The sequence below is a fragment of the Chitinophaga ginsengisoli genome, from assembly GCF_003014595.1.
GTDB lineage: Bacteria > Bacteroidota > Bacteroidia > Chitinophagales > Chitinophagaceae > Chitinophaga > Chitinophaga ginsengisoli.
The window spans coordinates 57,672-98,302 of record NZ_PYGK01000019.1 but is presented as its reverse complement, the minus strand read 5'-3'; the positions used below and the strand labels follow the sequence as shown (position 1 = coordinate 98,302).

Here is a 40,631-nt window from a genome sequence, read left to right as displayed (position 1 = left end):
CACCTGGGCAGGATGTCGTATATACTATTACTGTGACCAACAACGGTCCAAGTGATGCGAAGACAGTAAATGTGAGTGATATCGCCCCTGCTGGTACCACTATCAGTGCATGGACTGCTACTGTAACAAATGGAACAGTAACCCTGCCTAATACCAGCGGTACCGGTAATCTGAATGAGACCATTGCCACTTTACCAAATGGCGCTGTAGTGACATATACAGTGACTGTAAGCGTACCAGCGTCCTTCACGGCTAACTTAAGCAACGCCGCTAATGTAACGTCTACCACTCCCGATAACGATCCGACAGATAATAGCAGCACTACACCGGGTATCCCAGCTGCGGCTATCGCTGATATCGTTACTATGAAGCAGCTAAAAGATCCGAGCCAGACAACTTTTGTTCCTGGTCAGGATGTAGTATATGTTATCACTGTAACCAACAATGGTCCAAGTGATGCGAAGACTGTCAACATTAAGGACGATGCGCCTGCTGGTACCACTATCAGCGCATGGACAGCAACCGTAACAACAGGAACTCTTACCCTGCCTAATACCAGCGGTACCGGCAACCTGAATGAAACAATTGCCACCTTCCCTGATGGTGCAGTCGTTACCTATGAAGTAACAGTGAAAACACCTGCTTCCTTCTCTGGTAACCTGAGCAACACAGCAGTGGTGACAAGTGGTACAACCGATCCAACACCGGGTAATAACAATAACACTTCCTCGTCTTCTACACCATCACCTAAAGCTGATGTATCTGTAGTTAAAACAACGACAGCTACCAACTTTACACCTGGACAGAACGTGGTGTATACCATCACTGTTAGCAATAACGGTCCGAGTGATGCGAAGACTGTAATCATTAAAGACACGGCTCCTGCGGGAACTACCATCAGTGCGTGGAATGCAACGGTAACAACAGGTACAGTCACCCTGCCTAACACCAGCGGTACCGGTAACCTGAATGAGACCATTGCCACTTTACCAAATGGCGCTGTAGTAACTTATGCTGTGACTGTAGCTGTACCGGCTTCCTTCACCGCTAACCTGAGCAACACAGCAACGGCAACGTCTACCACTCCGGATGATGACCCGACAGATAATAGCAGCATAACACCGGGTATCAGCCCTGCGGCTATTGCTGATATCGTTACCGTGAAGCAATTGAAAGATCCGAGCCAGACTACCTTTATACCAGGTCAGGATGTGTTGTATGTTATCACCGTAACCAACAATGGTCCAAGTGATGCGAAGACTGTCAACATCAAGGACAATGCGCCTGCAGGCACAAGTATCAGTGCATGGAGCGCAGCTGTGACAACAGGTACAGTCACCCTGCCTCACACCAGCGGTACCGGCAACCTGAACGAAACAATAGCCACCTTCCCTGATGGTGCCATAGTTACCTATGAAGTAACAGTGAAAACACCTGCATCCTTCTCTGGTAACCTGAGCAACACAGCGGTGGTAACGAGCGGTACGACCGATCCTACACCGGGTAATAACAATAATACTTCTTCTACTTCCACACCGGCAGATAAAGCGGATGTATCTGTAGTGAAGACAACCACAGCTACCAGTTTTACACCTGGACAGAGTGTAGTGTATACCATCACTGTGACCAACAACGGTCCAAGTGATGCGAAGACTGTAAACATTAAGGATAATGCGCCAACAGGAACAACCATCACTGCATGGAAAGCTGCAGTAACAGCAGGTGCTGTAACCCTGCCTAATACCAGCGGTGCGGGTAACCTGAACGAGACCATTGCCACTTTACCAAATGGTGCTGTAGTGACTTATGCAGTGACAGTAGCTGTACCAGCTTCCTTCACGGCTAACCTGAGCAATACAGCAACGGCAACGACTACAAGCCAGGATGATGACCAGACTGATAATAGCAGTACTACACCGGGTATCACCCCTGCAGCTATTGCGGATATCGTTACCGTGAAAAAGTTGAAAGATGCAGGTCAGACAACTTTTGTACCTGGTGAAGATGTGGTATATGTTATCACTGTAACCAACAATGGTCCAAGTGATGCGAAGACTGTCAACATTAAAGACGCTGCACCTGCTGGTACGACTATCAGTGCGTGGACAGCGGCTGTAACTACCGGTACAGTTACCCTGCCTGCAACAAGCGGCGCCGGTAATCTGGATGAGACCATCGCTACTTTCCCTGATGGTGCCGTAGTTACCTATGAAGTAACGGTGAAAACACCTGCATCCTTCTCCGGTAACCTGAGCAACACAGCGGTGGTGACAAGCGGTACTGCCGACCCAACACCGGGTAATAACAACAACACTTCTGCTTCCACAACACCAGCGCCTAAAGCTGATGTGGCAGTAGTGAAACAACTGAAGAATGCGGGTCAGACCACTTTCTCACCTGGTACTGCAGTTGTTTATACCATCAAAGTGACCAACAACGGTCCAAGTGATGCGAAAGCAGTCAACATTAAAGACGCTGCACCTGCTGGTACAACTATCAGCGCATGGACCGCTGCAGTAACAACAGGTACGGTGACCCTGCCTAATACCAATGGCACCGGTAACCTGAATGAGACGATAGCCACCCTGCCTGATGGCGCAACAGTGACTTATGAAGTAACTGTTATGACGCCAGCTGATTTCACCGGAACACTCAGCAACAGTGCAGCTGTACAAAGCAGCACACCTGATGCTACTCCTGGCAATAATACCAGCACTACGCCGGGTATTAATCCTGCACCTAGTGCCGATATCGTAACAGTAAAGCGACTGAAGAATGCTGCACAGACCACCTTTGTAGCAGGTAAAGAAGTGGTTTATATGATCACTGTTACCAACAATGGTCCTGGTGATGCTGCCAACGTACATATTAAAGACATCGCGCCTGCAGGTACAACTATCAGCAGCTGGACAGCTACTGTAACCAATGGTACTGTTACCCTGCCTAAAGCCAGCGGTACCGGTGATCTGGATGAAACGATCGCAGTGATGCCGAATGCCGCTGTGGTAACTTATGAAGTGGTGGTACTGACGCCGGAAGGCTTTACCGGTACACTCGTGAATGTGGCGGCTGTAACAAGTGAAACGCCTGATCCTACACCGGCTTGTCCGGCATGTGCTGCGGCTCCTGTTACGCCTGAACCGCTGCCGGTAGCTGCTACCGATAATCATGGTGATACCAGGGCGGATATTCCGGTTACTATTCCTGTATTGAACAACGATACACCAGGAAACGCCAATACACCGTTGGATCCTGCTTCCCTGGAAATTGTACAGCAACCTGCTCATGGATCTGTGATCGTAAATGAAGACGGTACTGTTGTATACACACCTGAAAAAGGATATACCGGCCCTGATGCTTTCACCTATAAAGTGAAAGACCAGAACGGTAACTGGAGTAATGTGGCAACCGTGAACCTGAACATCATTCCGAATGAAGTAGAGGTGCCGAACGTGATCACACCAAACGGTGATGGCAGCAATGATAAACTGGTGATCAAAGGACTGGAGAAATTTGTGCAGAATGAGATCGTGATCTACAACCGCTGGAATAATGTGCTTTTCAGAAAGCAAAACTACCAGGGTGAATGGGATGGACAAGGACTGAACGCAGGCACTTATTATTATACTTTGAAGGGGCTCGACGCAAATGGACAATGGCATACCTACAACGGTTACATCATGCTGCTGCGATAAGCATCAGTAAAACAAGACTGTCGGCAACTGCCGGCAGTCTTGTAATGAATGCCACTCCCTTTTAACAGTAAAAAAAAGAGATCATGACTAGCAAGTTTTACAAGATTATTCTACCTATAGTATTCTTCCTATCATTCCAGTCTGCACATGCGCAGCATGATGCACAATTTAGTCAGTATATGTTTAACGGGTTGTACATCAACCCGGCATATGCTGGCTATAAAGAACAATGGAACGTCAATGTATTCTACCGCACCCAGTGGGCAGGATTACCAGGTGCTCCTAAAACCTTCTCCGCGGCGGCAGATGGCGTCATCAATGACGGTAGGGTAGGCCTGGGTCTCCAGGTTGTCAACGACCAGCTGGGGGCTGAAAAGAATACGGCTCTCTATGGTACCTATGCCTATCGTATTCCGCTGGACGCTGATGGTAACAAACGCCTGGCTATCGGTGTAAGTGCCGGTTTCATCCAGCAGCGGCTGGACCTGAAAGCGCTGAATCCCGCTTCTCAGAACGATGCCCTGCTGATGAATGCCAAAGGTACTTCCATGATGCCCGACGCCCGCGTAGGTATCTTTTACAATAGTGAGCGCTTTTTTGCAGGCGTATCTGCTGATAACATCATCTCCGGTTCTTTCCAGAAATCTGATAAACTCAGGACGTACCTCCCGCTGAAACCAAACCTGTTTGTGACGGTAGGGGGCCTGTTACCAGTGTCTGAGAATGTATCATTCAAACCTTCCCTGCTGGTGAAAGAAGACTTTGCCGGTCCTACGAGTGCTGACCTGAATGCCTTTTTCCTGTTTCATGAGAAACTGTGGATAGGGGCTTCTTATCGTACTGCCGTCTTTAATAAAGGAGACATTGAGAACTCACTGACCAAATCAGGGGCTGTAGCCGGTATGATAGATGTTTTTATTAACAGCAAGCTGCGTATTGGTTATGCATATGACCAGACTACGAACGGTACCGGAGCGAATAGTTTTTCTACGCATGAGGTATCATTGAATTACACCTGGGCAAATCCCAAAGCAAGGATGTTATCTCCGAGATATTTCTAAGGATAAGGGATCATTGCTTTATTAAAACTGAATATTACAGCCATTATGAATAGAAAACACTATACCCTTCCGGCATTGTTGAGTGCTATGCTGGTGATGGGAATGTTTAAGACAGCTAGTGGGCAATATATTATCAAAGAGGCGAACGAACAGGCTATCTTGTATAACTATGCCTCCGCCATTCCATTATATCAGAAAGCTTATAAGAAGAAAGAAACGGTGGAGGCAGTCCGCGGACTGGCAGACAGTTACCGCTTGCTGAAAGACTATCCTGCGGCTGTAAGCTGGTATGAAAAGCTGGTGGCGATGCCGGAACATACGGCGGCAGACGAACTGCATTACGCCGGTATCCTGATGAATAATGAGCAATACGCTGCTGCTAAACAGGTATTGACTGGGTACCTGGGTAAAACGCCCGGTGATAAGATCGCCGCAAGCATGAAGGCTGGCTGTGACAGTGCTGTAAAATGGCTGGCAACTCCGGTAAGGGGAGATATGATGAACCTGAAAGGATTGAACAGCGAATGGTCTGACTGGAGCACTGCTTTCATGAACGGGAAAGTGATCTTCGCCTCTGACCGTCCTTACGACTCCCTCAGACGTGATGCACTTTTTAACAATACAAATATCAAAAGAAAGCGCTACGGTTATACCGGTAACAGTTACTTGCACCTGTATGAAAGTAAGGGACTGGACAGCGGGCATGTAATACCGATGCCCCGTGCCGTGAATGGTGATTACCACAGTGCAGATGCCAGTTATACCGCTGATGGAAAGACCTGTTATTATGCTGTGACCAACCTGGCCAGAAAGCACGGTAGCCTGCTGGGGAAAGAGCAACCTTACACCCTGAATATCGAACTCAGGGCACAGCAGTGGAATGATAGTGCGGGGGCCTGGCAAAAGGGGGCGGCTTTCCCTTATAATGAGATCTTTAACTACTCTGTGGGAGATCCGTTTATCAGCGCAGACGGTAAGACACTCTATTTTGTAGCTGATTATGGTGAGAAAGGCAATGGAGGCACAGACATTTACTATAGTACGCTGGATGCGGGTGGCCAGTGGCAGTTGCCGGTGAATATGGGCCCTGGCATCAACAGTGCCGGTAATGAACGTTCACCCATGTTTGACAGTACCGGTGTGTTTTACTTTTCAACAGATGGCCGTCCTGGTCTGGGTGGTTTAGACATTTTCAGGGCTACCAAAGTGAATGGTGCCTGGGAAGTGCTGAATATGGGCGTACCGGTAAACAGTGCTCAGGATGATTTTGCTCCTGCCTACAATGGTACTAACAGCCTATACTTTTCTTCCAACAGGAAAGGTGGAAAAGGTAGCGATGACCTATACCGCTTTACACCAGCGAAGATCCTTGTTTTCAGTCTGGAAGGCAAGGCACTGAACAAGAAAACAAATGCACCATTAGCGGATGCACAGATCACCCTGCGGAATAAAGAGACGGGCGCAGTAAAGAACATTAACACAGACAGCGAAGGTAATTTTCATTTTGCATTGGATAGTTTGTCTGCTTATGGCCTGGATGGCGAAAAGGCCTTGTTTAGACCAGAAATGGGGGTTGCGGTTATTACTAAAGGATTGACAGAATCTGCAGTACTACACCGCGATCTCTACCTGGAGAAGATAGAGGTGGTGGCAGTCGAAAGCAAGCCAAAGGATCCTGTACCGGCTAAGGGCGTTGGCGTTCCTACGAAAATAGATCTGACAGGCAAATTCAATCCGCAGAACATTTACTTCGATCTGGGTAAGGCTGATGTACGTCCGGATGCGGCAAAAGAGCTGGATAAACTGATCAACCTGATGAAGGAGAACCCATCCTGGAAAGTGGATATGTCTTTTCATACAGATAGCCGTTCTGACGATAACTACAATATGAAATTATCTCAGCGCCGTGCTGCATCTACACTTGCTTATTTCCTGTCTAAGGGTATTGATAAGAAGCGCCTGACGGCAAAAGGTTACGGAGAAACAAGACTGATCAACCGTTGTGCGAATGGTGTACGCTGTTCTGAAGCTGAACATCAGGCCAACCGTAGAACTGAATTTGTCATTTTTGAAAGATAAGCCGCTGATCGTCTTTTTATCAGTGATCAGTTGGTGGTTTTTTAAGTTGAGGATGGCCCCTCTCATCTGCTCAGGTGAGAGGGGCTATCTTTCTTGAGCGTATTCTTATTTACCCTAACTTTATTAAAACCCCCCATATGGCAGAACAAAAAACCAAACCAACGGAACAAACAGTGGCAAGCTTCCTGGATGGCGTACCCGACGAAAACGTGAGGAAGGATTGTTTTGATCTGGCGAAATTGATGGAAAAAGCTACCGGTTTCCCATCTAAGATGTGGGGGACCAGTATAGTGGGCTTCGGGCAATATCATTATAAATATGAGAGCGGGCATGAAGGCTATTCCTGTCTGGCAGGTTTTGCCCCGCGTAAACAGAATATTGCACTGTACGTCATGGCTTTTGATAATCGTCAGGCCCTGCTCGACAAGCTCGGAAAGTACAAAGCTGGTAAAGGCTGCCTTTATATCAAAAAACTATCTGACGTAGACGGAGAGGTGTTGAAACAATTGGTAAAAGAATCCGTCGCCTATCTGCAAAAGAAGTACCCCAATAAATAACACAAGCCGTTTAGTATATTATATTGGTAGGCTGATGTAACGCGGGTTTTGTATAACGTCAAGAGGAAGAGGAAGTTCACAACTTTAATATTTGTTAACAATCTTTATTGTTTTCATTTATTAGTTTAGAGGTCAACCAACCAACAGATCAAAAATCAACCATGAAAAAACAAGTTTTGCTAATTGCGGCACTATTACCCATGCTCGCAAAAGCCCAATCCAACACCTTCACCATTACAGGTAAGATAGGGCATCTCAACGCACCCGCCAGAGTTTATTTCGACTACACTGACTTCCTGAATGCCGGAGGTGGCAGGGAAGATTCTGCAGACGTGGTAGACGGTACCTTTAAGTTTACCGGGGAATTGTCTGGAGTAGCTACCTGCCGTATGGCGCTTGCGCATGACGGAGACGGGAAGATGAAAGCGGTGTACACGGGGGATGTGATCTATTTCCAGTTTGGTAAAGAAAACATCGTCATCAGCTCAAAAGACTCGCTGAGTAATGCTGTATTTACCGGTTCCAAAGTACATGAGGAGGAAGATGCTTATAACAAAGAGATCGGAGGTACCATCATGTCTGTTACCAAAAATGCAAATTATGACTATTCATCAGGTACAGCAGCGCAGAAGGCGGATTCCAATTTTTTAAAGGCGGTTGACCAGCGGTTCCGCCAGCGGGTAGCTGACAGGACAGCAAAACAACTCCAGTTTGCGAAAGATCATCCGAATTCCGTTTTCGCATTGGTGGCATTATCGGAAGCGCTGACCTTTAAAAAGGATATGGCAGAGATTATGCCTATTTACAATGGACTGAATGCGAAATACCGCAATTCTAAAAAAGGGAAGGAAGTAGATCAGCGTATCAAGTCAGTTCAGCTGACCACTAAAGGTGCTGTGGCGCCCATCTTTACTATGAAAGATGTAAATGGACATCCTGTTTCACTGAAAAACCTGAGAGGGAAAACTGTGCTGCTGGAGTTCTGGGCAAGCTGGTGCGGCCCCTGTCGTGCGGAAAATCCTAATCTGAAGGAACAGTACAAGCTGTATAAAGATAAAGGTTTTGAGATCCTGGCAGTGTCCCTGGATAGTGATAAAAAGAAATGGGAAGAAGCGATCGAAAAAGACGGTGTGCCCTGGATCCATGTATCTGACCTGAAAGGATGGTCTAGCGAGGCGGGTATACTATATGGTATAACTGCAGTACCGGCTGGTTTCCTGATCGGTCCTGACGGAAAGATTATCGGAAACAACCTGAGAGGAGAATCGCTGAATAAGAAATTAGCAGAACTGCTGAATTAATAATAAAGGATCTAAAATAAAAAGAGGTGCACTTCAAGCTTGTATAAGTCTGCACCTCTTTTTATTTTATTCATTCACTGCAACGGCCAGCAGATACCAGGCTGCATGTGGCAGCCATTGTTCCGCCCAGCGCCAGTCGTAATCTTTCTTTGTCATAGCATAAGACAGGTTGAAGTCGATATCATCCTCATTTTCCAGTCCGGAGGTGATGCCATTCACAATACCGCCCGGCGCATTGGTATACTCAAACGTACCAAAGAAACCATAGGCGGGATTGTTATGTCCCGTACCCTGCAGCATGCAGGCATCATAGGGGTTCAGACCGAGGATCCAGTTCAACTGGTTCAGGGCAAAATTCTCCAGGCTATCGTGGAATGGCTTGTCTTCCTTAAAGCAGTGTGCTGCCATCCTGGCGGCGGTAGCAACTGAACCCAGTCTTGCGTTCTCGCCCTGCCACCACGGAGAAGCCTCACTGCCATGTGGGAAGAAGAAGGCTGTTTTCCTGATGCCGGCAGTGTCTTCTGTGTATTGCCGGCTGTAACCGAAAGGATTGTTTACTTCGGCTGTCAGGGCCAGTTCATATTGCATGTATTTGCGGATAACCGTTTTCAGTGATGCCTGTACGTCGGCCGTTGCCAGTGGATAAAAATTCAACAGGCTCACGATGGGCAGTCCTGCATCAGAAGGATGGAAGAAAGGCCTGTCTTTTTCATCCGCCCTGAAATAGGTGTATTTACCCTTGCTGATTAACCTGTTTATAAGCCCATTTGCGCGCTTGTTGGCAGCTGCGAGGTACATGGGCTTCTTCGTAGCTTTATAGAGCTCTGTTGCGGCGCTAAGGGCACAATAATCATCTACAATATTCTCTTTACCGTCATTGGTCATTAATGGGTTCTCTTTTTCGAGGAAGGCGAAGGCATCTTCTGCCGCTTTCAGATAGTCCTTATTGGTATACTCACCGGAGGTGTCATAAGTTGCGGCTATTGCCAATGCGGCTATGGAAAGACCGGCGCCGGAACGATAACTGGACTGGTAACTACGCCAGTTATTGGTCTCAGCTGCGATACCACTACCAAAGGATTGATCTTTGGATTGTTTGATCCTGTAGCCTTTGTCTTCCGCCCGGATGGTACGGTCCTTGGCCAGCTTGCCGGGGCCAGGTGCAGATACGGAGCGGTAGAAAGAGCCACCGGGGGCTTTCAGCCGTACCAGGTAGTCGGCGCCATACATGGCTTCATCCAGCACCCGCCGGATGTACTGCCTATAGTCAGTGCCCGGTTTCTTTTTCAGCAGATCATATGTTTTCAGCAGGCTCCATACGGTAAGTGATACCTGCTGTGGATTGAAGTAGCTGGAAAAAGAAAGGTGGGAGAGATGTTTCCCATAATCGCCGGTAGCGTCATACCAGCCGCCATGGGCATCAATGGTATCAGTTGTTTTTCCGGACAGCAGCAGATGATGGTCTGCCTGATCCAGCAGGCCGGAACTTCTTTGTCCTTTGAAATAATAGACCACGTCGGAGATGGTGGCCTGTTCCAGCACATTTTTACCAATGGTGAAAGGGTAAGACTGAACCGGCTGACCGGCGACTGTCGCCCTTAAGAAATAGCTGCCGGGTGTCTTATAATCACTGAAGTCGATGGTCCAGAACAGCCAGTTTTTCCATTTGTTGACAGGGCCACTGTAAACGGCTTTCCCGGTATATACTTTCCGGCCTGTAGCTGCGTTTACCAGTTCTACATTCCCTACGGCGACTTTGGTTTCCGCCATAATGATGGCGCGTTTTGATTTGCTGTACTCGTATCCAACGTGGTTAGTGATCAGTTTCGTGGACTGGGCTGTCAATACTCCCGGCCATAACAGGAATAAGAACAGTACGAGCGTGCTGAAAGATCTCATGGTCATAATTTAATGAAGAGGTGATGATGTAAGCGGACGATACAATAACGTTCCCTAATATAAGTCAAGGATCCGGTAGATGCCCGTTTTTTTACACGGGTGGATTGTCAGCGGATAGATGCGATGATGGAGACTGCATAGGTCTGGTTCCAGCCGGCAGCAGGAAAGGAACAGGGTAGGAGCCGGTAATTGATGTTCTCAGGAAAATTGGCTGGTGGTCATGATTTCCCGCAATTGCATAGATGCGGCACTGTTGCCCAGCCTGGCGGCACGCTCGAAATAATATTTAGCCCAGCGTTGAGACTTTTTGACGCCATCGCCATGTTTATAACACAGTCCCAGGTTGTAAAGCGCTTTGGCGTCGTCTTTAGCAGCTGCTTTCTTATACCAGAAGACGGCTTTCTGCTCATCTTTTTTTATGCCATAGCCATAGAAATAACAGTATCCCAGGTCTCTTTCAGCCTCCGTGTCGCCCTGGGCGGCGGCCAGTTTGTACCAGTAGACGGCTTTCTTATCGTTTTGTTTCACTACTTCACCCTCCCGGTAAAAGAATCCAATATTGTACTGGGATTCCATGTGTCCCTTCAGGGCTGCCTTTAAATACCATTTGTAAGCAATAGCAGGATCTTTCTCCACACCACGGCCATAATCATAACAGGTACCCAGGTAGAACTGCGCCCGCAGATGGCCGGCAGCCGCAGCGGAAAACCACAGCAGTACGATCTGTTGCCAGTTTTTTCTTTGTGAATCAGTCTCAAAAGCCAGGTGATACCCTAACAGGAACTTTCTGTTCTGCTCTAACTTATTGAGAAGAGGTGCATCGCTTTTCATATCGCAATATTTGGGATAAAGCTTTCTAAGGTAGAGATTGAGCGTGGCATAGCTTGCGCCGGGGAATAAATATAAACATTATTTTCACCCGGAGTGTCATTTCCCAAAATAACTAACACGAACATGTTAAACGATCTCCCAACTGTCTTAATACATTTGTGTAATTATTACAATTTTTACCTATGCCCATTTTTAGTCATGTGAGAGTTGTTACTGTTTCAGCTCTGTTATTGCCCTTGTTAGCCAATGCCCAGGATACATTAACGAACAGAAAAGACAGCAGCCAGCATTTAAAAGAGATCGTTGTTACCTATCAGGCCGGTAGTGCCACCCCTGTAACATACCAGAACCTGAATATGAAAGTGCTGGACGAAAAGAACACCGGACAGGAACCTTCCTTCCTCTTATCAGAAACGCCTTCCATTACCGTGTATTCCGATGCCGGTAACATGCAGGGGTACTCGTATTACCGCCTGAGAGGAATGGACCAGACCCGGGTCAACACCACCCTGGATGGGATGCCCCTGAATGAACCCGAAGACCAGGGCGCCTATTTTTCCAATTACCCGGATATCCTGAATTCAGTGAGCCGGCTCCAGATACAGCGGGGAGTGGGAACTTCCAAAAACGGCGCCGCCAGCTATGCCGGCAGTGTACAGCTATTCTCGCCAGAGGCCGGGAATACCGCCAGCACAAACTTCGGTATCGGTTATGGCTCTTACAATAGCTTCCGGGTATTCGCCGAGCACCAGAGTGCTATCAGGAACAGGAAATCGCTGTATGTACGCGCTTCAGAGGTATATACAGACGGCTATAAATATCATTCTTCCAACAACTCCCAGTCTGTATTTGTCAGCGGAGGCTTGTATTACGATAAAAGTACCTGGAAGCTCAATATCGTTGCCGGACATCAGCAGAATGGTATGGCCTGGCTGGCGGTAGCAGATTCTCTCATAGAGAAGGACAGGCGATCTAATGCCAATACGAAGGCCGAGAAAGACCGCTTTTTCCAGGGACTGGTACAATTGCAGAACGTATGGCAGCCTTCTGGTCATGTGACGGTTAGTTCCAGTGTGTATTATACCTATCTGAAAGGTGGTTATGATTTTGACCTGAACAATTATCTCGGCGTAGAAAGTGATGGAAACCTGTTTAACTATGACTTCCGTTCTCATTTTGGAGGATTTTTCAGTAATTATACACTCACCTATGACCATTTCAAATGGACAAGCGGCATACATGGCAACCTCTATACACGGCAGCACACAGGTACTGATGGCTTACTGGGCAGATTATATCAGAATGATGGTTACAAGAATGAGATCAGTGCGTTTAGTAAAATCGAATATTCCTTACACCGCTTCACCCTGTATGCAGATGTGCAATATCGCTATACCACTTTTGACTATAAAGGCAGTGTAGCTTTTGATAAAATGGACTGGCATTTCCTGAATCCCAAAGCGGGTGTGAGCTTCGCTGTAAATGATCATACCAGTATTTATTACAGCGCCGGAAGAACAGGGAGGGAACCAACACGCAATGACGTTTTTGGCGGCAATGATGATCTGACGGCAGATAGTACAGGTAAGGCCATCATCTATAATCGTGATGCGGAATCAGTGGTAGATCATGAACTGGGTATACGTTTGCAGCAGGGCAATTTCGCGTTAAATCTGAACGGCTATTATATGGATTTCAAAAATGAGATCGTGTTAAACGGACAGATCGGCCCGAACGGATTGCTGTTGACCAATAAAGTAAAGAGCAGTTACCGTACAGGTATCGAGTTGTATGCTGCATACCAGTTGGGTGCTTTCAGTTTTACAAACAACACTTCATTTAATCATAGCCGTATCAAGGAACAGGAGGCTTCCTTCAGTCCGATACTAACGCCTGCCCTGATCATCAACCAGGAGGTAGCTTACAGGCATAAACGTTTAGGATTAGCGGCATCAGGTAGGTATCAGCACCGTGCCTATATAGATTTTGCCAATGAAGCGGCTGTGAAGGGATATGTATTGTTGAATGCACGGGCACAGTATACACTTGGCTCCTGTACTTTATCAGTTTTTGTTAATAACATTTCCGATACTAAGTATTACAATAATGGCTCTGTAGCAGCAGATGGTACCCGCAAGTATTTTGTACAGGCGCCACGGAATATGTATGTTGCATTTAAATACAGCTTCTGATGAATTTTTTTGACGTGACCAATATTGCCATTCGAGTACTGGGATATCCTATCAGTTATATTGAACTGATAGGGACCATCTTTGGATTGATCTCTGTGTACTATGCGTCAAAAGCCAATGTGCTGACATGGCCTACAGGCATCATCAACGAGATAGCATTGTTCGGACTATTCTTCCAGATACAGCTGTATGCTGACATGTTATTGCAGGTCTTCTTCCTGGTGGTCACTGTTTTTGGCTGGCATAACTGGCAGCACAAAACGGAAGAAGTACCTATCAGTCGTATGGCAGCCCGGATGGTGGCTGTATATGGTATTGCCCTGCTAGCGGGCACTATCATAACAGGTATAATTATTCAACAATTCCATCACTGGATGCCCGCTTACTTCCCATTACCTACTACCTATCCTTATGCGGATTCCTTTGTCATGGTGGCCAGCATGCTGGCTACATTCCTGCTGGCGAAGAAGCGTATAGAGACATGGATACTGTGGATTGTGGTGGATGTAGTAAGTGTGGTATTATATCTCATCAAAGGAGTTTACTTTTTATCATTGGAATATGTTGTGTTTTTAGGATTGGCTACCTACGGATTACTACAGTGGCGTAAAAAAATGGTGTATGCGTAAAGGCTTTGTTTTTGGAAAATTTATGCCCTTTCATAAGGGACATGAGGCGATGATCAGGTTTGCCTTATCCCATTGTGATACAGTATCGGTACTGGTTTGCTGTAGTCACCTGGAAACACTGCCTGCGGCACTGCGTCAATCCTGGGTGGAAGAGACCTTCCGGGATGAACCCCGTGTAAAGGTGCTGGTATATCAATATAATGAAAGTTCATTGCCAAATACTTCCGAAACATCGGCGGCCGTGTCAGCCATATGGGCGGAGCAGTTTAAACTACTTTTCCCTGATCACAATATAGTCGTTACCTCAGAGCCTTATGGGGAGCTGGTGGCTGATTATATGGGCATCACACATATCTCTTTTGATATGCAAAAGAGTCAGTATCCGGTATCAGCTACGAAAATAAGAGCGAATCTACCTGCTACCTGGGCGTATCTGCCGGACAGCGTAAAGGCTTCCCTGATCACAAAAGTAGTTTTGCTGGGCACAGAATCGACAGGAAAGACAACACTGACCGGCAGACTGGCAGCGCACTTTAATTGTAGTGCTGTAATGGAAGCCGGCAGGGACATTGTCGCAGACTCTAATGATTTTGGCATTGGCGACCTATACCTGATAGCCGCTGAACATGCCAGACGTATCGATCAGCAGGCAATAGGAGAAAGTCCCTTAATGATCATCGATACGGATATTCATATCACCTTGTCTTATGGTGAATATGCCTTTAGGGAAGTGCTGGATATAAACAAAGAGATCTGCAACAGCAACAAAGCCGACTTTTATCTGTACCTGAATAATGATGCTCCTTATATACAGGACGGCACCCGATTGGATGAGGAAGAGCGGAACCTGCTCGACCTGTCACATCGCCGTGTGCTGGAGAAGTATGGTATTACCTATGAAGAGATCAAAGGAGACTGGGACGAACGTTTTGAACAGGCAGTTACACTAATAGAACGCCTGATGCAGCGCAGACTGGAAAACTGGCTTTCTTTCGCCGGAAGGCTGCAGCAGGTATAAACAGCATGACAGCCTTTCGCCACCATGCTTGCAAGAGAATAGCCGGTTTCCGTCAAAATGTATCTTTATTCCCGACTTTTGTATAAATTAAGCTTACGCACCCGGAATAGCTTTGTGTCATAAAATTTAAACAATGGCAAAGACAATTTTTATTACCGGTGCGTCCCGCGGATTTGGTAAGTTATGGGCAGAGGCCTTCCTGAAGAGAGGAGATAAAGTAGTGGCTACGGCAAGGAATACCGATACATTAAATGACCTTGTAAAGCAATATGGCAGCAATATTCTGGCCCTGGAACTGGACGTAAACAACAGAGAGGCCAGCTTTGCGGCTATCGCAAAAGCAAAGGCACATTTCGGGAGAATTGACATATTGATCAATAACGCCGGTTACGGCTTATTTGGTGCCGTAGAGGAAACAAGTGAACAGGAAGCAAGGGCCCAGATGGAAACTAACTTTTTCGGCCTTCTATGGCTCAGCCAGGCAGTATTGCCGGTAATGAGAGAACAGCGAAGCGGTCATATCATCCAGGTGTCCAGTATCCTCGGACTGGTAACATTACCTGTACTTGGTTTATATAATGCATCTAAATTTGCAGTAGAGGGATTGAGTGAAACACTGGCTACGGAGGTAAAACAATTCGGGATCAACGTTACCATGATAGAACCTAACGGGTATTCAACAGACTGGTCTGGCGCCTCCGCTTTTCAGACCCAGGGACTGGAATTATATGGTCCGTTGAAACAGGCCTTCTCAGAAAGTGCTACTCCCGATACATGGGGAAAGCCGGAAGCAACTGTGGATGCGATACTGAAAGTGGTAGACAGTCCGAATCCGCCCTTGCGTGTATTGTTTGGCAAGGTGGCATACAATTTTGTAAAAGAAGTATATGCACAGCGTCTGGCCAGCATAGAGGAATGGAAAGAAGTTTCCGTGACAGCCCATGGGCATTAATGAAATTAACGTAAAACAATATTTGCCGGAACTGTGTTCTACACATAGTTCCGGCTTTAAATCTGAGCATATGAAGCACTATAGCACCCTGAGTGACCTGCACCGTGAGAATGGGTTTGTTCTCCCCGAGAATCCGTTGTTCAGTATTTCCCGCTGCGACAGAACATGCACAATAGGCGACCGCGAATTCACTACCGATTTTTATATGATCGGGTTCAAAAAGCTGAAAGCAGGCATCTTCAAGTATGGAAGAACATCGTATGATCACCAGAATGGTACCATGTCCTTTGTAAGGCCAAGACAGATCATACAGTTTGCAGGGCTGGAATTTGAAGAAGACGGTTTCCTCATGTTCATTCATGAAGATTTTATTAATGGGCACATCCTTCATACAGAGATCAAAAAATACAGCTTCTTTGACTATGAGGTGAACGAGGCGCTGCACTTGTCCCCAAAGGAAGAAGAGATCATCTGGGACCTCTATAAAAAGATTGAAATAGAATATTATAACAACCAGGATGAATACAGCCGGAATATCATACTGGCACATATCGGATCCATCCTGCAATACTCTGAGCGTTTTTACAGGCGTCAGTTCATCCACCGGACAAATGTAGCCGGTAAGACAGTTTCCCGATTCAACACTATCCTGACGGAATATTTTAACGGCGGTGGCTTGCAGGATAAAGGCTTGCCCTCAGTGAATTACATGGCAGAGCAGTTACATCTCTCACCACGCTATCTGAGCGACTTGCTGAAACAGGAAACCGGCAAGACTGCCATAGACCTGATTCATATTTCCCTCATCTCAGAGGCGAAGAACCTGTTGAAATCAGCTGATCAGACGGTGGCGGAAATAGCCTATAACCTGGGCTTTGAAAACCCTCCCTACTTCTCCCGGTTGTTTAAGAAAGAAGTAGGGATGACTCCCAATCAGTTCAAGCGCCAGGCCACCAGTATATAGTTTATTTACCGGAAACAAGATACAGACCTGCGCCATGGGCATTGATGTCTGGTGCAAAAGTGCCGGAGAATTTTCCGAGTACTTTACCTGTCCAGAGATCGGTAATGGTGCAGGAGGAAGGGAAGCCGTAGGCAGACAGGTCTACACTAACCGGCATTTTCTGCTCAGTTTTGTTGAACACCGCCAGGTATTTACCTGGCTTGTCAGTAGGCTCCGCTGTCCAGATAGCTTTCGTGGTATCGTTAAGAACAGGCTTGTTGTTCTTGCTCTTATTCAGGACAGACAATACGTTTTTATTGGTGATCAGGGATAGCGTGAATGGATCGTTATCCGGCAGATTACCGCCAAACATCAGTGGCGATCTGAATATAGACCAGAGCGTCATCAGGGTATATTGCTCATCTTTTGTGAAGGCAGTCATACGTGGATTGCCTACTTCTGCACGAATACCGATACGTCCCAGCGGCAACATATCTCCATCAGGCCATGCACCTGTCATACGCCATTGATTCCAGCGTTCAAACACTTCAAAATGCTCGTTCAATGGTTTCCAGTTATCCCAGAAATCATTCACTGTACGCCACATATTAGCATGTTGTTGTACATGCGCTGCATGTGCAATCGGCGTTTCTCCCGGAGAGGTGCTTAATACGATCTTACGGCCGGTACGGTTAATCGCTTTCCGGATCATCTCTATTTCGGCTGCGAAGTAAATAGGGGCGGAGAGGTCATCTACTTTCACAAAATCCAGTCCCCAGGAGGCATATAGTTCAAAGATGGAATTATAATACGCCTGTGCGCCTTCCTTACCGGGAACGATGGTGTACATATCATGTAGCCATTTACACTGGTCTTTTTCGGAGTAAATATCTTTGGCCGTCGCTTTACTTCCTTTAACAGGCAGTCCCTGTTTTACAGCTATCACCGGGATGCCGCGCATAATATGAATACCGAATTTCAACCCTTTGCTATGCAGGTAATCGGCCAGTGGCTTAAACCCTTTCCCGCCTGCAGCTGAAGGAAAACGGTCAACAGACGGTATAAAGCGGCCGTATGCATCTATATTATAGTCCGGATTAGTCTCATTATAACCGTGGGATTTATCATTGGTTACATACCAGCGGATGTCTACCACAATATATTCCCAGCCATACTTTTTCAGGTAGCGGGACATATAATCCGCATTGGCTTTTACTTCTGTCTCTGTCACGGTAGGACCGTAACAATCCCAGCTGTTCCAGCCCATAGGTGGTGTGGCTGCCCAGGAGTGGAAATCGTTCTTTTGTTGTGCAAATGCACTACCACCCAAAAGAGCAAGGGCAATGATAAGGAGTGAGTTTTTCATTGCTCCAAAATAATAATAAAAAGTGTTAAAAGGACATTTAAATGATGTTTTTTATAGTCCCGGTCAGGATTTCTGTCTATTCGATAGGTGGTAATTTATAATATCTGGTGTAGAATAGTCCATATGCCAGGAGCAGTAGTACACCAGCAGATTGCAACAAGCAGCCGTACATGACCAGCCAGAACAGCGTTATATATACTGCGAAAACTACCGGCAGATAGATATTCATATTCAACCCCAGCCAATACAATAAACTCCGGAAGAATAATAGTACACTGATGGCATATGTCAACAGGAGAATTGCCGCCAGTGGAGGCGCTGTAATAGCCAGGAAAAGGATCTCCGGTAATAACAACAATACATAACGAAGCGTCATATACCCGAAATGCCTGTTACGGCTATAAGGGAAATTCCGGGAAAAGGCTAGTGTCATCACTTCAAAACGGTGCTCCTGGTATATCAGGTAAAGATGCCCCGCTACGGCTGTTAATACCAGCAGGCCGGCCACACGGGTATCCTGTCGGTTACCACTGAACAAGGAATAGGCGCCACTGGCAAGACAGAAAAGCGAGAATATCTTCGTCAGGAGGCCCCCCAGTTTTACCTTATGGACGATGTGGTACAGGAACAAGCTGAAGAATGGCTTCTTCCATCGTATGGGCAGTCGCAGCCTGATGGGTGCAGGCGTACCGGCAGATAGACGGTTAGCCAGCCACACATAAATAGCTGCGCTGACGGTAATGAGCAGGAACAGGTACAACACTGTAATAAACGGCAGGAGATAGTGATGATAGACAATACCGAATACCACCGACAACAGTCCGTAAGCCGTAATGGGCAATGTGATCACGAACTGCATCCACCACCAGCTGCGCAGTTGCCTGAACTTACTGAGCGCTGTACTGCTATAGTACAGAAAGCCGTTCTCAGGGGCTGTTAATTGCCCCGTTACATATTGCCAGCTTTTCAGGGTATACAGCAACCAGGCAAAGAAGATTGCCGTCATCGCTACCGGGTTACTGATAAGTGTCATCATCACGATCAGTTCATACAACTGAAAGGTTTCGTGCGACATCGTACCCGCAGGCGTGATAAAGATGGCATAGCTGATCACCACCACAAAAAAGAAGAGCAGTGTTCCTGCGTTTGCCCGGTAAAAACCCCGGGAGAATATCCTGGTCAGTACAATTGTAAGTGGGGAGATCATCCTGGAAGCCATTTAACTGTTTTATCTGCTACATGCAAGGTACCGCTGATAGGCAGGGTATGCTCTTCCAGTGGCTGGTGTGAGGACAAAAGGAAGGAGGTACCCTGTGTCTGCTGCCGTTCCTTTATCCAGTCGTAGAGGATGGCCAGCGAAGCCATATCTAAGGTGATCAATGGTTCATCCAGCAATATCAGGCTGGGAGTACCTATAAATGCCAGCAACAGGGATAGCTTTTTGAGCATACCACTGGAATAGGCGCCTAAAGGCTGATCAAGATATGCCTGCATCTGCATGCTCTCAAGATATCGGTCTGGCTGTCCAGCAGGCGCCTGTTTGGCTGTCATGAAAAGCGCCAGCATGTCACTTCCCGTCAGGAACTCAGGGAAGACCGGTTCTGCTTCTGCGAAATTAACCCGCCTTCGGTAGTCGACAGCTTGCTTTTTGATGCTGGTGTTATTCAGCAGGATATCTCCGGAGAAATCAATAATACCGGCAATGGCCTTCAGCAAGGTGCTCTTCCCGGAACCATTGGCTCCTTTGATCCAGTAAATGCCCGGTCCTATGTCAAGTTGTGGAATGTGAAGAACAGGAGCATGGTGGTAAGACTTTTCGAAATCTGCCAGTTGCAGCATATATTTCAGTTATAGCCTAAATATAATATGATCCCTGCGCCAATCGTAATAACTCCGGATATAAATAACCGTTTTAAGAAATTTTTAACCATATGAGGTATCCGTTTCATCCGGATATATCCCGTTTCGTCGGAATTCTATTTCCGATGAGGGGCAGGTGTTGTTGATTTGCTATCTCAATCAATACGTAATGGAAATAATACATCACATCAATATTGCTGTTCACGTTAGTGCCGGTATCCTGGCATTGTTAAGCGGCCTGGCTGCTGCCATTCTCAATAAACAAGTTCAACAACACCGCATGCTGGGTAAATATTTTATGTGGATGATGGTCTTTGTGATCATCACAGGTCTGGCCGGTGTATTTGTATTTAAGCGTAATACCTTCCTGCTGGTCATTACCCTGCTCAGTGGGTATAACTGTTTCAGCGGGATCAGGACCATGCGCTTATCGGGCCGGAAACCGGGTTTTATCGATTACCTGGCGCCGGTCATGGTGATGTCAGCTGCTGCTTACTACGCCTATTACGTGTACGCCAGTGGTCTGTATTGGGCGCCTGTGATTATTTACGCCACCATCGGTTCATTGTTCGTGGTCACCATCTACGATCTGTGCCGGGGAATAATGCCGGCCCATACACGTAAAAAGCTGATGTTGTATGAACACGTGTATAAAATGCTGAGCGCTTTGAGTGCCCTTGCTTCCGCCTTTACCGGTACGGTACTGCCACAGTTTAAGCCTTACAGTCAGTTCCTGCCGTCCATGGCTGGTTTGACCTGCATTATTGTTATCTTTATCGGGTTGGGCAACAGGCCATTATTTTTCAAAAGCACGAAGGTGCTGCAAGCAGACTAATATGCGGCTGGTTATAAAAACTTTACTGATCTGTATCCTGATCGGATTGGCTTTTGGCGGCTATCTGTACTTCACATATGATCACAGGCCGATACGCATTCTCGTGTCAGTATTATCCAGCATAAATATTGGTTCCCTGATGATGCTGGCCATTTATCACCGGCATTATTTTACTAATGTAACGGCCTACCAGGCAGTAAAGGTGATGATCATGATCGTACTGTTGGTATTAGCTGCGCTACTGGGTTCTGAACTGACTTTCCTGATGAGGGCATTGCTGACAAGGGAGCCCTACATCGCTTTTGATGGTGGTAGTATTTATATCCTGAATATTCTTGTGGTAATGGTGACAGCAATGCCCTTGTATGTGAGTGAGGAATGGAAAAGTATGCTGAATGCCCGGATATTACATCAGCAGTACCGGGTGTTGCAATTAGAGCAACAACAAACAGCCTTTGAACTGGAGCTGCTGCGGGCAAAGATCAATCCGCATTTCCTGTACAACATGCACAATACCATTGCCGGCCTGATATCGAAAGACCCGCAGAAGGCAGAAGAACTGGTATTGCTGCTGTCCCGTTTCTTCAGGTTTACACTGAATAAGGATAGCGCTACTTTCCATACTGTGCAGGACGAGCTGGAGATCATCTCTACCTACCTGCATATGCAGCAGATCAGGTATGAGAACAGGATGCGCTATCATATAGCGGCGGATCCTGCTACCTTGCAGCAGCAGATACCCTCGTTCATATTACAGCCGCTGGTGGAGAATGCAGTAAAACATGGTATAGAGAACAGCACTACCAGTGGTTCCATTGATGTGCGTATCTTATGGGAAGGAACGCAGTTGCTGATCTGTATTGCTGATTCAGGCCCTGCATTCCCGGATATGCCTGGTTCGGGTATGGGATTGCAGATGGTGATGAATAAGTTAAGGCTGCTGTATGCAGATGATTTTACAATAGAACTGAATAATACGCCTGAAAAATATGTCCGGATCACTATTCCAGGAAGCCATCACCACCCTGTTGGTAGACGATGAAGAAATGGCCATACATCGCCTGCAGAAATCTTTATCGGCCTACCCGCAGATTAAGGTGATCGGGGCTGTCGGCGATGGTCCTGCTGCTGTGGCGTTTATTAATCAACACCGGCCTGACCTGGTATTCCTGGATATACAGATACCGGCATTCAATGGGTTTGAAGTGCTTAATCAACTGGAACATACGCCGCTGATCGTTTTTGTGACAGCTTATGTGGAATATGCAATAAAGGCCTTTGAAAAGAACTCACTGGATTACCTGCTGAAGCCAGTAGAAGACGAACGGCTTGCACTCACTATCAAAAGGATTAGCCAGAGGAAGGGCGAAGATGGAGACATGCTGCGGAAGATCCGGCAACTGATGAGCGAACAACCAGCGAAAGACGTGATCAGCACCATACCCGTAAAGAAAGGAGATAAGATCCAGCTGGTGCATGTAGGGGATATCGTCTTCTTTGAAGCAAAGGAGAAGTATGTCAGTGTGCATACCCGGGATGAAGAGAAACTGATAGAATACTCCCTGAGCTATCTCGAAGATCGTCTGCCATCCGAATTCCTGCGGATACATAGAGGTTTTATCGTCAATAAACTCAAGATCAGGGAGATCCAGAAGTATTTTAAAGGCACCTATATATTGGTGATGAATGATGCGAAAGGATCTGCAATAAAGAGCGCCTACTCCTACCTCGATACTATTAAAACGAAACTACTGTTACCCTGAATAGAAGGGCCTCGTGTCCAATGAACACAAGGCCTTCTGTAGAAAATACGCTTGCCCGTATTTACTAAATGAGTGGTGGATATATTAAAGATCATTCACTGAGACCATCCTTCAAACCATTGCGGAGATCGAGGATATACTGGCTGAATGTAGCAGACGTACCGGATTCCGGGGTCTGTACCGCGCAATTATTCTTTACAAAGTTTTTTATATCTGCCATCTGCCATATAGCACCGCCGCCCATTTCAGGATAATCCTTTTTGAAGCGGATCATTTCAGCTTTGATCTCTGCCGGTGTTTTACTGTTGTGAACAGGATTGCAGGTACTGAATGCACCCCGGCAAAGGAAGATAGGGTATACAGGCAGTGTGGTCTCCAGTTTGTCCTTCCAGACGCCGGGCATATTGAACCTGCCGCCATCGTAACATTGCAGGTAGATGGCATCTATCAGACCCGGTTGAGAGCGGCAAATGATATCTTTCCAGTAGTTTGTTTTCTTAAAAGGGCAGAGTGTCATATGCAGGTTGAGGTGGGCTGCCAGCTCTCCCAGCTTAGCGATGGATTCGCTGTTATAAACAGATTCGTCATCGATACAGATAGCATCCACACCGATATCTTCTTTCATTATTTTGATGATCTTATACAATGTGCTGTTAGTACCGATCCCTGTTACGATGCCTTCAACCGTCCGGGAGGAATCATACCAGTCCTGTATGTAGTCGTACGTATTAGGTGGCTGATTATACCATCTGCCTTCCAGTAGTATCTCAATACGTTTTACAGAGGATGATGCCTGTCTCAGGGATGCAACATATTTAAGCCACTCCCTGCTACCTACATATTGCCCATCATGTATGATAGGATTCTTATGGTCATCGCCGGAATAAACATCTCCATTGGCATGGATGTAAAAGCTGGAGAGAATTACGGTGTTGAAACCGGAGTTCCTTAAATTCTCATAAGTAGAATCATCTCCGGGATACATACCACGTCCGAACATGGTAAGGTTCGTGTCGGCAGGAGATGCGGGTAATGGTCCGTTTACAGATGTGAAAGTCCCCTTTGCCGGCGGAGCAGCAAATACCGGTGTAAGGAAACCGGCAGCCAGCAGGTAAGACGATAGCAACAATGTCTTCATAGTATAGCCTATATTATTGATGGTTTCCAAAATAATAAACTTGTCCCTGGCTAAGGAGTTACGCTTTATGAACGGTCACCATGGGATAATTGTTGGAAAAATAAGCGGGCAAAAGGTAACTTTATAGAAAGTAAATTCTATGAACACGCCGGATATCCCATATCAACCAATTGATTGCAACTACTATGACCGACTGGAAGCCTGGGCCACCATGCGCACTGTTTGCAGGATCGTATTCAGAGATGAAACAGGGAACGAGCAGGATGTTACCGCCCGTATTATGGATGTATATGCCTTGAATAAAGTGGAATATATGAGGATGGATAATGGTCTGGTGATCAGGCTGGACAGTCTTATAGCTGTCAATAATATCCCCCTGCCGGACCATTGTTAACATTGTAGTCCGGTTAAGGAAGGTAGCTGTCGCTGGCCAGGGCAATCGTTTTACGCTTACTTGATGGCTAATTCCTCAAGACTGGTTTTCTTCAGTTTGTCATAATCCTCGTTCCTGACAGTTTTGAAGTCAACATATGCCTTACCATTCCATCTCCAGACAGGGAATTCCATACCCGGCCCCCCTATAAGCAGGTCAGGATATCCCTTGTTGGTGGTGGCAAGTACATCAGGCGTCAATCCGGGGAATCCCATATTATCCACATAAACCCCCATCGCGTTTTTAATAAACAGGGAAATGCTGGAGCCGGTATTGCCTGACGTATAGGAATTCCCAAACCAGACGAAGATCTCCAGTTTGCCGTCTTTATTCAGATCTGTCGGATAAATGACAGCATTGAACGGATAATCCTTGCTATCCTTGTCCTGGGCAAAAGGAAGATCTTTATTGCCGGTGCAGACAAAGCCCAGTTTAGTGGCGATCTGATTTTTTTCTGCCGTAGTTAAATTCGTTTTAGCATTCTTAAACAGGAGAGAAGCCACTTCAGCGGGGGAACAGTTCTGCTGTCCATATGACAGTGTGGCGCACAGTAGTGCGACCGTTGGCAACAGGTACTTTTTCATTGTTCGGCATTTAGTTGGTTATGATGTTATGAAGGTAATAACTATTTTCGTGGACTGTCGTTAACTGCTTGTTATTCAATGTGTATTAAAATATTGATATTTTTTGGATGAGTGTGCTGCCAGCTATTGGAGTGAATGTTGGGATGTAATAAATTGCAGGGACGTTAAACCCGTTGTAATATGGAAAACAGTACCGTAAAGGCATTACTTAAACAGTTTAACGATACTATTCAGCAGTGGATAGATCAACTCAGTAATTATTCTATCGAAATGCTTCGTCAAAGGCCGCAGACCGATGCCTGGTCGCTGGGTCAGGTGTATGTACATATCATAGAAGATACGACCTTCTATCTGGAGCAGATGCAGGCTGCGCTGGCATCCAAGAACTGCAATGCTGAAAGAAGTATGCGCTCGCGCGCCAGGACCATGTTTGATAACAATGAGTTTCCTGACATGGTGCTGGAGAATCCTTTTAATGATATCAATTTAGAACAACCACAAAGCAAGGATGAATTGTCGCGGGGATTGATATCTATAAAAGATGAAGTGAACCGCCTGTTTCATGACATAGATCTTTCAACCGCAAAGGGAAAAACAGAACATCCCGGATTCGCTTTTTTTGATGCTTTTGAATGGTTGCATTTTGCAGAAATGCATATGAGACATCACCTGCGACAAAAGAGAAGAATAGACGAAAAACTTTTTCCCCAGGTGAGCTCATTGGGGACGCACCGTCCCACATAACGGCAACGGCAAAATTTCAGATTTGTTATGGAGATGGTTCGGGAAAAATTGAGTAAGTTACGCGCCGGATTTTAAAAAATATTCCTATGCGTCTTCGACTCAGACATCTCCTGTTCCTGTTTATCGGCTTACCGGCTTTGGCCCAGAAGCCAGACGATAACCTGCATTTTACCAGCACCAAACAGCAAAAAATTGCGGTGTATAAAGGCACTATCATTGTGAATGGCAATAAGACCTTCAAATTTGCTACCGACAATATCGTTTACAAGAGCAAACGTAACCGCCTGGTGGAAGATGGTGGAAATGTCTTCTTGTTCCTGGAAGTAACTGACAATCCGAATAAGAACAAACTGATCGTATTTGGTATCAATAACTCAGTGGCTGATTCACTGATGACAGCGATAGCTTCTGATATCAAAGACTTTGACCACGATGAACTGCTGGAGTTCGGAGGAAGTGAGCAACCCGAAACATATCCTGCGGCAGATTCAATGTATTACGTTCCTTCAAAATTCTATGAGATCAAAAAAGGACGCCTGGAATTTGACCCGGTGTATACCGAGAAAATAGACAAGAAGGTAAATGGTGTTTATATTCCGGGTGCAACGGGTGAAAAAGTGATTCCTAAGCCTAAAGGCCGTCCCTGATAGCCTTTCGGATAAATAATTGAAAAGGGTGTTCGCCATAAGCTAAACACCCTTTTTCCGTTTATTTTGTAACGATCTCAATCTTACCGCCATTTCGGAACAGGTCATGCGGCACGAAATAGCCTTGCTGTTCTTTTCCATTCACCTTTATGGAAGTGAGGGCTCTGCCTTTCCCTTTTTTCGTTAAGGTCAGCAGTTTGCCAGTGCTGGTGCGCCACTTTACTTCATCGAAAAGCGGAACGGTAACAAGGTATTCAGGATCAGTGGCTGAGAAGGTATATAATCCGGAGGAACTGAATACATACCATGCTGACATCTCACCTGCATCATCCATGCCACAGAGCGCAATGCCTTCTTTTCCGATACCGTACAGACTATTTAGAATTGTATCGATCATCTTCTGTGACTTTTCCGGTTTGCCTATGAAATAATAAGCAAAAGGAGCCTCGTGGTCCGGCTGATTGCCATGGCAATACTGGCCTATCATGGTTTCCACATTCCTGGCAATGTAATGCGGGTTCCAGGGCAGCGTAAAGAGGGAATCCAGTTTGGATTCAAATCCCATTGCGCCACCATACAGTTCAACCAGGCCTTTCATGTCGTGAGGTGCAAAGAAGGATACCTGCCATGCATTGGCCTCCCTGTACATGTATTCATAATAGGGATATTGCGGATTGAAATTCTTGATCCATGAACCATCAGCCAATCTTCCTCTCATGAACCGGGTACCGGGATCAAACATATTCCTGTAGTTTTTAGACCGTGTCATCAGTATTCTGTAGTTGGCAGTGTCTCCCAGTTTCTTCGCTATCTGGGCAAGGGAATAATCATCGTAAGAATATTCCAGTGTTTTGGATACGCCTGCTGCTGCTTTGGTTTCTACGTGTGGATCAGGAATATCAGGATCGGAGATATAACCTTTTGCTATGTACTCATTCAGATGCGGACGGGCGCCTTCTACATTGGCATTCCTCAGCAGTAGCTGATAAGTACCTTTCACGTCAAAGTTATCAATGCCCCTGAGATAGGCGCCGGCAATGGAAGACGCACCATGATCGCCGTGGAAGAAGGTAGGAATGAATCCTGTTTTATCGCCCACTTCTTTCATGGATTTGATCACATCAAGTGTGACCTGTGGAGAGATCAGGCCCAGAAGCACATCTTTATTCCGGTAGGTATCCCACAGAGAGGGCTCGGTGTAGTAATTAAAATCACCCTTCACTACATTGCCTTTGGCATCCGTAAATTCCCCGTTTACATCACTACGTAAAGCCGGCCAGAGGAAGGACCTGTAGAGGCAGGAATAGAACATCCTCCTTTGTTTTTCAGTACCGCCTTTTACCTGTACAGATGATAGCAAAGTCTCCCATTTGCGGTTGGCTTCATTACGGACCTCGGTGAAAGACTTATTGCCGATTTCCTGTTCCAGGTTTTGTTTGGCGTTCTCTGTACTTACGAACGATAGGCCTATTTTCAGTTCAACGAGACCTTTACTACCATCAGCTACATGCACAATAGCATAGCCGTTGTGCTCGCCTTCCTGTGTCTTTTCCAGTTTGTCGATAGCGGTATTCAGTACAGCGTAGAAGTAGATGTTGCCACCTGCCCGCTGATAGCCCTGTAAGGCGGATGTACCTACCTGTTCAATATGCCAGTCGGAGATCCTGTTGTTGGCCTTCGCCAGATCAAACAGTATCTGTCTGTCTGTATTGTTTTTATAGGTATACTGATGATAGCCGCATCTGAGCGTGGAGGTCAGATTGACATTCACGTCATAATCGTCCAGGTACACCTGGTAAAAGCCAGGGGATGCACTTTCTTTTTTGTGGGAGAACCTGGAACCGAATGGCAGACCCGGATGGGAGAGTGGCAGAATAGGAATGTTGCATAGATTCCAGTGACCTTTATTGGTATGTGTGAAGCCCAGGATAACGGTATCCTCGTATTCATATCCGGCGCCGGAACCGTATTCCGTCATCGGACTTAACTGCACCATGGCATTCGGCAAAGAGCTGCCGGGAAACGTAAGCCCTGCCCATGAGCGCCAGCCTTCCGGTAACTGGTATCCAAGGATCTTAGGATCAGTGAGTGGCGCTGTGCCCACGAAAGTATTGACATACTTTGTGTAGCTGGTTGGTGACTGCGCTTTACCTGATGCGGCAGCAAATAGCATGGCAAGCCCTAGCATGAAAGGACTTGCGGTGGAATTCCTCATATTTCGAAAAGTTTATTGACCTGAGTAAGGCTATTAATCGCCTATTAGAGGTTAAATATAGAAATCAGGGGGACTATAACAAAGCGTGTGTCAGAAAAAAGTGATGAACTTATCCTGACACACGCTTTATAATAAAAGGGATGGGATGTGTTAAACACGGACTACAGCAATACAGGCAGCCAGCAGGGTAATGGCGATCAGCGCATAGTAAGCCTGCTTTGTGAAGACTTTTCCGTTGAAACGTCCATTGATGATGGTCACCACTGCGAATAAGGCGGTTTTAGGAACAACTTTATAATAATTCACATGCGGGTATTTGAGCGCCACCATTACTATACCAGTGATCAGCAGGATAATCCCCAGGATCATGCCCGATGCGTTTCTTACGCGGGTGTCATAATCCCGCCATTGTGATAAGAGTACACATAAATAGATGGCAAAACACAGAAAGTGGATCAGGAGTATTGTATTAAAGAGCAACATGTGTAACAGATTTAGGTGCGGTGAAAAGATAATAACATCCGAGTACCAGTCCCAGTACAATAGCTGTTACATGGGGATACAGTTGTGCGGTAAGATGACCGGGCGCATGCAGTACGATCAGGAAATCGGCTACTGGTACAAGAGAAGCTGTCAGCAACAGGATAGCAAGCCCCCGTTGGGTACGTGTCAGCAACAGGGCCAGTATGGCCATACCGGCGGAGAGGTCTCTTATTCCTTTGATGTAATGAAAAGCAAAATCGTTGCCGGTAACAGTTTGTATACCAAAGGCATGTTCAGCTACATCAGGTAAAAGGAGGAAGCGGGCGCCGATGAATATAAGTAGTGCACCGGTGATGAAGGTGAGCCCAAAAGCGATTACAGCATTTGTTTTTTTCATTTTGATACATTTTTGCGTTGATGTATCAAAGGTAGAATCGCCGGCAGACCTGTTCGTTCACCCAGGTTAATAAATCACAGGGCCAGCCTTTTTCTTATGCGGCTGAGTGATGGTGGCTTAACCCCTACGAAAGAAGATATGTAATACTGGGGCACCCGCTGTTGCAGGTCGGGGTAGTTGTTCACAAAATTGAGATAGCGTTGTTCGGGTTCATCGGTATACATGGATCTCAACTGGCTCTGCGCCTGCAGGTAAATGAATTCACAGGCAAGACGGCCGAATTTCTGGCCCTCTCTGACCTCTTCATATATCCGCTGCAGGTTATCGTAGGAAATCAGTAATATTTCACTGGGTTCCAGGCACTGGATAGCCGTTAGCGATAGGGAATGGTCGAGAAAGCTCTGGTAATTGCAGGTGAATTCGTTTTCCTTCCCAAAGTGCAGGGTGATATCCTCTCCGTCGTCTTTCGTCTGGTAGTAGCGGATCAATCCCGTTTCAATAAAGCCGACATCACGGCAAACCTGGCCTTCACGCAGCAGATGATCTCCTTTTGCAAAGGTTTTCGGAATGACAAGGGAGGAGATGAATTCCTTCTCCGCATCGTCGAGACGGATAAAATATTCGATGGCTGAGATCAGGCTTGGGTACATGCAGGTAAGATAAGTAAAAAGGCAGAAACAGCTGCCTGCAATAAGTCACTTTTTTAGCCAGCTAAAAGCTATACATTCGCGGCACATTTTACAAAACAAGCAATGAAACTGGACGAACTACTACAAAAAAGGAGTGAAAATCAATGTGAACTGTGCAAATCAACAGAAGCTTTAAAGATCTATGAAGTGCCGCCTGCTGCAGGTGCGGATGCGGATAATAGTATCCTTATCTGTAATACATGCAGGATGCAGCTAGAAAAGAAGGCCGAACTGGACAGCAATCATTGGCGCTTTTTGTCAGAAACGATGTGGAGCGAGGTGCCGGGTATCCAGGTGGTGTCCTGGCGGATGCTTAACCGTCTGAAGCAGGAGAGCTGGGCAATGGAGAGCCTGGATATGATGTACCTGGATGATGAGCGGCTGGCATGGGCTAAAGCGACCGGCGACCATGAGAATGACAGTGCAGTAGAGTTACACAAGGATTGTAATGGCCAGGTTTTGCAGGATGGAGACTCCGTAGTACTTATCAAATCATTGGATGTGAAAGGCTCTACACTGAATGCTAAAATGGGTACGGTGGTGAAGAATATCCGTTTAGTAGAGAATAATACAGCGCAGATAGAGGGTAAAATAGAAGGGCAGGTGATCGTGATCCTGACACAGTATGTGAGAAAACAAAGCTAGTATATAAAGCCGTAGAAGAGGAGCGTGTAAGGGATAATATATTTTAATATTTAATATATCTTTGCTGGAATAAAATCTATTACCTGTGAAAATCATCAATCCGGCATTAGGATCCTTGTTGTTATTATCCTTATCGCTTCTCTTCGCCTGCAATAAAGACGAAGTCCCTGATACAGAAAATGAAACCCCGGCAACATTAACCAGAGCTGACTACTATCCTGGGGGAACTGACACCAGCGGTGTGGCCTTCTATTCAGACTCCATCTTCTATAATGACAAAGATCAGGTCGTGAAAGTGGTTACCCATGGCACCTACGATATTGTGTACCTGTTTACATATAACAGCAATGATCTGTTGTCTAAAATGACAGCACGGGGCAGCACCTGGTGGAACCAGGACTACAACATCTTCTATGGCCCCAATAATCGTATTGATAGTCTTAATATGGAAGATAATTCAGGCACTTTTGGAATATTTGAAATGAAGAGTAAACTGTCGTATGACGGGAATAATGTCCTGCTTTCCATAGCTACTGAAAGAATACAGGAAGGTAGCTCTTATACAATATACAAAAGGCGCTATGTAAGAAAAAGCAATGGAGAAATAGACTCTATTAATATACAAAGCTTTAACCAGCTTGCTTTTTCATACGAGAATGAACGGAATATACATCCTGCTACGGTTGTCTCTCCCGTAAATAAAAGCATGCAAAAATTCAATCCTGCTTATGCTTTTTTACTTGCGACAAGGGTACAGCTATACCTGTTTACATCAAACTCCCAGAATATATTCATGCAGAATATCCTGTGTCCTAAAGACAACCTGTTTAACGATGGGACAGTTAACAGGATCTATTTTTCAAACCAGAAAGTTGATTCTATAAAGACACAAACATATAAAAATGTATGTACCCTGAATGCTGATGGCTCTGTAAAGGCATTTCAATATACTGAACTGCCGGTTACTGCCAGTGTGAACGATTTTACAGTTAAATGTTACTATACTGTTAAGTAAGCATTTGATGAAAAGATAATTTTGAAGCTGCCTGATGTATCGTCAGGCAGCTTTTTTTATTGTTTCAGTCTTCCCCAGGCAATGAAAGCCGCAATAGCCGCCATAAATATGTTAAACCCGATTACAGCAGCTTCTCCCCGCGCAATGTGAAAGATACTGGCACATACCATGAGTGCAATAATAGCAATCGCAGTGTAAGCGGTGAGCCTTGGTTTGATACGCAATAAAGAGGGCAGTATAAGCCCAAGGCCACCCAATAGATCTACTACCCCGAGTAGTCTTACCATCAGGGAAGGGACTTCGCCCGTCCAGGGCCACATGGCCGCTATTTTTTCAATAGGCTGAAATAACTTGCTGGTAGCTGCCCAGATAAAAATGGCCGCCACGAACACCTGCGCTATCCAAAGGGAAATATTAAGCGCTTTTGAAGATTGCTGTTGATTTGTCATGCAAGAAAGGATTTTTCGTTAGCGGCTCAAAAGTATTTATGTTTGTTGCTCAGAATAAAGTACTATCCCACGGGATAGCGCTTTCCGACAGGATAGTAATGTGAACACTGTAAATTATTAAAGGAATAAGAAATGCTGACACGCGAAGGATGTCCTAAAACGATGCTATCTATCAAAGATGCCCTGGAAGCCCTGGAAGGGAGATGGAAACTGCTCATCTTGTTTTCATTGCAAGGAGGTCCGAAACGGTTTAAACAGATATCAAAGGAGGTTGGCGGTATTACCGATAAGATGTTGTCTAAAGAATTAAAGACTTTGGAGGCCAATAAACTGGTGAAAAGAGAAACACACGATACTTTCCCGCCAGCGGTAGAATACTCGCTTACAGCGCATGGCACGTCACTGGAAAAGCTGCTGGAGGAACTGCATTACTGGGGACTCGCGCATCGCAAAGAGGTGATGGGTAAATAGTTGCGGATTATCAGTAACGTTTTCTTCCCACAAAGCGGATTACAGCCCCCTTACCAATATGATATTTGCCTTCATTCAGGAAGATCTCTTCTTCCGCCAGCATCAACATGTCATAGTTGCTGAAATCGGCTAGTATTTCTGCTTCGGAATACAGCTCTTCTAATTGCTTTGGACCTCCCACTTTTGGATCAAGTCCGTTGAAATACAGGTGTTTCTTGCTGAAGGCTTCCAGTATGATAATACCGCCGGGTTTGAGATAATCATTTAACTTCCTGTGGAAGATGGATTTCTTTTCAGCGGAAAAATGTGCGTAGATCAATCCGATAGCATCGAAGGATGCTTTTTCAAAGCTGAGATCATCTAAGTCTCCGACGATGTATTCCAGTGCGACTTCGTTTTCTTTCGCCAGTTGTAAGGCCTTTGACTGTCCCTCAATACTGAGGTCGAAACTAATTACTTCCCATCCTGATCGTGCTGCGAAAACGCCATTACGTCCTTCACCATCAGCCGGCATCAATATCTTACCGGGATTGAATGTTGGCAACCATTCCTGGAAAAAGAGATTAGGTTCTTTGCCATAGGCAAAATCAGATGCTTTATAGCGTTCGTCCCATTTTTGTTGCATAATGTAGTTGTTATTTACCTGCAAAGTTAGGAACAGCAGATGTTGCAGGAATAGGACAGAAATGTGGTTGAATGGAACTTAAATGAAATTAACTCAGGTGGAAGTAATTTAATCAATCATTTTACTGATCTGAACTGCTGTCTGAATACCTCCGGTGAAGAGCCGGTATGCTTTTTAAAGAAGCGGATAAAATAAGAAACATCCTCATAACCCAGATGATCTGCTATCTGGCTGACCTGGCTGGAGGTGGCCCGCAGGTATCTTTTTGCTTCCAGGATGATATGTTCATTGATCATCTCTGAACATGTTTTACCCAGTGTGGATTTGGTGATGGTATTCAGCTGATAGAGGGAAAGATGCAGCATGTCAGCATATGCAGACGCCTGTTTGATACTGGTGATATGCGTTTCTAAAAGGGTTAGGAATTCTTCCAGTCGCTCCTGCATATACAAGTTAACGTTACCAGCCGAAGCCTTGTTGTACTGCCTGATTAATTCGACAAAGAAGATATACAGATTGGCAGTGATCACTTCGCCGTATTGGGCCTGTTTGTTGTTATATTCCTGGAAGATATTGTCCAGTGGAGTATTTATTCTTTTGAATCCGTCATTATCTGATTGATAATGATTCATCGAGCTTGCCTTGCGTAATAGCTGATGCCCGGATTGATCCTGCGGAGCGTGAAAATCAGCTTTAAATGATAGCAGATAACCTGTGCTGCCAGCTTTCAAGGTAAGCTGGTGTACCTGGCCGGGGCGCAAAAAGAAAACGGCATTGTCGGCAATATCATATGAGGTGAAGTCTATTTCATGTGTGCCTTTTCCTTTTTTTAAGGCCAGTACATAAAAGAAATTATGGCGGTGAAGTTCCTGTACCATGTCTTTTCCAGCGAGAAGATCATGCAGATCGCGGATGCTGAAGTTATTGAAAAATGTCCCTGCTTCTGCTGCAATAATATTCCTTACGGGAATGTCTTTCATGAGACCATGATTACTGATGATGCTGCAAGATAGCAATTTTACCAGAAGGGGCTGGCCCAATAAAGAACACCCTCTCAGGTTGAGGTACCTGAGAGGGTGTTCGTTGCATGCAAGGCGCCAGCCTTACTTTCCGGGAGCAAAATAACTTCCGTTACCGAGATCTTCGATCAATCCGGGATGAACAGGCTGCCATCCCAGCCATTGCTGCGTCAGTGTGCCGGAAGCGGGGCAGTCAATGCCAAAGAAATGTCCCAGCCAGCCGAAATGCTCCGCTGCTGCTGCTGGTGATACTGACACCACCGGCATATTCAGATGTTTGCCGATCGCTGTGGCGATATCCCGGGTAGGGATGCCTTCATCGCCAACTGCATGGAAGCGGGTACCAGCAACACCTTTCTCCACCGCCAGTCTGAAAACACGGGCAGCATCCAGGCGGTGTACGGCAGGCCAGCGGTTGAGTCCTTCGCCGATGTAGGCAGAAACACCTTTCTGACGGGCAATGTTGATCAGCATCGGGATAAAGCCATGATCATCCTTATCATGTACGGATGTCGGGAGCCTTACGACTGATGAACGGACGCCCTGGGCTGCCGCGGCCAGTGTGATTTCCTCAGAGGGAACACGGTGCCTTCCGGGTGTGTTGGGGTTTGGAGCATCTTGTTCCGTTCCCAGGCGACCGCCATCGAGGGCTGCAACGGTGGCGATACCGGAGGTTACCACCAGGGGCTTGCCTGTTCCCGCCAATGCTGCAATGAAGGTCTCAATGGCAATCCTGTCTGTTACAGCGGAGGCAGCCATGTTGGAGAAATCATGGATAAAGGCCGTGTGGATAATACCATCTGTAGCCAATGCTCCCTGTCTGAGACTGTCGAGGTCTTCGAGTGTACCCCGGTGCACGTCAGCGCCCGCAGCAGTGAGCGTAGCGGCAGCGGCCTCCGAACGGGCAAAGCCCAGTACCTGATGACCTGCGCTGAGTAAATCCTGAACAACGGCTGTGCCGACAAAACCTGTGGCGCCTGTGACAAAAACACGCATTTTCTGTAGTTTTAGTGAATAAATCCATTCGTAACACAAGCTGCTGCGAACCATTTACGGACACAAAATTCCGACAGAAGGGGCCCTGGAAACAAGGAGATTTGACACAATTTTTTGAGGTCATTTGACCTAAATTTGCATTATTGACTAAGTCCAGGGAACACAGGAAAAGGAGTGGGACAGGGGCTTAGGAATCCGTTAAAAAGCCTTTAATCAATGTTTGAGTGTTTTGAAGCTTACATTACTGCCCATGCCGAGCTTACCAAAGAAGAGCTTAAATACATGCGTTCACTGGCAACAATGAAAAAAATACGCAGGAGGCAGTTATTACTGAAAGAAGGGGAAGTATGCCGCCATAAGATATTTGTCGTAAAAGGCCTGCTGAAGAACTATCGCCTGAAAGACGATGGTACGGAATATATCCTGCGGTTTACGCCGGAGAACAACTGGAGTATTGTACATGACAGCTATACTAACCAGACGCCGTCAAAGTACAATATTGACGCCCTGGAAGACAGTGAGGTTATCTTGTGGGCCCGGGAAGATTTTGACCAGATCATGAAAGCTATTCCTATCGTCAGGGTATTCTCTGACAGGATGAAAGAGACAAGCCTGGACGCCAGCCAGGAAAGGATCATGATGAATATCAGCTATACCGCTGAAGAGAAATATGAGAACTTCATTACCTCTTTTCCTGATATATTCAGGCGCGTGCCCTTACACATGGTAGCGTCTTATCTTGGTGTATCAAGAGAAACGCTGACACGTGTAAGGCAGGCCCGCTTCAGACAACAGAAGGATAACAGTATCGGGTGAGCTGTTTATTTTGTAGTTGCCGCAGTCTCTGGTTGCTGTAACAGCAATTTGTATATGAGACCTCCTACAATGGCTCCGGCAATCGGAGCTACCCAGAATAACCACAATTGCGACAGGTAACCACCACCTGCAATAATAGCCTGAGAGGTAGACCGGGCAGGATTGACAGATGTATTCGTGATAGGAATGGAGATGAGATGGATCAGGGTTAAGGCTAATCCTATGGCAATACCCGCAAATTGTCCATTAGCAAATTTGTCGGTTGCTCCCAGTATAACGATAAGGAAGAAAGCCGTCAGCAGAAATTCCGCCAGGAATGCAGCTCCCATCGTATAACCATGCGGCGATAATTCACCGTAACCATTTGCAGCAAAAGCACCGGCTTTGTGATTGTCTATAACAAAGGGTGTACTGTTACCGGACACGATCAGGTAAAGTAAACCGCCTGCTACCATTGCTCCTGCAACCTGGGCGATGATGTAAGGGAGTAAATCCTTAGCCGGAAATCTCCCGCCAGCCAGCAGACCGAATGATACGGCAGGGTTAAAATGTCCACCAGAGATGTGACCGACTGCGTAAGCCATGGTCAGTACGGTGAGGCCGAAAGCCAATGCCACGCCCAGGTAGCCGATGCCCAGCTCAGGGATGCCGGCAGCAAAAAGCGCACTTCCGCATCCGCCAAAAACTAACCAGAATGTCCCAAAAAATTCAGCTAAATACTTTTTCATACAATGTTCTTTAATGTTGTTGTGGTTAATGTTGTTGCAATCTACAACATCTTAGCCTGTAAAAAGTTCGTATGTGGCGGTGTGTTCGTTTAGGCGTTATGCAACTGTTAGAAAGACACTCAAATATTTACATGGCCTATTGATAGTAACTGGTGTGGTATCACAAACAGAAAGCCCACAAATACAATCATTTGTGGGCTTTGCTGCGTGAGTGGCTACATATTGATGCAGGCCTTATTGTGGATTAACCGGAAGACCATTGGCTTCGCGGATAAGCTGGAATATATGATCCGGACGTACTACTACATAGTTGGTGTTAAGAGAATTGGCAACGTTTTTAAAACTGGTAGGTGTTACCCCTTGCCAGGGTTGCGCCTGTATGATGATAAACCTTGGTGATGCTCCATTCCATCCCGCAGATGCGGAGGTGATATGATCTTTCATGGCCTGTTCATTGGTGCAATAGTTGCAGGAGAGCGCCATGCCGGGGAGACTGTTGTTATAGATACTTAGTCCGCCGCCGGTATTCTGAGCTGTCAGGCCAAGCGTGTAAGGGGCATTGGTAGCAAAGGTCTGCCCTACATTCTGATTAATACCACCTGTGATGGTATTCCAGATGGTAATGACCCGGAAGCCCGCGCGACGGTTATATTCATCGGTTTTGGCGGCAAACTGGTTCAAACGGGCCTGATCGGGCCAGCTGTTTGGATAGGCGTAACCATAACCCGAAGGGCCGGAGATCAGGTTGTCGTTGTTGGTAGAAGTTTGCCAGTAATAATTCAGGGCTCCCGGCATGGCATCGAGCATCGCAGGAGAAAGTGTCCATCCCATTGGAACGGAGCCCCTGTCTGGATTATCCCACAGCTTACGCATCAGGTGTTCGACATACTGCAGATTGTCCCCGTCGCTTAATATAAATGCAACATAAAGTTTGTTCTGCAATGCTGGTTTTGCAGGCATTGGCCTGGTAGTGACTGTTCTGGACATGCCGCTATGGACGGTCAGATTCGTAGCCCAGTCGCTTGCAACAGTGGCAATGCCATACCTTGAAGCTCTTTCTACACCGGGACCTTCATCCGGCCACCATCCCATATAATTGGAGCCAGTGGGCATGGACGCTAAGAAGCTATTGAGCAATTCACTTTCACCCGCAACGTTCGGATCCAGCCAGATGGTAGCAGCGCCCAATGCTACCGCATATTCGCGGAGCGCAGCTTTATGTACATCCGGGTTCAGGCCTATCAACAGGCGATGGTCAAGGTTGGGCCAGTAATTGTTATATATCGACTGATATACCTGTAGTTTACTACTGAACTGCCCCCGCAGATCCAACAATATGGGCAGGTTGTATGGCGCAGCGGTTAAGCGTGATAAAAGCAGTGGGGATGCTATCAGTGCTTTGCGGTCTTTGGCAAGTATGGTGGCCAGGTTAACGGTATGTATCTGTGCCGGATCGTATACGATCACGCCTGATATTTCACTACGGTATTTGCTGATCAGGCCCCATTTGTCGGCCGTTTCAGACCAGCTCAATCCCAGGGAGCGCAGCCATGTATATTGACCTTCCGCAAATGCATCTCCTTCGTAAGAAAATAAACGGGGCTGGGTCCTGTTGACGATCCCTTTCAGGGAAGCAAACAAATACATTTCTGCAGTGGAGGCATTCTGCTGTACGCCCACCCAATCAACTTTCGTATAAGAAGTACCGCGCCAGTATACGCGTAACTCGATGGATTGATTGTCGGCAGGAAGTGTAAATGGCAGCGTAAAATTCACATAATCTCCCGCGATAGAAAACTGCTTACGGGTGATCGTTCTTGAAGCCAGTAGCTGGCCGTTTGTAGCGTTTCTGACATCCACATCCACCACAGGATCGTCATTGGCGGTGTTGTTGTCTACCTTCATGCGGAACTCTGCTACATTGGGACCTGCGGGAATGCCTGTGTAGTAAGGTCCGTAGATCATGTGTTCATCTGCCGCGTCGATGCCGGTCTGACACAGCCAGCCATCAGTTTCTAATCTTCCTGTCTTGTGACTTAAAGCCGATCCTTCGCCTTCCCAGCGGGTAGATGTCTCACGCAGGATAAAAAGGTCCTGCGTCTGCGCAGTGGAAGGAAATGAGGGAAGGAGTTGTCCTGCGGGCCAGGTGATTTGTGCCATGGCCGGCGTAACGAACAACTGGATAAGCAATAACAATGCTGTTACCGGGCGGACAAACCCGTTAATTGGTGTGATCATAGGCTAACGTTTTTACAATCAGTAATTTGGTTTAAGTGGCATAAAATGATTCATATCAGGATCAATTTCTGAGACCATAATATTAACGTGAACGAAAAATGAACAAATTTTAACCGGAATGGAGATGGGTTCACAATAAGGATATATCAGGCTCAATATACAAAAAAAGGATGTAATAAGGCGAGTATCCCTGGTACCATGTATCTGCGTATGTCACAAAATAATTTCCGTATATTAGACTCCGTATTATGACCTATCCTCAATAAAAGCTGCTTCCCCTACTATGCCAATAGAAAAAAGAAATGCCGGTGTTGTTACATCCTCTTCACGTGCAGTTGCATATAGCAATAATGTGGCAGGAACTTTTAAACCCGCGGTTCCTTCGTTTCAAAGGAAGCCAATTGATAATGAACAGGAAGGGAATGAGCAGAAGCCAGGTGCTGGATTGGGTATGCCAGCTGTGGCGCCTTTTCAACTGAAGTCGGATAATGCCGGTGTGATTCAAAGAAAGGTGTTGGTAAATGGATTTCCGGCTGTAGAGTTGGGTGGTGGGAAAGCGCTGGTAGGTGGTAATGTGGTTACTGTGCCTGGTGACAGAATAAATTGGGTAAGGGACGGGTACGCCAGGAGATATAATGCTGTTGAAGAGTTTATGAAGCATGCAGGAAGAGAGCCTGTAGGTGTTGGACTGGCGAAAAGACTTGGGTTATGGTACAGGTTACCACCCCTTGAGAACAAGAAGTTTTTTGTTTTAGGGGAATCTCATAACGCGTTCGGTTACCGGGAACTGATGAACGAAAGTAATCAGAAAGGTAAAGTGTTGGGAGAGGGAGGTTCGAATACGCTGATGTCGGCAACTTCGGATAGTCCCCTGGAAAAAAGTAATTCGCCTGGTGCTTTGGAGGATGACAATCATGAAGTCCGCGAATATGCTATGGAAAACCTCATTGCTAAAGCATATTATAGTTTCGTTATTTTTAAGAGTGCAGAACAAAAAAAGAGTAAAGAAACGGGCGTTGACAATGCCGCAGCAGTTGATAACACAGAAAGGGAGGCAGGGGATGTTTGGCTGGCGAACTATCAGCATGCTGCGAAGGCAGATAGACGCAGAGATGGAGAAGCTGCAGGACATATACCCTATTATAACAGATCAGCGAAAAAAGTCTACGCCCAAACAGGTACCGCCGCTGAAGGTTATGCATCCGGAGCTGTAGGAAATAGTGTGCTAACGAAATTTTATAATGCTATTAAAGGCATAAGGCAAAAAACGGGCTATATAGCAACCCCGGGTTTTATAGAAGATGTGTTTGAGCCGATA

38 protein-coding genes (1 of these 38 only partly in view) are annotated in these 40,631 nt (G+C 46.2%); 21 read left to right on the top strand and 17 right to left on the bottom strand.

The features are described from left to right. The 5 genes from CLV42_RS34060 to CLV42_RS29975 all read left to right on the top strand — a co-directional run. A partial coding sequence (locus CLV42_RS34060; RefSeq protein ID WP_170117708.1) for a T9SS type B sorting domain-containing protein occupies window positions 1–3,695 on the top strand: 3,695 nt, incomplete at its 5' end. Between the two features lie 83 nt (window positions 3,696–3,778). Further along, window positions 3,779–4,756, top strand: coding sequence for a PorP/SprF family type IX secretion system membrane protein (locus CLV42_RS29990; RefSeq protein ID WP_106605635.1), 978 nt, complete (start codon window positions 3,779–3,781; stop codon window positions 4,754–4,756). Window positions 4,757–4,801: 45 nt separating this feature from the next. Beyond that, the gene (locus CLV42_RS29985; RefSeq protein WP_106605634.1) at window positions 4,802–6,835 is read left to right on the top strand and encodes an OmpA family protein; all 2,034 of its coding nucleotides are present in this window, start codon (window positions 4,802–4,804) and stop codon (window positions 6,833–6,835) included. A gap of 137 nt (window positions 6,836–6,972) precedes the next feature. Beyond that, entirely contained in the window at window positions 6,973–7,392 is a 420-nt protein-coding gene (locus CLV42_RS29980; RefSeq protein ID WP_106605633.1) for a DUF1801 domain-containing protein, read from the top strand. A 161-nt stretch (window positions 7,393–7,553) separates the two neighbouring features. Continuing rightward, on the top strand, window positions 7,554–8,693 hold the full coding sequence (locus CLV42_RS29975; protein ID WP_106605632.1) for a TlpA disulfide reductase family protein: 1,140 nt from the start codon (window positions 7,554–7,556) through the stop codon (window positions 8,691–8,693). A gap of 66 nt (window positions 8,694–8,759) precedes the next feature. On the opposite strand, the gene CLV42_RS29970 is transcribed toward CLV42_RS29975, so the two are convergent. Together CLV42_RS29970 and CLV42_RS29965 are read right to left on the bottom strand one after the other, a co-directional pair. Further along, complete coding sequence (locus CLV42_RS29970; RefSeq protein ID WP_106605631.1) at window positions 8,760–10,592, bottom strand: glycoside hydrolase family 9 protein; 1,833 nt, start codon at window positions 10,590–10,592, stop codon at window positions 8,760–8,762. A gap of 198 nt (window positions 10,593–10,790) precedes the next feature. After that, window positions 10,791–11,423, bottom strand: coding sequence for a tetratricopeptide repeat protein (locus CLV42_RS29965; RefSeq protein ID WP_106605630.1), 633 nt, complete (start codon window positions 11,421–11,423; stop codon window positions 10,791–10,793). Between the two features lie 182 nt (window positions 11,424–11,605). Between CLV42_RS29965 and CLV42_RS29960 the strand changes: the two genes are divergently transcribed. The 5 genes from CLV42_RS29960 to CLV42_RS29940 all read left to right on the top strand — a co-directional run bounded on the left by CLV42_RS29960 (window position 11,606) and on the right by CLV42_RS29940 (window position 17,178). Then, on the top strand, window positions 11,606–13,615 hold the full coding sequence (locus CLV42_RS29960; protein WP_106605629.1) for a TonB-dependent receptor: 2,010 nt from the start codon (window positions 11,606–11,608) through the stop codon (window positions 13,613–13,615). Then, window positions 13,615–14,244 (top strand): nicotinamide riboside transporter PnuC, encoded by a 630-nt coding sequence (pnuC, locus tag CLV42_RS29955; RefSeq protein ID WP_106605628.1) that lies wholly within the window; start codon window positions 13,615–13,617, stop codon window positions 14,242–14,244. Before CLV42_RS29960 ends, pnuC begins: the two co-directional genes overlap by 1 nt. Continuing rightward, window positions 14,237–15,262 carry an AAA family ATPase gene (locus CLV42_RS29950; protein ID WP_106605627.1) on the top strand — a complete coding sequence of 342 codons (1,026 nt, stop codon included), beginning with the start codon at window positions 14,237–14,239 and terminating at the stop codon, window positions 15,260–15,262. Before pnuC ends, CLV42_RS29950 begins: the two co-directional genes overlap by 8 nt. Window positions 15,263–15,395: 133 nt before the next feature. After that, a complete protein-coding gene (locus tag CLV42_RS29945; protein ID WP_106605626.1) occupies window positions 15,396–16,214 on the top strand; it encodes an SDR family NAD(P)-dependent oxidoreductase in 819 nt (272 codons plus the stop codon). Between the two features lie 70 nt (window positions 16,215–16,284). Then, entirely contained in the window at window positions 16,285–17,178 is an 894-nt protein-coding gene (locus CLV42_RS29940; protein ID WP_106605625.1) for a helix-turn-helix domain-containing protein, read from the top strand. 1 nt (window position 17,179) lies between these two features. On the opposite strand, the gene CLV42_RS29935 is transcribed toward CLV42_RS29940, so the two are convergent. The 3 genes from CLV42_RS29935 to CLV42_RS29925 form a co-directional block, all read right to left on the bottom strand. Next, window positions 17,180–18,523 carry a glycoside hydrolase family 27 protein gene (locus CLV42_RS29935; RefSeq protein WP_106605624.1) on the bottom strand — a complete coding sequence of 448 codons (1,344 nt, stop codon included), beginning with the start codon at window positions 18,521–18,523 and terminating at the stop codon, window positions 17,180–17,182. Between the two features lie 76 nt (window positions 18,524–18,599). Continuing rightward, on the bottom strand, window positions 18,600–19,742 hold the full coding sequence (locus CLV42_RS29930) for a hypothetical protein (RefSeq protein ID WP_146154525.1): 1,143 nt from the start codon (window positions 19,740–19,742) through the stop codon (window positions 18,600–18,602). Continuing rightward, window positions 19,727–20,362, bottom strand: coding sequence for an ABC transporter ATP-binding protein (locus tag CLV42_RS29925; protein WP_106605622.1), 636 nt, complete (start codon window positions 20,360–20,362; stop codon window positions 19,727–19,729). Before CLV42_RS29925 ends, CLV42_RS29930 begins: the two co-directional genes overlap by 16 nt. A 190-nt stretch (window positions 20,363–20,552) precedes the next feature. On the opposite strand from CLV42_RS29925, the gene CLV42_RS29920 reads away from it, so the two are divergent. Genes CLV42_RS29920 through CLV42_RS29910 form a run of 3 tightly spaced genes read left to right on the top strand, consistent with a single transcriptional unit; the run spans window position 20,553 to window position 22,981 of the window. Then, a complete protein-coding gene (locus tag CLV42_RS29920; protein WP_106605621.1) occupies window positions 20,553–21,218 on the top strand; it encodes a hypothetical protein in 666 nt (221 codons plus the stop codon). A 1-nt stretch (window position 21,219) separates the two neighbouring features. Then, window positions 21,220–22,260, top strand: a complete 1,041-nt coding sequence (locus CLV42_RS29915; protein WP_106605620.1) for a sensor histidine kinase — start codon at window positions 21,220–21,222, stop codon at window positions 22,258–22,260. Continuing rightward, window positions 22,208–22,981, top strand: a complete 774-nt coding sequence (locus CLV42_RS29910) for a LytR/AlgR family response regulator transcription factor (protein WP_106605619.1) — start codon at window positions 22,208–22,210, stop codon at window positions 22,979–22,981. The genes CLV42_RS29915 and CLV42_RS29910 overlap by 53 nt, the downstream gene beginning before the upstream one ends. A 91-nt stretch (window positions 22,982–23,072) precedes the next feature. Here CLV42_RS29910 and CLV42_RS29905 read toward each other — a convergent pair whose 3' ends face one another. Beyond that, on the bottom strand, window positions 23,073–24,119 hold the full coding sequence (locus CLV42_RS29905; RefSeq protein WP_106605618.1) for a hypothetical protein: 1,047 nt from the start codon (window positions 24,117–24,119) through the stop codon (window positions 23,073–23,075). Window positions 24,120–24,258: 139 nt separating this feature from the next. Between CLV42_RS29905 and CLV42_RS29900 the strand changes: the two genes are divergently transcribed. Continuing rightward, window positions 24,259–24,513, top strand: coding sequence for a hypothetical protein (locus CLV42_RS29900; RefSeq protein WP_106605617.1), 255 nt, complete (start codon window positions 24,259–24,261; stop codon window positions 24,511–24,513). Window positions 24,514–24,569: 56 nt separating this feature from the next. Here the strand turns inward: CLV42_RS29900 and CLV42_RS29895 are convergent, their stop codons facing one another. Beyond that, window positions 24,570–25,136 (bottom strand): hypothetical protein, encoded by a 567-nt coding sequence (locus CLV42_RS29895; RefSeq protein WP_106605616.1) that lies wholly within the window; start codon window positions 25,134–25,136, stop codon window positions 24,570–24,572. A gap of 180 nt (window positions 25,137–25,316) precedes the next feature. On the opposite strand from CLV42_RS29895, the gene CLV42_RS29890 reads away from it, so the two are divergent. Together CLV42_RS29890 and CLV42_RS29885 are read left to right on the top strand one after the other, a co-directional pair. Continuing rightward, window positions 25,317–25,880 (top strand): DinB family protein, encoded by a 564-nt coding sequence (locus tag CLV42_RS29890; protein ID WP_106605615.1) that lies wholly within the window; start codon window positions 25,317–25,319, stop codon window positions 25,878–25,880. 86 nt (window positions 25,881–25,966) lie between these two features. Then, window positions 25,967–26,527 carry a hypothetical protein gene (locus tag CLV42_RS29885; RefSeq protein ID WP_106605614.1) on the top strand — a complete coding sequence of 187 codons (561 nt, stop codon included), beginning with the start codon at window positions 25,967–25,969 and terminating at the stop codon, window positions 26,525–26,527. A 61-nt stretch (window positions 26,528–26,588) separates the two neighbouring features. Here the strand turns inward: CLV42_RS29885 and CLV42_RS29880 are convergent, their stop codons facing one another. The 4 genes from CLV42_RS29880 to CLV42_RS29865 all read right to left on the bottom strand — a co-directional run bounded on the left by CLV42_RS29880 (window position 26,589) and on the right by CLV42_RS29865 (window position 30,272). After that, window positions 26,589–28,742, bottom strand: coding sequence for a GH92 family glycosyl hydrolase (locus CLV42_RS29880; RefSeq protein ID WP_245901767.1), 2,154 nt, complete (start codon window positions 28,740–28,742; stop codon window positions 26,589–26,591). Window positions 28,743–28,892: 150 nt separating this feature from the next. Further along, window positions 28,893–29,225 carry a hypothetical protein gene (locus tag CLV42_RS29875; RefSeq protein WP_106605613.1) on the bottom strand — a complete coding sequence of 111 codons (333 nt, stop codon included), beginning with the start codon at window positions 29,223–29,225 and terminating at the stop codon, window positions 28,893–28,895. After that, a complete protein-coding gene (locus CLV42_RS29870) occupies window positions 29,212–29,622 on the bottom strand; it encodes a DUF4267 domain-containing protein (RefSeq protein WP_106605612.1) in 411 nt (136 codons plus the stop codon). The genes CLV42_RS29875 and CLV42_RS29870 overlap by 14 nt, the downstream gene beginning before the upstream one ends. Window positions 29,623–29,696: 74 nt before the next feature. After that, window positions 29,697–30,272: a Crp/Fnr family transcriptional regulator gene (locus tag CLV42_RS29865; protein ID WP_106605611.1), complete on the bottom strand. Its 576-nt coding sequence runs from the start codon at window positions 30,270–30,272 to the stop codon at window positions 29,697–29,699. A 102-nt stretch (window positions 30,273–30,374) separates the two neighbouring features. On the opposite strand from CLV42_RS29865, the gene CLV42_RS29860 reads away from it, so the two are divergent. Both CLV42_RS29860 and CLV42_RS29855 read left to right on the top strand, forming a co-directional pair. Beyond that, the gene (locus tag CLV42_RS29860) at window positions 30,375–30,956 is read left to right on the top strand and encodes a PhnA domain-containing protein (RefSeq protein ID WP_106605610.1); all 582 of its coding nucleotides are present in this window, start codon (window positions 30,375–30,377) and stop codon (window positions 30,954–30,956) included. Between the two features lie 85 nt (window positions 30,957–31,041). After that, complete coding sequence (locus CLV42_RS29855) at window positions 31,042–31,971, top strand: hypothetical protein (protein WP_106605609.1); 930 nt, start codon at window positions 31,042–31,044, stop codon at window positions 31,969–31,971. A 56-nt stretch (window positions 31,972–32,027) separates the two neighbouring features. On the opposite strand, the gene CLV42_RS29850 is transcribed toward CLV42_RS29855, so the two are convergent. Next, window positions 32,028–32,420 (bottom strand): DoxX family protein, encoded by a 393-nt coding sequence (locus CLV42_RS29850; RefSeq protein WP_106605608.1) that lies wholly within the window; start codon window positions 32,418–32,420, stop codon window positions 32,028–32,030. A 132-nt stretch (window positions 32,421–32,552) separates the two neighbouring features. Between CLV42_RS29850 and CLV42_RS29845 the strand changes: the two genes are divergently transcribed. Further along, complete coding sequence (locus CLV42_RS29845) at window positions 32,553–32,891, top strand: winged helix-turn-helix transcriptional regulator (protein WP_106605607.1); 339 nt, start codon at window positions 32,553–32,555, stop codon at window positions 32,889–32,891. 10 nt (window positions 32,892–32,901) lie between these two features. Here CLV42_RS29845 and CLV42_RS29840 read toward each other — a convergent pair whose 3' ends face one another. The 3 genes from CLV42_RS29840 to CLV42_RS29830 all read right to left on the bottom strand — a co-directional run bounded on the left by CLV42_RS29840 (window position 32,902) and on the right by CLV42_RS29830 (window position 35,531). After that, a complete protein-coding gene (locus CLV42_RS29840; RefSeq protein WP_106605606.1) occupies window positions 32,902–33,516 on the bottom strand; it encodes a class I SAM-dependent methyltransferase in 615 nt (204 codons plus the stop codon). Between the two features lie 116 nt (window positions 33,517–33,632). Then, window positions 33,633–34,496: an AraC family transcriptional regulator gene (locus CLV42_RS29835; protein ID WP_106605605.1), complete on the bottom strand. Its 864-nt coding sequence runs from the start codon at window positions 34,494–34,496 to the stop codon at window positions 33,633–33,635. A 123-nt stretch (window positions 34,497–34,619) separates the two neighbouring features. Further along, on the bottom strand, window positions 34,620–35,531 hold the full coding sequence (locus CLV42_RS29830) for an SDR family oxidoreductase (protein WP_106605604.1): 912 nt from the start codon (window positions 35,529–35,531) through the stop codon (window positions 34,620–34,622). Between the two features lie 216 nt (window positions 35,532–35,747). Between CLV42_RS29830 and CLV42_RS29825 the strand changes: the two genes are divergently transcribed. After that, window positions 35,748–36,347: a Crp/Fnr family transcriptional regulator gene (locus tag CLV42_RS29825; protein WP_106605603.1), complete on the top strand. Its 600-nt coding sequence runs from the start codon at window positions 35,748–35,750 to the stop codon at window positions 36,345–36,347. A gap of 5 nt (window positions 36,348–36,352) precedes the next feature. On the opposite strand, the gene aqpZ is transcribed toward CLV42_RS29825, so the two are convergent. Beyond that, the gene (aqpZ, locus tag CLV42_RS29820; RefSeq protein ID WP_106605602.1) at window positions 36,353–37,075 is read right to left on the bottom strand and encodes an aquaporin Z; all 723 of its coding nucleotides are present in this window, start codon (window positions 37,073–37,075) and stop codon (window positions 36,353–36,355) included. Window positions 37,076–37,309: 234 nt separating this feature from the next. Next, window positions 37,310–39,313: a GxGYxYP domain-containing protein gene (locus CLV42_RS29815; protein ID WP_106605601.1), complete on the bottom strand. Its 2,004-nt coding sequence runs from the start codon at window positions 39,311–39,313 to the stop codon at window positions 37,310–37,312. A 283-nt stretch (window positions 39,314–39,596) separates the two neighbouring features. On the opposite strand from CLV42_RS29815, the gene CLV42_RS29810 reads away from it, so the two are divergent. After that, a protein-coding gene (locus tag CLV42_RS29810) for a hypothetical protein (protein WP_106605600.1) crosses the window boundary here: on the top strand, window positions 39,597–40,631 show its 5' portion. Its footprint extends 600 nt past the window's final position; 1,035 of the gene's 1,635 nt are visible here — the first part of the coding sequence; its start codon is at window positions 39,597–39,599; its stop codon lies beyond the right edge, outside the window.

Coding starts and splice junctions, on each gene's coding strand:
- CLV42_RS29835 (WP_106605605.1), bottom strand. CDS start 34,496: ATGAAAGACATTCCCGTAAGGAATATTATTGCAGCAGAAGCAGGGACA.
- CLV42_RS29895 (WP_106605616.1), bottom strand. CDS start 25,136: ATGAAAAAGTACCTGTTGCCAACGGTCGCACTACTGTGCGCCACACTG.
- aqpZ (WP_106605602.1), bottom strand. CDS start 37,075: ATGAAAAAGTATTTAGCTGAATTTTTTGGGACATTCTGGTTAGTTTTT.
- CLV42_RS29925 (WP_106605622.1), bottom strand. CDS start 20,362: ATGCTGCAACTGGCAGATTTCGAAAAGTCTTACCACCATGCTCCTGTT.
- CLV42_RS29980 (WP_106605633.1), top strand. CDS start 6,973: ATGGCAGAACAAAAAACCAAACCAACGGAACAAACAGTGGCAAGCTTC.
- CLV42_RS29830 (WP_106605604.1), bottom strand. CDS start 35,531: ATGCGTGTTTTTGTCACAGGCGCCACAGGTTTTGTCGGCACAGCCGTT.
- CLV42_RS29940 (WP_106605625.1), top strand. CDS start 16,285: ATGAAGCACTATAGCACCCTGAGTGACCTGCACCGTGAGAATGGGTTT.
- CLV42_RS29930 (WP_146154525.1), bottom strand. CDS start 19,742: ATGGCTTCCAGGATGATCTCCCCACTTACAATTGTACTGACCAGGATA.
- CLV42_RS29965 (WP_106605630.1), bottom strand. CDS start 11,423: ATGAAAAGCGATGCACCTCTTCTCAATAAGTTAGAGCAGAACAGAAAG.
- CLV42_RS29840 (WP_106605606.1), bottom strand. CDS start 33,516: ATGCAACAAAAATGGGACGAACGCTATAAAGCATCTGATTTTGCCTAT.
- CLV42_RS29825 (WP_106605603.1), top strand. CDS start 35,748: ATGTTTGAGTGTTTTGAAGCTTACATTACTGCCCATGCCGAGCTTACC.
- CLV42_RS29880 (WP_245901767.1), bottom strand. CDS start 28,742: ATGAGGAATTCCACCGCAAGTCCTTTCATGCTAGGGCTTGCCATGCTA.
- CLV42_RS29915 (WP_106605620.1), top strand. CDS start 21,220: ATGCGGCTGGTTATAAAAACTTTACTGATCTGTATCCTGATCGGATTG.
- CLV42_RS29975 (WP_106605632.1), top strand. CDS start 7,554: ATGAAAAAACAAGTTTTGCTAATTGCGGCACTATTACCCATGCTCGCA.
- CLV42_RS29900 (WP_106605617.1), top strand. CDS start 24,259: ATGAACACGCCGGATATCCCATATCAACCAATTGATTGCAACTACTAT.
- CLV42_RS29910 (WP_106605619.1), top strand. CDS start 22,208: ATGTCCGGATCACTATTCCAGGAAGCCATCACCACCCTGTTGGTAGAC.
- CLV42_RS29970 (WP_106605631.1), bottom strand. CDS start 10,592: ATGAGATCTTTCAGCACGCTCGTACTGTTCTTATTCCTGTTATGGCCG.
- CLV42_RS29860 (WP_106605610.1), top strand. CDS start 30,375: ATGAAACTGGACGAACTACTACAAAAAAGGAGTGAAAATCAATGTGAA.
- CLV42_RS29865 (WP_106605611.1), bottom strand. CDS start 30,272: ATGTACCCAAGCCTGATCTCAGCCATCGAATATTTTATCCGTCTCGAC.
- CLV42_RS29845 (WP_106605607.1), top strand. CDS start 32,553: ATGCTGACACGCGAAGGATGTCCTAAAACGATGCTATCTATCAAAGAT.
- CLV42_RS29875 (WP_106605613.1), bottom strand. CDS start 29,225: ATGTTGCTCTTTAATACAATACTCCTGATCCACTTTCTGTGTTTTGCC.
- CLV42_RS29815 (WP_106605601.1), bottom strand. CDS start 39,313: ATGATCACACCAATTAACGGGTTTGTCCGCCCGGTAACAGCATTGTTA.
- CLV42_RS29945 (WP_106605626.1), top strand. CDS start 15,396: ATGGCAAAGACAATTTTTATTACCGGTGCGTCCCGCGGATTTGGTAAG.
- pnuC (WP_106605628.1), top strand. CDS start 13,615: ATGAATTTTTTTGACGTGACCAATATTGCCATTCGAGTACTGGGATAT.
- CLV42_RS29950 (WP_106605627.1), top strand. CDS start 14,237: ATGCGTAAAGGCTTTGTTTTTGGAAAATTTATGCCCTTTCATAAGGGA.
- CLV42_RS29890 (WP_106605615.1), top strand. CDS start 25,317: ATGGAAAACAGTACCGTAAAGGCATTACTTAAACAGTTTAACGATACT.
- CLV42_RS29850 (WP_106605608.1), bottom strand. CDS start 32,420: ATGACAAATCAACAGCAATCTTCAAAAGCGCTTAATATTTCCCTTTGG.
- CLV42_RS29935 (WP_106605624.1), bottom strand. CDS start 18,523: ATGAAAAACTCACTCCTTATCATTGCCCTTGCTCTTTTGGGTGGTAGT.
- CLV42_RS29905 (WP_106605618.1), bottom strand. CDS start 24,119: ATGAAGACATTGTTGCTATCGTCTTACCTGCTGGCTGCCGGTTTCCTT.
- CLV42_RS29960 (WP_106605629.1), top strand. CDS start 11,606: ATGCCCATTTTTAGTCATGTGAGAGTTGTTACTGTTTCAGCTCTGTTA.
- CLV42_RS29920 (WP_106605621.1), top strand. CDS start 20,553: ATGGAAATAATACATCACATCAATATTGCTGTTCACGTTAGTGCCGGT.
- CLV42_RS29990 (WP_106605635.1), top strand. CDS start 3,779: ATGACTAGCAAGTTTTACAAGATTATTCTACCTATAGTATTCTTCCTA.
- CLV42_RS29870 (WP_106605612.1), bottom strand. CDS start 29,622: ATGAAAAAAACAAATGCTGTAATCGCTTTTGGGCTCACCTTCATCACC.
- CLV42_RS29885 (WP_106605614.1), top strand. CDS start 25,967: ATGCGTCTTCGACTCAGACATCTCCTGTTCCTGTTTATCGGCTTACCG.
- CLV42_RS29985 (WP_106605634.1), top strand. CDS start 4,802: ATGAATAGAAAACACTATACCCTTCCGGCATTGTTGAGTGCTATGCTG.